Consider the following 57671-nt stretch of genomic DNA (forward strand, 5'->3'; position numbering starts at 1 on the left):
TTAAGGTAATAATATTGAATATCTGAAAAATGAAAAAGTCGGAAGAAAAAATCTTCCGACCACGACTGCTGGAAAAGCCCCCTCTTTTTTGTAACCGGTTTTATGAATCAGACGTAAAGCGGGAAATTCTTCATCCACCGGTTTACCTCTTCTTTTACTTCCTCAATTTTTGAGTCACTGCCATGATTCGTCAAAACCGTGTCGATCAGCTCCACAATGCGCTCCATATCAGACTCCACCATGCCCCTTGTCGTAACTGCGGCGGTTCCCACCCGTATCCCCGAAGAAGTCATCGGCGGGCGATCGTCAAAAGGAACCATATTTTTATTGATGGTAATATCTGCTTTGATCAGGGTGTTTTCTGCGAGCTTTCCGGTAAGCTCGTCATCCCCTTTTGACCTGAGGTCAATCAGCATCAGGTGGTTGTCTGTCCCGCCCGAGCTAATCTGGTAGCCTCTTGACAGAAATGCCGCTGCCATCGCTTTAGCATTTTTCTGCACCTGGACGGCATAGTTGTAATAACTTTCAGAAAGCGCCTCGCCAAACGCTACCGCTTTCGCCGCTACGATATGCTCCAGGGGACCGCCTTGCACGCCCGGGAAAACCGCAGAATCCAGCAGAGAGCTCATCGTACGCAATTTCCCTTTGACGGTTTTAATCCCGAACGGATTCTCAAAATCATGACGCAGCATAATAAGCCCTCCACGCGGTCCGCGGAGCGTTTTGTGCGTGGTGGTAGTCACAATATGGCAATGATCGAACGGATCATTGAGCAGCCCTTTTGCAATAAGGCCGGCAGGATGCGCAATATCAGCAAGCAACAATGCGCCTACCTTGTCGGCAATCGCACGCAGCCTTTCATAATCCCAGTCCCGGCTGTAGGCAGAAGCACCGCAGATAATCAGTTTTGGTTTTTCAGCAATAGCTTTCGCCTCTACGTTATCCCAGTTAATCAGGCCTGTTTCTTTTTCCACCCCGTAAAACGAAGGTTGAAAGTACTTGCCCGACATATTGACGGACGAACCGTGCGAAAGGTGCCCGCCGTGCGAAAGGTCAAAACCCAGCACTTTGTCACCCGGTTGAAGGAATGACAGGAACACCGCCATATTGGCCTGTGCCCCGGAATGCGGCTGAACATTGGCCCAGGTAGCGCCAAAGAGCTCTTTCGCCCTGTCAATGGCGAGCTGCTCCACCTCATCAACCACTTCGCAGCCACCATAATAGCGCTTGCCCGGATACCCTTCTGCGTATTTGTTCGTCAATACGCTCCCGGCGGCCTCCATCACTTGTCTGGACGTAAAGTTTTCGGAAGCGATCAGTTCGATCCCTGATTCCTGGCGTTGCGCCTCTTTGCGGATCAGGTCAAAAATCTGGGTATCTCTGGATAAGCCCGTTATAGTTGACATGGTAAATGAAAATTGGTTGTGATGTCTGAAACGATACACAAAAATAAATCTTTAATTCGGAAGTTTCCCAAAAGAATAGGGCTCCCCTATTAATCCTTCATTTTCTTCCTGATTTTGTGACAATCTACCGGTCTGACCGCTGACGGGCCACGAATTCCATTGAAGCACGTTTGGTGCTTTGATTTAAATAAACAACGCTTAGCTTTTGACCTGGTTGAGGATCGGACATCCTGCAGATTGTGTTAAAGGGGTTCGACGGGCTCACCCGCCATCCGGGTGGCAGCCGTCCGGTAGGCAGCCTTCGATGAGCTCAGGCGCCTGCCGGATGGCGCCATCCGGCAGGCACCATCCGGACGGCGCCTGAGCCTGTCGAAGGCCTATCTTCGGATACCCATTCAATAGAAGCCATGCGTTCCATTATCAGCCATCTGTAAGTTTGTTGTACAGAATCCACGAATACATTATTTCTGCTCGTGAAGTTGCGGTCACCCTGTTCGCAGATAGCGGTTTAACAATTCCGGCCGGGATACGATCTCATCAATATTTTTTAAATTTTTATAAATACGGAGATTAAGCATTAATTTTGCAGTTTTGAAGCCTATTGCTATCCGAATCAGTTTGTTGCGGGACAACCGTCCTCCTATAATATTAAAAATAAATATCTTACTAGTAATCTTGTCATGACAGTATCATCAAAACAGAATGACGACATGCAGGCTGTAAACGACTTGGTGAGTATCGGCCAGCCGATCACGTATGAAAAAATCCCGACGCATATCTATGCAAGTTCGAAGGACGCATCCAAAGCAGTAGCCATTGAAATTGCGGATCTGATCAGGAAAAAGGCCGCGGAAGGCAAGCCTTGTATTCTCGGACTTGCCACAGGATCTTCTCCCAAAACCGTTTACGCAGAGCTCGTCAGAATGCACCGGGAAGAAGGCTTGAGCTTTAAAAATGTCGTTTCTTACAACCTGGATGAATACTATCCGATGGAGCCGGATTCTATCTACAGCTACCACCGGTTCATGAAGGAACAATTATTCGATCATGTTGACATCCCGACCACTCATTACCACCTTCCCGGCGGAACGCTGCCCGCGCAACGGATCCAGGAATTCTGCAAAGCTTACGAGCAAGAGATAGAAGAGGCAGGCGGCCTTGATTTTCAACTGCTTGGGATCGGGGGAAATGGCCATATTGGCTTCAATGAGCCCGGCTCACTGATCAATTCGCACACCCGGCTGATCACACTCGATCATTCGACCAGGGCGGCTGCGGCGGCGGAGTTCGGCGGTCTCCACAAGGTTCCGCGAAAAGCCATCACAATGGGGGTTACTACTATCCTCAACGCGAAAAGAGTGGTATTACTCGCCTGGGGCGAGCGGAAAGCAGCGGTTATTAAAGGTGCTGTTGAAGGCGAGGTAACCGAAAAGAACCCAGCTTCCTACCTGCAAACCCACGGCAATGCCACTTTTATCATCGACCAGCACGCTGCGGTGGAATTGACCAGGATCAAATCGCCCTGGGCGGTCGATGCTATCGAGTGGGACGACCAGATGATCAAAAAGGCCGCCACATTCCTGTCGTTGCTGTTGAAAAAGCCTATCCTTAAACTCACTGATAAGGATTACAACGACAATGGTATGAGTGACCTGCTTGCTTCTCACGGTTCTTCATACGACATCAATATCAAGGTTTTCAACCAGCTTCAGCATACCATTACCGGATGGCCCGGCGGGAAACCCAACGCCGACGACACCAACCGTCCGGAAAGAAAAGAGCCGGCCAGAAAGCGTGTCCTTATTTTCAGCCCGCATCCCGACGACGACATCATTTCGATGGGCGGAACTTTCCAGCGGCTGGTAGATCAGGGACATGATGTGCATGTAGCCTATCAGACATCAGGAAATATTGCAGTTGCGGACGATGAGGCTTCCCGCTTCATGGAATTCGTAGTTGACTACAACAACAAGTTCAACATTGCCGGAAATGATGCGCTCGCGCTTTTTGAGGAAGCAAAATCGTTCCTGAAAAACAAGGATACCGAAACTGACTCCCCGGCGGTGAGAGCCGTTAAGGGACTCATTAGAAGGGGCGAGGCCAAGGCTACTGCCCGGTTTGTAGGAGTACCTGATGAAAACGTCCATTTCCTGGACATGCCGTTTTACGAAACCGGTACTATTCAGAAGAAACCACTCGGCCCGGAAGATGTTGAAGTGGTAGCCAACCTGATCGACCAGGTGAAACCGCACCAGATTTATGCTGCTGGTGATTTTGCCGATCCACACGGTACCCACAAAGTTTGCTGGGATGCCATTGAAGCCGCCCTGAAAAAGCTGAAACCAAAAGCCTACATGAACGAATGCTGGGTATGGCTGTACCGGGGAGCCTGGGCGGAATGGGAAATTCACGAAATAGAAATGGCGGTGCCCATGAGTCCCGATCAGGTTCTGAAAAAACGCTACGGCATTTTCAAACACCAATCACAAAAAGACGGCGTAGTATTCCAGGGCGAAGATTCCAGGGAATTCTGGCAACGTGCCGAAGAGCGTAACGCCGCCACGGCAAAATTGTACAATGACCTCGGTCTTGCAGATTACCAGGCCATGGAAGCATTTGTCCGCTGGCATTTTTAAGCCCGGCGCGCCGGAGAGCTCCCGTAAAAAGGATATTGACCAAGAGCCCTCAAATGACACCCTGCAGCAATGCAGCAGGTGGTTGTTTGAGGGCTTTGGTTTTGCTTATGGTATCCCTGAAACGCCCCACTGCCCCTGGGCCCTCCCACTGCTGCCCATTATTCCCTTCTCAAATTAACCCGCTTTCTTACCGGGGAACCCGTATTTTGCTATCTTGCAGACAGGGCTTATTGAGAAGCCCGGTTTGAACCCGCCTCTGCTAAAAATTCTCCGCTATGAATACCGGGAAAATACTAGTTTGGGCGCTGATGCTCATCCTGGCGCCTGTCTCCGGCACAACTGCCGCAGAAAAGGACCTGCAGAAAAAATTCCGGGACGCGGTAGAAGCAGAAGATTATGACCTGATTTTTCGCTTCGGCCGGCCGCTCACCCGGGAGCTTATTGCCGGCAACCAGATGGAAGCCGCTTCCCTTGCTTACCGCGAGATGGCATCGGCCTGCTTTTTCCGTGGGGAATTTTCACAAGCCGTGGCGTATTGCGCTTCTGGTCTTGCGCTGTTAAATAACTCGAAATCTCCTGCTCTGGCTTTTAAACACACTTCTACGATATCCCAATGTTATGCTAGCCTGTCTTTGATTGACTCTGCAGGATACTGGTTTATGAAGTCTGAAGAGCTTCTGGATCATTACCCCTTCATACAGAAGCAAGACGCTTCTTTTGTGAAGGCGTTTTACAATAATCTTGGCGCCTTCCACCTTCAACAACAGGACACGCGTCAAGCACTTCTCTACTACGAAAAAGCACTGGATTTAGCTATTCAAAAAAAGGATAAGAGGGCGACCGGGGTGGCCTACAACAGCCTGGCTAATTACTACTTTCATGTTGCCGACTACGATCAGGCCAAAGCGTACTATCAAACAGCAATTACTCTTTTTGACCCTGAATCCATAGACAAATGTTGGGCGTTACTTTCGCTTTCACACAACGAATTTCAGCGAAAACAATATAAGAAATCTCTTTCTTATGCAAAGGAGAGCAGGGAGTTATACCAGGTAATTATTCGGAACCACCCCGCCGCCGAACATCTTTTACTCGAAAAGCATCAGTTAATCCGGTTATCCGAATGCTATTACCGTCTCGAACGGTTAGACGACGCAAAGACCTCCTGTCACCAATGTATAAAATTGTTCGGGGATGTTGAGTATAATCGCTCGGAAGAGCTGGCCTATTGTCATCTTGGTCTGGGACGGATCTACGAATCGAAAAAAAATTGGGACGCTGCGTTGAAATCTTACCAGCAGGCCTTAATCGCTTCTTCTATCTCTTTCTGTAACTATTCATTCCGGCATAACCCGCCAACGGACGACGTACTTTCCAGTCGTGCACTTTTGGATATTCTGACTCAGAAAGCTGGCTGTCTTCAAAAAATACCGGAGAATTTGGCGGGCTGCGAAAATTACGAAGCGCTTGCATTTGACGCATATAAGCGGGCCGTAGATGAGGCGGAGAAGCTAAGGAAAAACATGAGTATGGAGGCCTCCAAATTGTTTTTTACCGAAAGGCTTCGTTCAGTATTTGATGACGCCATTGCTTTGGGTTACCGTATAAGCCATAAAGAGCAGACCAACAAGAAACGATGGATCGAAAATACCATAATGCTGGCGGAACGAAGCCGGAGGGTGGCGCTCACAGACGTTTTGCATGAACGGTATATCAAACCGCTCGCCTTTTCCTCGCAGGTGCTGGAAAAGGAAATGCTGCTTCGGAAAAATATTGCCAAATCCAGGATCGATTATGCCAATGAGCCGGATAATGCGCGGCGGGACAGCATACGCCTGTCGATGATAAACGAGCAGGTCATGCTCCGGAAATTACTCCGGCAACTGGAGATTGATAATCCGGGCTACCTTGCGCAACGACACCACGATCCGCTCATGAGTGTTTCAAAAATCCGGTCAAAGCTAGATGACAACACAGCCTATCTAGGCTACTATTTTGCCAAAGACCACTATTACATTTACGTCATTACTCACAAAAGCACCTGGATCTCCAGGCTTGAAATACCAGTCATCTTCGATCGCAGACTGGATCAGCTTCAGCAGGCTCTAACGACAGATCCCTTATTAAATTCGTTTGCAGGGGCCGATGCAGTGGAAAAGCTCTATGCACAGCTAATCGCCCCGGCCTATGAACATCTTCGCAACTATCAGCGATGGTTCATCGTCCGTGACGGCCGGCTCAATCTTATCCCTTTTGAAGTACTTCGGGAAAAAGGCAAAAAAAACCCGCTGACCACATCCCATGGGATCAGCTATTTACCCGGCGCTGATTTTTTGACGTTACCATCAGGGAATAACAGAACCATCACCAACATGATAGGATTTGCGCCGTACCACAAGCCTCAGTACGCAGATTCAGCATCCTGGCTTCCCCGTACGGAGAATGAGATCCGCAGCACTTCCAATCTTTTCTTCCTGGGCCCGGAAGCGACCAAAGAGCAATTTCTGAAAATCATCGGGCAAGCCGACGCCTTACATCTTGCCACGCATGCGCAATACAACGACTCCATCCCGGAAAATTCCTATCTATCCTTCTCTTTGACAGAGGCAAACAACCGACTCTTCTCGCATGAGATCGCTGGCCTGCCACTAGGCCATATCAAATTGGCTATACTGAGTTTTTGTGACGCAGAGCGGGGAAAAATTCACAACGGGGAGGGCATGCTAAGCCTCGCCCGGGCCTTTAGACTGGCTGGCTGCCCGGGGATGCTCGCTACAACCTGGAAAGCCGACGATAAAATCACCTCCTATCTTGTAGAGACCTTCTATGCGCATTTGAAAGCAGGAGAATCGCCGGATATCGCCTTAAAGAGAGCGAGGTCCGATTACTTTGCTTCGGAACTGGGCAATGCGCACAATCACCCTTATTATTGGGCCAACCTTATCTATATCGGTGACACTTCTCCCCTCTTTTCTCCGGCATTGCCATTCGTCAAAGAGTTAATCTATTACGGGGTTGTTCCTCTCTTCCTGTTACTGCTAACCTTTTATCATTACCGAAGGAAAGCACAAAAAACAAAACCGGTTTAGCCAATCCACATTCTCCGGTGTAGCTGCCACCATACCTTCCACCGGTCGATAAGCGGGATGCTATATTCTTCCGGTGTTTTAACTTTCTCATACAGAGACGCAGCCCTCTCAACATTTCCATTCTTCAAGTGCGCCATAACCAGGTGCCACTGGACGGCTTCTTGAAAATAGGGCCTCATCTCATCCATCTCCGCCAATTCTTCCAGTTTTAAAATTGCGGGCTGAAGCTCTCCTTCGGCAAGATAAGACTGAGCCTCGAAGAACAGCCCGAATGCTTTTTTCTTCCCGGCCTCCGAAGAATCCGTCAAACCGGTCTTCTCCAGGTTTCTAACCGCCCTGATTTCCTGGGGCTGAACCGGAATCCTTAGTGGCGAATAGGCCAGGAAAAGAATGAAAACAGCGGCCGCCGCAAAGGCCCCGCCGGCTGTCCCAACAAGGCTACGAATCCGCACTTTCCTACGCTCCTCTTCCCTTACCGCCTCTCCGATACGCTTTCGCACCCGATCCTCCTCGTGAAGCCGGTCCACTCCCTTCCGGATCGTCCGCATAGCATTCACTTTTTCGGCAAAAGAGGAATCGGCTTCGCAGCGTTGCCCGAAAGCACGCAGCTCTTCCCCACTGCATACGCCGTCGAAATACCGGTCGATCAGCTCCTCATCTTTCCAGTTATGCCCAGAATTTGTCATCACCCAATACCTTTTTTAGTTTCTTGATAATCTGATATTTATGAGATTTTGCATTATCAGCATTCCCCAGCTCAAACCGCTCTGCTATCTCCTTCATCGGAATTTTCTCCACCAGTGAAGCCATGAGAATGCCTTTTTCTCTATCGGTCAGACTTCGTTCAAAAATCTGCCTGAAACGGTCATCTTTCTCCTGTTCCATCATGATTTGCTCTGCTGAACGCACCACTTCAATACTTTCCGTTCCGTCGTCAGCAATTGATTTCATACCCGGAAACCGCCCCTGTCTCCGCAGCTGCTTTAGCCAGGTGTATTTTACAATGGTCATCAGATACGTCCCCAATGCTACGTTCTCTGACAACCGGTAGGAACCTGAGCGTATGTTGATACAGAGCGCCGACAAAGCATCATTAAAAGCATCCTCGCCATCCTCGCGGCCCCCGGCATTGGCACATACCCACCTGATTGCTTTTTCGCGGTTATTCCTGACCAGAAAGCGGATAGCGCGGCTTTCAGCCCTGACTTCCCCCGAACGGATCATATCGGCAAGCTGCCGGTCTGTAAATTTTTCCCACATAAAATGGCGCCTGTTTACCTGATTAATACCGCTTGCGGGTTAAAGGTAAACGTATTTAAAAAAAAGTTTTTACTCAGCCGTGCTTTTACGGCAGTCTCCGCATAAACCTCCCGAACGTGTTTGGAAGAGGGGCCCCAAACCCACGCGTAGAATCCAGGTTTTTCACTTAATCCTACGTGTTTGCTATGAAAAGCATCAGTAAAAAGGCTTTTAGCCTTATGGCAGCGTTTTGCCTTTTCGGTTTATTTTTGGTCGCTGCCTCCTGTTCGGGAGAGAAGACCGTTATCAAACCTGCGCTTACAGAAGATGGCGGTGGCGGCAACAAACCACCGGAATATCCTCAGCCGCCTAAGCCGGGTAACTAGGTCGCCACGGGATCCCGGTTACCGGATCCGGCGCCAGGTCTCCTCCCGTTTGGAAGTGCCTGGCGCTTACTATTCTGATTTTATTGTTTTTACCGTAGAATATCTTTAAAAAACTTACTTTTGAGGTGGAAGACCCTCAAACTATGTACAATCCGGACGAAGCAACCATTGTCAGTCATATATTGCAAGGTAAGTTCTCCCACGGAGATTTCTGCGAAGTTTACGGCCGGGGGCCTGAAGCCTTTTGGGAAAAGCACCACGATGAAGGATTACCCTCCCTTGAAAAGTTTAGCAGGCAGGTTTACAAAGAGATTTACGCCCTGGTAAAACGTGGAAACTTTACAGCTGATCTTCGCGCTGCCGATCTCGACCTTTCTCATGCAATTATCCTTGTCTGCGAAGAACTGTTTCTTGTTCACCTGCTGACGCCCGGCAAAAATGAGGAGACGCCGGAAAATGCGCCCAGCGCTGAAGCGTGGCAAAAGCTGGAAAGCCGCTATGGCGCCATAGCCGGGGAAGAGCTGGAAGCTGCCCTGGAAGTAAACGAGCTTCCATCGGATGAATTGCCCGACATGAAAACCTGTGTATTGCTCGGTATCGCAGGTCAATATAAGATACTTGCAGCAAACAAGCCCATAGGCTTCAAGTTGAAAGGATCCACTTTACGGTCGCTTCATTTCGGGGATTATGTGGACGCCCAGATAATCCAGAAATTATTCCGACTGGGCGATAAGTCGGCAGCCAGCTATGTCGGGAAGAAAACCCAGAAAGTGGTGGATGCTTTTGTTGCCGGGAGATGCCGGAATAATAAGAACAAGGGCGAAATTAATTGGTGGAAAGAACGAAAAGGAGATGTTCTGAGTGAATTGTATGAGCGGGTTTCTGCCTTATTGCCCGCACCCGGGACAACAGTCAGATCAACGCTCGAAACGTTTATAGGGTCTATCCTAACAAAGATGGCGAAAGGGTTATTTGCAAAAGATAACCGCTATTACAGTCGCTACAAGCTCGGTGAACCTGAGAAAATCCGGCTTCAGGAAGATGAAAATGAGGACAATGATAAACCGGAAGATGTTGCTGAGGAGCTATACTGGGACATCCCTGATTTTTACGAATCGCTTTACCGGGTTGCTTCCGGCTCTGAAAAACTCAGCGAAAGGCATCGCGAAGCGGTAGAGCTCAGGTACCTGGCCGGGTACGACAATACTTCTATCGGAAAAAGGTTCGGGCTGGACGCCAACGCCGCCGGTTCCCTCATATACCGGGGACTTGAGTCCATACGGAGGCTCATTTGCGCTGATGTGAAAAACAAAAATATCTATCTTGACATTTGCAATGGAAAATAGCCAATATTATACAGAAGAATTCAAGCAACGCTTTTTACTGGGCAATTTAACGCCGAGAGAAGAGCATGCTTTCAGAAAATTGATGAGGTCAGACCCAGCGCTGGAGGAAGAGGTTGAAATACTGAAAGCCATGCAGCGGGTAGAAATTGAAAAATTTGTAGCGGCCCGGCTTTCCGATGATTCCGAAGTCCTGAAACCGGTTGCGAAGGACCACGAAAAACGGACCCTACCCCTCTATCGCCAAACCTGGTTTAGGGCGGCAGCGGCAATAATTATGGTATTGGGCGCCGGATGGCTCACCTGGATTACTTTCGGGCCTGAAAAAACATCACTGACCGCTTCTATCGAAGTCCGTCAGTCGGTAGACGGCTCGCTGGGCTGGGCGCCGGATGCAAAAGAAGCTGAACAGGTGATCACAATCGTCACAAGGGACGAGGCCGGAGCGCTGCGGTACCGGTACGACCATGATACGCTGAAAATTTTCACACCCCAATCACTAAAATCCCTGTACGATAAAGGCAAACTCTACCTGGTCGACGACCTGAAGAACACGCGGTTGGTATTGGTAATGGATGGGAAGAATTATCCGATAGAATCCGGCCTGACAACTGAAACTCCCCTTGTAGAAGAGACACCATCACTACCGTAACCTTTCGAACACATACCAGCCGGCGATTTTCTGTCTATCAAGCATAAAAATTACGCTCATTGATTGATAAACGTAATACGCGCGTCCCGTTTCGGAACCAAGAATATAATCCGGCCGCCCGTAACCGCCTTCTGCTGTGAGCCGTTGCGCAGGCTCACCGATCCGTATCTGCTTCCGGTTGTCAAAGCCTTTATTGGTAACACGGGCTATACGCCATTCTTCGTATCCCCGGCCTTTCTGCGCCGGGAGTGAAAACCGATACAAATCACCGAAACCTGTGCGATTGACTGAAATCGGAAACGGCACCTCGCTGACGGGAGGCGGCACCCACAGTTCAGGGGCTGCCGGCAACTTTTCCGTGAACATTCCCCGAAGCCCCCTAACCGCTTTGGCCGGCTGGTAGGCTACCCCTTTCCAGCCCTTGGTTGTCACTTCCCTGTACACCTGGCGATTCGTTTCAAATAACAGCCCGGGTTCTTTTTCGATCCGGCGGAAATCGGTAGCAGCTTTCTCCATCCGCCCTTCTTTCAGGTAGGCAATGCCCCTCACGAGTATAGCGTCGGGCAGGTTGAGGTCCAGCTTATTGAGGGTACCTATGGCCGCAGCCGTATTGCCCAATAGCAACTGGGCAATGGCCAGATTGACGTCTGTGGAGGCGTTTCCTCCTGCCAGGCTTGCCTGCAGAAGGTACTTTTCTGCATTCCTTAACAGGCGGTCCCTTTCCCGCTGATCTGCCTCCGATATCCCCCTTGATTGCACCAGCAAACGGGTTGACATATCCGGTTCGACCGGGAGCATAAAGGGCATTTCTTCACGGGAGACCCACAATTTCCCCATTACGGCGAGCAGGTACGACACCCCGAGGTTCCGGTAGACTTCCGGGACCGACAACCGCTGCGTCGCAACCGTTTCCAGGCAGGCAATCGCTTCTCCGGTTTTACCTGCCAGCATTAACACCTTTCCCGCCTCGTATACATTGGCCCATACCATCACTTCATTTATCTTTTCCCGCACCAATGCCAGCCGTTCTTTCCTGGACGGATATTCAGCAGTCCCTCTTCTTTCGAATCCGTATTGCTCGTACAGTGTATCAAAAAGCCGTTCTGCCACCGAAAAACTGGGATACCCTGCCAGGTAGGCATAGAAAAAGCCCGATTCATCTGCCTGCGCCTCCTGTACAGGACTTGTCGATCGCGAGGCGAAATGCGACGTTTTTGAATGTCTGTAGTAATGATGGGCCAGTTCGTGCGACAGGATACAAGCGAGCGCTGCCGGGGCTTCAGCGCCGAATACGGCTGATAAGTGCGGAATCACTTCCGCATCAAGAACAATAACGGGACCGCTCTTCCCTACGCCGTTCTTATAGAATGCGACATCGCGGGCAGCGCCAACGCCCTTTCGTATCTCCAGCTTCGGCGGAGCGCTCTGATGGCCGTAGGCTGACCAAACCTTTTCATATACTTCCCGGGCCAACACATAGTCATGGTGGCTTTCAGGCAAATAACGCTGCGCAAAAAGCATGGAGCCTTGTAAAAGGAAGTACAGAAGCGCGCGATATCGGTAACGGAGGGGCATGGGAGTTTCCTGATCGTTTTGCTGCTAAGATAAATCCTTTACGACAGCCACCTTTTTTACCGCTTCTTTAAATTTCAACCTGAATACGCTACCTGCCTCTTGCAGGAAAGTGTATTCGCCTTTCAACTGACCCGCAAGCAAATCGATCAGCTTTAATCCGAAAGAAGAGAAAGTTCCGGTTCTGTCAAAACCGGGGCCGTTGTCGGAATATTCCAGATTGAAATTCCCTTCCGGGTCCAATTCGCATTTTATTTTCAGCAAAGGTGCGCGATGCCCTTCAAATGCATACTTACAGGAATTGGTAACCAGCTCACTAATCACAAGCCCCAGCGGAATAGCAGCATCGGCATGCAGCCATATCTCAGGGATTTCATACACCTGTCGGGTGTGCCCCATTTCATAGCTGCGCAGCACGCCTTTTACCAGGTCAGGCACAAAGGTACTAAGTTCCACTCCGGACAATTTGCTCCCTTCATAAAGGCACCTGTGTACACGTGTAATTGCATCTACGCGGTTGAGACTTTCTTCCAGTGCGGCTACGGCCAGAGGATCGGTCAGTTGGCCCATCTGCAGGCTGAGTAGGTTATAAACCGACTGCAGGTTATTTTTGACCCGGTGGCTTTGTTCTCTTACAAGCCGGGCGTTTTCTATACTTACCAGTCTGTACTTCCTGTACAGGCGGTAAAATACACTCCCCGCCAGGATCGCGACGAGCATCACGCCCCCTATAAGCCACGATAGTTGAGACCGGATCTCTGCTTTTTCCTGCCCGAGTTTCAGCTCTTTCCTGCTGGCGTCAAGCTCTATCGCTTTCAGCTCGTTTTCATGAAGCAGTTCCAGACCTTCCCGGCTGCTTTTCCGGTAAGCTTCCAATTCTTTTGTGCTGAGCGAGTCGGCTTCCTGGTCAAGTTCATAAGCACGACGCCAATTCCCCACTTTCAGATAGTACTCCGATAGTTTTGTCTTCACAATGGCAAGCCCCATATATGATCGCACATTCCCAGTGTCAGCTAACACATGCGCTTTGCGCAGCCACTCACCCGCTTCCCGCAGCCTGCCGTTTTTCATATAGATCTCACCCGCCAACACAGCTGTTCCGACCACATTAAAAACTTCCTTCGGTCCCTGGGCAGTCAGTATTTCGATTGCTTTCTTTAAAGAATCAAGTCCTTCGTCAACATGCCCGCTCTCAGACAATAACTCACCATAAAAGCGGATGACTACCCCCAACATCACCTGGCTTCCTTCTTCGTCGATAAACCTGCGTGCTTGTTCATAGTACCAGAATGCGCTATCCAGGGAAGGAAGGAATGTCCCGACATTTCCTCCTTTTTCCTTTTCTCGCCATGCTCCTAAATGCGCCTGCCCCACAGCCAGGTAGGCGCCCCCCCGATAGACTCTTCCCTCATCGCCGCTCTTTCTGGCAAATGCCAACGCAATCCTGCTATATTTTACAGCACCTTCCCAATGCGATTCATAGGCTTCACAGCGTCCCAGCCAACCATATATCTTGGTTAAACTTACCGGATCCGCCTTTTCTCCCTGTAGCTTCAACGCCTTAAAAAGCCATTTACGTGCCTCGTAATAATCGCCGGCATCATGATAACGCTTCGCTATCAGGTAACTCTTTTCTGCTATCAAAGCAGTATCACCACTGGCTACTGCCCCCTTGTATTCCGCCCTGATATTCAAAAATCTTTCATAAGGTCCCAACACGATACCGGAGCCCGGCTTTTGCGCATATAGTCCCGCTCCTTGCAGGATGCACAACGTCATGACCCTCAAAAGATTCAAAAAACAACCGGTAGTTCGTCGCATCGCCCAACCTCTGTCTGCCCGGACATTTTTACCACGCTCCTCCGTAAAACCTTCCGTCATCTTTGGTTTTCTTTTGTACCGTCAGCTTTCTTTTTATCAGCCCGCACCACCTTTACCGATTCTTCCAACTGTTTTCGTTTTCCCTTCGGCATCTCCAGTTCATAGGGGCCGAGCTGCAGATCGTGGGTTCCGATACGATCCAGGAAGCGGAGATTAATACAATAGGATTTGGAGAGTTCATAGAAGCAGTCGGGCAGATGCGGCCGGACACTTCCCAGATTGACGGCAATACATTTTTCCGACCGGACAAAATCATGCTGCGACCGACTCGCCATGTAGATACGCGTATAAGCTCCCTCTGCTTTGAGGTAGGCTATTTCGTTTGCATCAATGCGCACCTTATCATTCCGGTCCGGCACGTAGAGCTGACCGTCCAAACCAAAAACATTCCGGTCCATGCTGCCATAGTGGCGGTTGAGCGCCAGAACAACCTGCCTGGTTACCTCCGATATCCGAAAAGGTTTCTGCAGGTAAGCGACCGGCTCCGTTTCCCTGGCCTCCTCGAATATCGCTTCCTCCGTTATGCCGGTGAGATAAATTATCGGACCTGATCGCAGGCGCTTCATTTCATGCGCTGCCGCTATGCCGTCGGCCTTACCTTCTCCAAGTTCAATATCTACCAGCAGTAAATCCGGCTTTTCAGTCCTGATCAGCCTGACTGCCTCGCGATAATCGGAAGCGACACCGCATATTTCGAACTCCGGTGAAACCAGGCCGGTCTCAAGGCTCAGGGCAGTGAGGGGATCATCTTCTACAATCAGGATACGGTAAGGGTTAGTCATCTTGGAAGCTCAAACTGGCAGTCTCTTATTTCTTAGAGGGGTAACGGGTGAAACGAATATAATCAAATTGCCCTTATTGTCAAACGCTCGCGGCGGGACTGTTCCGTTGATCCAAAACCAGCTTTCGTATAACCAATTTCAGGGTTCATAAAATGGAATCTGCCTTCTATGTCCGAAAACGCGTTCTTCGTAATCTATATATACCGGATAAAGGGAAATGGTAAAAAAGACCCGCCTGATTTTTGAGAACCGGCTGCCGCATACCCGACCCAGCAGTTCCCCGAAACCCGAAAACGAGCTCTATCCCATTAAAAATCCCTCAAACACATTTTTTCGTGTTCCGGGCTATAAAAAAATCCGGCTTTATTTTTTACCTCTTCCGCCAAAGCGGAATATAAAAGAGGAAAGAGAGGTATGCCATTTTTGCGCCTCCCAGACCACCGGAAGAACCCCGCTATTTAACAATTTAATTTCCAGACGCTTATGAATTCACTTTCCAAAAAGGTCTTTTTTCCAGTATTCTTTTTCGCATTGATTTGCCAATCCTTAACGGCCAGCGGACAAAAGGCGCTCACCAACGAGGACATTATTTCCATGACCGGCGCCAAAATTGCCAAGAGCATCATCATTGATCGTATCAAAGCCGGCACCAACAACTTCAGGCTCGGCGCCGATGACATGGTAGCGCTGAAACAGGCTAAAGTAATCGACGCTGTATTCGAGGAAATGTTCCTGGTGACGGAAAACATGCCCACCCTGCAAAACGACGACATCATTGCCCTTCACCAGGGAAAGCTCTCCCAAAATATCATCATCAAGCGGATCCAGCATTCCGATACCCGGTTTAATACGGAACCCGACGCCTTGATTGCCCTGAAGATGGCCAAGGTACCCGACAAAATCGTGGAGGTGATGATGAAGCCAACAAGGGCAGCCAAAGTCGGAAAGGGCAGCACCAACCTGATCGCCGGAGACCTTCCGCCGCATCCCCAAAACCTGCCCGCACCGGCGCGCAGCCGTTTTTCCGAGCCGGGCGTGTACTACGAGGAATATAACCCGGGGGGCAATTATACGCAACTCGAACCTACCACCACCAACCAGACCCGGCGCGGTACGGTCGGCGAATCCGTTGCCAACCAATATACGGCGGGGATGGTGGGCACATCGGAACGGGTCGGTCTGGCTAATCCGAGCGCCAATATGGTCATCAAAGACAACAGGCCGGTTTTTTACTTTGTTTTCAGCGGAGCAAACCGGAAAGATCAGAATACGGTAGCTGAAAATATCTTTAGCGGCGTGGCGAGCCCCAATGATTTCGTTCTGATCAGAGCGCGTGTCAGCAACCGGGGTCGTGAGATAACCGTTGGCAGGAGTTCCTCCTACTCAAGCGAGACAGGTTTCGGGCCGGGGGCGGTTCCTTTCCGTTTCAGGAAAATCAGCAACCAGCTCTATAAGGTTTACTTTGACGATGACGTGGCTGCCGGCGAATATGCCTTCTTTTATAACAAAGGCAGCGAGTTTTCCTCATCGCTGAAACTGTACGATTTTTCGCTGCAGAACAACACCAAGCCTGAAAAATAGAACGTTCGGAGCCCTCCAAAAAATATTTCAAAATATCACAGGCCAAACCGTGATAAAGCCGGCGTGCGCGCATAAAGAAGCAAAGCCGTCCGGCTCAGCGGCCCGCTTCGGCTTGAAAAAGTTTTAACAATACCAATCAAAAAACAAGATGAAAAAGACATTCGCATTTTTCGCAGCATTTCTTCTGATGGTTTCATTCGGCTACGGACAAATCCGGGTAGCACCGGTTGCAGGTCCCAGCTTTACCTTCGGCCTGACTGCCGGCAAGGCAAAAAAAGCGATGAAGGAAACAGAGAAGGAATTGGAGGAGGACAATCCGGGCGTGGCATACAAGAACGTTATAGGCGTTACGCCCGGCTTCTTATTGGGTGGGCTTGTTGACTATACCTTCAAAGAATCGCTTGCGCTCCAGTCCGGATTGCTCTTTCATCTCCGCGGTCGGGATCAGACGGTCAAAGCAAAAGGTACCGACCAATTTGGCGATGTAATTGACAACAAAGGCACTTATGACTACCGTATCTCCTATCTCGAAGTCCCGGTTTGGGTCAACTACAAACTAAGCGAAAGCGGTTTTAGGCTCGTCGGCGGACTTAATTTCGGATTTGCGGTCAGCGCCAAATTAACTGCCAAAGGTAAAGGAACTTCAGGCGACATCTCCGAATCAACAAAAGTTAGCATAGGAAATGATGTTTTCAAAAATACAGTAAGGCCCCTCGATGTCAGCTTGAATCTGGGCATCGGAAAAGAATTTCTGCTCGGCAACAATCCGCTTGAGCTCACCGCTTTTGCACAGCCCTCGCTTTCCAAATGGAATACAGGCGCAAAGCTGAGTCCTGACCATTGGTACCGGCACTTTTCAACCGGTATCCGGGCGGCCTACTACCTGTCAATCCGTTAATCCGCTAAGTCCTTTCGGCACCATGAAATATTTCCTGCTTGCCCCCGTTTTCTACTTTCTCTTCTCGAGCTGCAGCCGCTCGGACACCCCAACTCCCAAAGCTCAAGTTTACGTCTATGCCGATATAGACGGCAAACCCTTCCGCTACGAAGGCGAAGACAACTACGTCGCCGAGAACAGGCACTGGGGCTACCGGCCCATCTTTTATTTCGGCTGCGATATTAACGAATATGAAGGCTTTGCGCTTGGCACCACAGGATCCCTTTCGGGGAAACCGGAAACCCTCGACGTTTTGGGCGCCTTATACAGCAACAGCCGCTTTGACACTTACGCCTCCGGCTTTCTTGCCGATGACGAAGAGAGGCCTTTCAAAGGAAAATGTACAATTACCCGCGTAACTAATGACTTCGTAGAAGGCACTTTTTACGTAGATGTCTACAGCGAATACGGCAAAGGCAGTAAAACTCTGAAAGTTACGAACGGGAGATTCAGGGTGAAGTACAACTAGATAGAATCGCAAAAAACACATTGACTCCTAATAAAACTACTCTCGAGATGCTACACAAACTACAAATTCTCTTTGTCGCTACCTTTTGCCTTTCCGTTATGTCGGGATGTTCAAAAAAAGATGAAAAAGATGACGTTATCCCCAAAGCGAAATATTATGTATCTGCCGATGTGGAAGGAGAAAGTCCGCTTTTGTATGAAACAGACCTTTATGTCCAATACGATGACGAAATTTTGAACGTGGGGTCGAATTCTTTTTCCATCCAAACCTATGGACCGGACTACAGAAAAATCATTCTGAGTGCTTCAAAGCCGTTCCGCGGACAACCGGAGGAGTTTGAAATAACAAGCGCAAAATACCAGAAAAGCCGGTTTGAGACATTCCAATCCGGCCCTAACCCATTCGTGAACCTGTCCACCTCTCCGAATGGTCGTGTTATGTTCACAAAAGCAGACGACACCATGGCCGAAGGCACCTTCTATTTTGAAGTCTATAGCAACGATCTGAAAAAGAAGATCAAAGTCACCAACGGCAAATTCAGGACCAGGTATTAGCCAATCTCCTTAGCAGCCATAACGCTTTGACTATGAACCCTCAATTTAACTGGCGCGACATGCTTCGCTTCGACAAGATGATCGCCCCAACCTTCCTGACGATCATGTACTACATTCATGTCGTCGTGGCAATGCTGCTTTCCCTGGTGGTGATTTTCGGCGGGTTAAACGCCGGCGCTTATGGCGGACCGCTCGGCATGGGCGGCGGCGTCGCCGTGCTTATCGGATTCTTCAGCCTGGTAGTTTCGCCTTTCCTGATACGGTTGGGCTACGAAATCCTCATCGTGATCTTCAAAATTCATACCAGGCTTACCAGCATTGACCATCAGATACGGCAGCCCGGCGCGGCACAGCCTCCCGGTCCGGCCCCTTTTCCGCCGGTCCCTACTGCACCTCCGGCATTCGTATCTCCGGCAACGCCCGCCTTCCCCCCGGGCGGGCCTGACGACGAAGCGCCGCAGTCAACCACCGGCTTCCAGGTTCCGCATGCGGTCAATCGGCCGTTGATCCCGGGAGCTGACCCTGCCGCAACCGAGCCGTTTCTCCAGGATTTCTGGCCGCCTGAAGCCGCTTCTCAGACAAGTGGTACGACTGTTCCGCCCTTAAACGTGGGGGAACTAAAATCCCGGATGCCCAACTGGCCTGCGGCTATAGCAGCATTGATCGTGCTTTACGCTGTAATATTTCCCTATGCGCAGATTGGCTTTGACGTACCTTTCATAGGCAGCATCCAGGGCAAAGCTTACGCCATCAAAGACACTTCATTAGGTATGCTGGCCGTACTCAGTACCATCCTCATGCTGGTGGCGGCGGGCGGCGGTCTGAAATGGAAAATATTCCTGGGAGGCTTCGGCGCCACCTTGCTCCTTAGCCTGGCTGCTTTGTTCTCCGAAGGCGGGATCTTCTCGGACATCAGCCGCATCAAAACCGGTATAGCACGGGCCGGCAGTGCCGCAGGCTCGGGTTTTGGGCAGTTTATCCCCGAAGCGGAGAGAATTTCCGGTCAGATGGCGGCCAACACGCCCGGCGCCTCGCAATTCCTGTCGCTCGGTTTCTACCTGTTTGTATTGGCGATGGCCTTCCTCGGCTACTGGGCTTTTACGGGTAAATACCAGGAAAAAGGCCTCATGCAATCATGAAAATACAAGCCGCACTCGTACTGCTGGGTGGCCTGGGCCTGTGGGCCTGTGGGCCTTCCGGAAACAACGGCAATACCGAATCTCCTACAATGGCCGGCAATAACAAAAAAGCCCCCGCCACGACGGCAATGCCGGATCCAATGCGTCCGGGGAGTATAGCCGAAGACGCCTCCGCCATCAATGCAGGCAAGTTATAAATCAAACGCTCCCCTGTGGTAACAAAGCTATGCAATCCTATCAACCCCAAACGCTCCTTTCCGGCCGCTTCCTGCTGAAAGAACAACTCTCCCGCGATGCAGTAGCGGGGCAACAGGTATGGGCTGTAACTGATACCCAAACCGGCAAAGGGCTTATCGCACGGATTCACGCGAACGGTCATATCGACTGGTTCAACGACAACCGTCCTGATACGGCCGAGGTCAAACCGGCTGCGGCCCCGTCACCGTCCCCTGGTGACCAGGCGGCTTCATCATCGTCGCTTCCGCCGGTCGCGGCTGCAACGCCACCAGAGCCGGAAGCAGACCGGAGGAGAAAGGGCGGTGGAATATGGTTTTTTCTTCTTCTGCTGGCAGTGGCCGGTATATTCGGTTATTACAACCAGAGTCTTGTGAAAGATCAGATCTCGGCAATAAAGTCACACTTCCCGGGCGGAGTCGACTCGCTGGCAACCGACCCAACAGGCGACCCGGTACGCCCCCCTACCGGAGCGGAAAATAACCTGTTCGGCCATAATAGCAGTCTTCCCGTCTGGGAGCCGGAAGCGACAGAAACCGTCAGTCCGCCGGCTGCGGCAGACAATACCGACGGTCCAGCTGAGGCGCTGCGGATGCAATTCCGTATGATCTCCGCTGCCGATCCGTATGCAGAAATCAGCACACCTGATTTTGATAAAGCCGCCGCCTTGCTGCGACAGCTCCGCCAGGCGGGGCGACACCCCATCCTTTGCGATTCGATATATACCATTGCTACCGACAGAGCCGACCAGTTTTACCTGGGCTTTCGTAACAATCGCCCTGAAGCCAGGGAAAAAGCCGTTGCCTGGTATAAAATCAGCGCTGCAGCAAAAGAATCCGGTCACAGTAAAAAGCGCCTTTCCGAACTACAGCCTCCGCGGCAAACCAGGAAAGAAAGCACGCCCGTGACCGATTATTTTCCCAAAGACCCGGAACTGAACCTTAACTGACATGCAGCGACGTTATCCTTTCGACTTTCTCTTCCTTCTGTTCCTTGTGCTCGCATCATCCTGTTCGCGCAATACCCGGGCCGTCCAGCAGTCTTCCGCCCGGGTAAAAGCTTCGGTCAGTTCACAGCAGAATGCGGGCAGGCACCTGGACGAACTTTCCAAGAAGTCGGCCGATGCAGCCAAAGCGGAGCAGATCGACGAGTCAACCGATAAGGAAATACAAGCTTACATAGAGCGCGAAAGAGCTAATATCGAAGCGCATATCCGTCGTTTGGAAACAGCCAACCAAACCCTTGAGGACTACAAGGCGGGAACCGGCACTTCGCAGGAAAAAGAACTGGTGGCAGCCGCGAACGAGGCGGCAGGTGAAGCGAGCAAAAGTCTCCGCATACTGGAAGAAAAAACACGGGTGATCGTGGACTTCCTCAATAGTGAAACTTTTTCCAAAGCGGAAGTCGGCGCCCTGTTCGACCCGGGCGAATATGTACTTCCCGCCGCCAGGGCAAAACGCGGAAAGCAGATGTTCACCCCCATCGTTCAGAAACTGTACCTGTTTGCACAGAAATATGAAAGCACCTTCAAAAGCCTGAAGGGCGACGTAATCGTGACCGGCTACTCCGACGGCACACGTATAGATCCCGGCTCCAACCTGCACAGGACCCTTGCCCCCATCGCGCGGAACAAATACAGTATTGTCGATCCTACCTCCACCGACCTGAACCTGGTGCTGTCGGAGCTCCGGGCCGAAGCCGTCAGCGAAGTGATCAACAGTATCATCCGTGAAGAGGAGACCAAGAGAAACAATTCCGGGATCAGGATAGAAGTACGTACCCTGGGCCGGGGAGAATCAATCCCTCCCGGCGTGAGCCAGAGTGCGACAATTAACGATTCCCGGCGGAGAGTGGTTACTTTCTATTGGGTGGTGCTGCCTGAGCTTTAGAAGGAGGAGAATACCCCGGAAGAACTTGGAAAAATCTTGCCCCCGTATTCTTCTTCCAGGAAAGTAAAGATATCTCAAAGGCCCCTGGGGAGATTTCCGCGCCGGGATCTCTGTTGGAATGGGGTTTTAATCATAACGTTTCTTTCTACCTATAATCTATATAATTATGATCTCCCGCCTGATAACCAGCATTACGTCAATCGCTGCCCTGGCAATGATCCTGCTCCTTTCCCTACTCCATATTGCCTGCGAGAAAGAAGAGGTACTTCCAGCCGGGAAGTTGATTGAAGGCTTTAAAGCCGAGGGTTACCCAATCGTAGAAACGCAGTTCGATTCGCTCACTAACACCTATACGCTCATCGTACCTGCCGACGCCGACCCGGCCGACCTGGTACTGAAGCCCATCCTCGCTTCGGGGGTAACCCTATCCCCTGACCCCTCGGGCATTAACAACTATACGCAACCTGTTCTATTTGAACTCAAAAAAAAGAAGACAGCATCGCAAACCTTTCAGGTAAAGGTTATCACATTGCCGGTAGGCAGCAACGCCCGCTGTCTGTTGACCAGGATTGAATCGATGGACCACCCCGATGATTACATTACTTTTGAATACAACGCCGGCTCGTTGATTTCCAGAATCCGTACTTCAGTCTTATTTTCCAATTGGGGTACCACCGTATTCCGATATGCAAATGAGGGTGTGGGTGTCTGCGAAGAAGAAGACAGCTATTTTGGAGATTCTCCTCAACGAACTTTTGTGGAGTATGACCCGTCAAGGAACGTCTCTAAGTTAGTTGTCTGGCAGTTGGATCGGAATGAGTCGTATGACCTGATCGAACGTGGCGTTGTAAGCTTCAATGGACTCAGCCAATTCACCGGACATCCGGGGAAGGTCGTCTACCACTACGAAAACGGCATGGTGACAAAGATGGAACTAAGAGACGCGGATACCGGAAAATGGTCGACAATAGGGGTTGAATATGATGGCAAAAGGCACTTTTTGTCTGGAAGCCGCCCCACCCGCATGATCAACTACTTTTTGAGTATGTTGGGCTCGATCGACGTCAGGCCAGAAACCGAGCGCCTCTTTCTTGGCAACTACATGCTTTCTTCACGGCAAAATATTTCAAGATTTTTTGGTGACGAGGGTGAAGCGATCATTCAATACACCTACAACAAAGAAGGGTTTCCCATCACAAACGAGACGGAAAGATTGCGTTTTTTCTATGCTAACTGCGACTAAATCCCTCATCAACCCATGATAATCCCTATTCTCCGTCACAAAGAGAAAAAAGTTTTTTGCGAAAACACCTTGTAGCGGAGATGACAAATAGATGTTGTCAATGGAAGTCAATGGTAGCCGGAGGCTACCACCCGGACGGTCATCCTGAAGCGCAGCGGAGTCGAAGGATCTCCTGTTGCTATAAAAAGTCCTCTAAAAGGGATTGGATACTGGGAGCGGGAGATCCCTCCACTGCGGTCGGGATGACCCTCCGGTTGGTGCGGCGCCAAACCTGTTGTTGTCAATGGTAGCTGAAAGCTGCAGGCAACCATTCAAAAGCAGAAGCAAACCGTCATTCCGCTTACATTTCCGGTAATCTAACAAAAGGCTTCGATCACTGCGCCGCGCCTTCACAAAACGCCGCAAACTTTAAAACCAACTCCTCTATCAGATCCTCTTCATTACGGAACCGGCCGCTAAGTGCAAATGCGGCCTTTTCCGCTTTATCAAGGACTACAGTCGCTTTTTCAAGCAGTATTTCGCCTGTCCGCGAATCAGTTTCGTAATTTCCGACGAGCCGGTAGCTGGCCATATAGTCGCGGTCGGGCATGTAGTAAAACGGCGATTGGTCAGGAGATGACCGGCTTAGTATCCTGTTTACCTTTGTCTGCAGATCCAGCGGATCAATCAGCCGGGAATTGAGCAAGGTAACCGGCCCGGCAAGGGGCTTCGGAGCGTTGAACGGGATTTTAGAGAGACTGACCTGATCCGGAAATTGCGCAATTGCGACCGGTACTATGTCTCCCCTGGAAAAAATCCGGGGCACCTGCGGTTCCAGGTAGGAGCCGCCTGCCCGCGAGCGCTCCTCCATATATTTCTCGACACCCTCCTTGGCATAGTCCATCCATTTTAGCGCGGTCAGGATACCGTCATCCAAAGACGGCCCCCGCATTCCTTCGAGAAGAAAGTGGGTAAGCAATCCCTGTCCGAATTCGGAAGACTCCCAACTCTTTTGCGACGAAGAAGAACTTGCCAGGATAAAGGCGGCACTCTGATCGAACATCCGCTCAAACGCCCGGATAGAGTTTGACCGCTGCCCCCGCGCTACCATCCTGTCAATCACCTGCCCCGAGTAGCAGGCGTCAAGTATCAGCAACTGTTTCCCGCACCTTGAATTCACGAACGTACGCAGGATATCTTCATCGGTGATGGCTTCATCCGGGCCATACCTTCCGGCAAATCCTTTTGCATCGGACGAGAGGAAATAAAAAGGCCCTGAATTTTCCGAGGATTGGCCATGACCGGCAAAATAAAGCATCATCACATCATCTCTGCCGGCGTGTTTCGAAATATGCTGAAGCACACGACGGATATTGGCCGCAGTAGGCCGGAGTGAATCTGCTTTCTGATTCGTGGTCAGGCGGTAAAGGTTGACACGGTTTTCAAAAAGAATCCTTCCGCCGGCATCCAGCGCTTGGTAGATGTCCTCAGCATCCCGGGCGGCAAAATTAAGGGAAAGCGCTGGATCAGCGCAGTCTGAAACCCCTACGGTCAATGCCCAGAGCCGCGGCTGCGGAAACGCGTCTTTTTTGTCGGGTACAACGCCTGATTTCGGGACGATCCGCGGCGGCAGATCAACCGATGACTTTTCACTGGCGACTTCCCCGCTCCTGTTAAAAGCCCTCACCTCCACGCGGTTCCCACGGGCCGGGTCAAACCCGGGGTATCTCGCCGGGTCCACCACAAACGCTATTTCCATCTCGGAAAAACGTCCGGGTTCCTTTCTTCCATCCGGGATCACCTGCTTGCCATTCAGATAAACATTTACCCGTCCGATCCCGCCCCCTCCGTTCCTGACCAGAACCGTTACTTTCCCCGCATCCGGTTTCAGGTCTACAACGGGGCTGCGGCCTGACTGACGAATACGCCGGCCCGCTTCGGATGCAATTTTACCGAAGGAAGTCCCCTCCGAGAAAAAAGCGGTGAGCAGATCGGGCCGATAAAAGGTTTCGCTCAACCGACGGGGAGAAATCGCACTTTCTCCTACCTTAAAAAGCCCGAGTGCATCAATTCCCCCACCGGTTGCATCAAAAAGCATAGAACCGCTCTCATAAACAAAATAGTCCTTATTTTCACCTGCTTTCGTAGTAATTTTCAGGGTCATGCCATTCTTGCTCAGCGATAACTCCCCGGCAATAATTGTCGCCACGAGTTTCCGCGCTTTGTCCATAATGAAAGTATAGGCGGGCGATATCCTCGCTCTGGGGTAAGTCCGGAGTATTTCCCTGGTTTCGTAATCCACCACATCCACCGAGCGTTCGGCGCCTATTTCAAGCATACGACCGTCGTCGGAGAACCGTAGGGAAGTAACGGGCTGGCCTGCTTCCATGAATACGCCGCGATAAATACCTTCCCTGACGTCAAAGTATTTGATAAACCCGTCTTCCGTCCCCAGGAAGAGAAATCGTTCGTCAGGAGAAAGACACACCGACCGGTATACGTCGCTTACACCGCCACCTATCCTGAGCTGAGCGCCCGTCTGCAAATCATATTCAAAAACTTCCGAAACCCTGGCCAGGAGAATACGACCGGGCTTCCCGGCCGGTCCGGCTCCCGAAACAGACTTCCCAGGTACGTATTTCGGAACGGGGTCGAGGGTCTTCAGGTCAAACGCCCTGGTACCTTTGTGCAGCACACCCGGGAGCACAAGCCACTCTTCATCGGCTACAAACGGAAGGTCCGGATCCCAGGTCTCCGCCTTGAACTGAACCGGCAGGAGCTTCCTGCCCGTCAGGTCCCACATAAAGGCGCTCCCGCCTGTTATGCCGATCAGTTGTTCGGCTTTACGGGTCAATATGATCCTTCGTATTCCATCAGCAGGGAGCCAGTATACAATTTTCCCCGTGGCGATTTCCATACATTCTATCATTTTCCTTTCTTCCAGGAAATGGAAAAGGTAGCGCCCGTCAGGGGAAATATCCATTGCCCGGTGAACAGGTATGGCGCGCCTGCCCAGCGTCTTCCCGTCAAACAGATCGACGATTTCAGCCAATCCACCGTTGAAATAGACGAAGTAGCGATTATTGGAAGAGACCATGTTATCAAAACCTTCTGCAGAGGAATACTTTGCAACCCGTCGGCCCTCCCCTATATCAAAGATGCGCAACTCATTGAAGCCGAGCACCCCCAGGCGTCGTCCGGGAAGAAAGAAAACCCGGCGGCATCCGTTAAGCGAAACACCGTCCAATCCCTCCGCATTCATCTCTCTTATTACCCGGTTGGTGCCGGTGTCTCTAACCCGGACAACCCCCATGCTACTGACCGTTGCCAAAGCCGCGCCGTCCTCCGACCTCGCGACGGCGACAATTTCTTCACCACCCTGGGAGCTAACCTGCGCATACAGGCGCAACCGCGGTACGAGTGTAACAATCAGCAAGAAGGCCAGCAAGCGGGTTGGTCTCATTATTCAAAAATAACAAACCGAACGCGGAAAAACGTAGCGTCAATCCCGGTCTATTTCCACGTTTTTCAGGCAGCGGCTAAACGTAGCGCCGGTTGTTCCGAGATAGGTTGCGATATACTGGTCGGGGATACGCCGGAAAACCGAAGCAGGCTGCCTTACGTAATGACTGATACGCTGCTCCACAGAGAGGTATTTAAACATTCTGATCGTCTCACCAAAATTAATAAGCTGATTTTCAAGCAATTCAATCGTCAGTTGTGCCAGGCCGGTGTCGTAGCCTGTCAGCTCACGGTACAATTCATAAGTAATCGAATAAACGATGCAATCCTCGAGGGTTTCCAGGATTTCTTCCGACGGCTGCTGCCTGAAAAAGCTGGCGGCGATACAGACAGCCTCCCCATCTGAAGCCATAAGCGAGGTGACGTCTTCTTCTCCCCTCGTATAATAGGCCCGCATGACGCCCTTCTGGATAAAATACATTTTCCCGCTCACCTCCCCATGGGCCACCAGCACCCTACTTTTGGCAATTTTGTAGGGCTGGAACGCCCCCAGGAGCTTCTCTCTCTCCGAAGCCGGTATACTGCGGTCAATTGCCTCCAGAATACGCACCAGTGGTTTTGTCAGGCTCATCCTGATGAGATTTAATTATGGATATGACCTCCTGAATTTTTCCCCCGGTCCCGGTAGCCAGGGACGGTCGACCAGCCAGCGGATTTTCCATATTTGTCGGCCAACAAGAAAATATTTTGTCTCAGGACAAATCAAATCCTTGCTATAGCACAATATAGGAAATTATATAATATCCTGAATTTGGCATCGTGGTTTTTGAATCTCCATTGCCCCTGGTTTCTACCTGTATTGTTTCTGATCCTGTAAAATAACCCGGTCAATTTGATGAAAAGGTTCTTTCTTACCCCTGCGATCTACCTGCTGCTCTTTACGGACGGTTACGGGCAGCATGGCGATTACCGGCATGATGTCCAGCTCAGCGCCGGCCTTCAGACCTCGGAGCACGCCCTTTTTGAAGGTTATGCCAACCTGGTTTTAATGTTTTTCCTGCGAGAAACCATAACGCCCTTACAGCGAAGCAATGGCTTGTACGGCACTTATCGCTACAGGGTAACGCACAGAATATCAGCCGGACTCACGGCCGGCACGACCTTTCTCAACACGCGGGAACCACTTTTTAACGACTCCGGTAAAACCGGCGGCAGGTACCACTATACTTCCCCTATGATTGCGGTAGAAGCGCAATTTCACTACATCGACAAGCCGAATTGGAGTTTTTACGGTATAGCCGGGGCGGGAGTGGGAAGGACTTTCGAGAGATACGCCAACGGGGCTAGCGGTTCAATAGAAAAGATAAGGCATCCTTTGCTAACCATTCATTTTACCCCCATCGGGGTACGTTACGGAAAAACGACGGGGATCTTTGCCGAGCTCGGCTACGGCTACAGGGGCATTCTAAACACCGGCATCAGCATACGGTTCAAATAAGCTGTATCAGAGATCTTTTGCCGGAATGAGTGTCCCCGCCAGGAACTGCGCGTACCAGCGGATGAGATAGTCGTTGGGATGGTTGATATTGTTGCCCGTAAGGTCCTGGTAACTCTTGTGCTGCAAGAGTTCATCGTGCACCGCGGTTATGTCAACCAGGGTACACCCGGGGCCGGTCAGCTCCTGTAAAAGCGGCTTGAAGTCGCGCTGAGTGCCTGTAAACTTAGATTCGGGATTGGGCAGCATGGTGCTTACCAGGATAAACTCCACCTTCGGATTTACCGCCCGGGTCTGCTTCATAATCGCTGCAATGTGTTGTTTGAATTCCTCCGGCGGCATTTTCCCCGTACCGTCATTCATGCCGAAAGCGATTACGACCAGGTCAGGGTGCCGCGCAGCCACCGCCTCTATTGCCGTTTCTTCGCCCCAACGTGAATTTTTGCCCCCGACAGCAGTATTGGTGAACCGGATGTCTGTCTTGAAGTACGCTTTTAGCCGGTTGACAAACAAAACTCCCCAGCTGGGTAAATAGGGGGCCACATCCGACTGCGCACTGGCGTTTGCACCTGCCGCAATACTGTCTCCGAACAAAAGAATATGCAGATCCTTTTTCTTTCTCAGCTTGTCGAGCGTACCCGACAGCACATCGCCTGCGTACCGGGGCAGCGGCCCATTCCACTGGCCCTTTTTATGCCGGTAAGTTACAGCCAATTGCTTTTCATGAAAAAAGGAACCCTCATGATGCAGGATATAACCGCCGTGAATTCCCTGGAAGCGTCCAGAATCAGGTGCCAGCTCACGGTCGGTCATGCTCACAGCGGCCGATCCCGGCAACAGAATCAATTTCCCGTCCTCATACTTCCAATCCTTTCCCTTTTTGTAGGTGGTCTTGAGCCCGGAATCGCTTACACGCAAAATTCTTTTGGGTTTAAATAGCAGGCTTGCTTCGGCCGGCCTTCCCTCCTTTGAAATCATCAGGACCGATTCATTGGTAACCTTTTTTCCCTTCCAGAAAGGGGTCATCGGGCCTTCCTGTGCAAAAGACGGGACCATGCCCGCCCAACAGGTGAGCACAACAATGCGGGCGAGGGTCAGTACTTCCTTCCTCATGGACAAGTGTTTAGTAGGCGGGTTAGCCCCGGGTCAGGATTTCAGCTCGGCAAGCACGGTAATGCTGCCGGTTGTAAGGTCGTTCAGGTTGACTTTTATCTCTGCGTCCAGCGGAACATACACATCGACCCGGGAGCCGAATTTGATAAATCCCATTTCGGATGCCTGTCCTACCTGCTGTCCTTCGGACACATACCATTTGATCCGTCGGGCCAATGCACCGGCAATTTGCCTGAAAAGTATTTCCACACCGTTCTGCATCCGGATCACCGTGGTAGTCCGTTCATTTTCCGTACTGGATTTCGGATGCCAGGCCACCAGGTATTTCCCGGGGTGGTACCTGAAATAACTGACAATGCCCGCAACCGGGTTCCAGTTGACGTGCACATTGACCGGCGACATAAAAATACTGATCTGGCGTCGCGGCCCTTTAAAATACTCGGTTTCCACCACTTCTTCAATCACCACTACCTTACCGTCGCATGGCGCGATGACCTGCTTCGGGTTAAGGGTAGGCCGGCGTTTGGGATAGCGAAAAAACTGAACAATAATGAAGAAGAAAACCGCACTTACTACGAGTAGCAGCGTATGCAGCCAGTTCAGTTCAGGTGTCAGATATTCTACACCAAGGTTTAAAAGCAAAAGAAACACCAAAGCAAGCGCAATGGTGCCAAATCCTTCTCTGTGAAGTGTCATATCGTGCGTTCTGTTTAACGTTCCGGCCCCGGACCACGCCCGGACGCCGGTGTTTCGGTATGGGAAACAGTTCGGCGCGCCCCGGTTCGGGACACGCCGGGCCGTTTTATTCGATCACGACGCAATCGCCGTTTTCTACGTCTTCCTCTACTTTCTTGTATTTCACATCTTTTACTACCCGGCCGTCACGGTATTGCACGCTAACTTTCTGGTTCCGGTCGGCGATTTTTATCACTTTAACCGGCGCGGGCCTTGTCGTTGATTCCGTATGCCGGGCATAGGCATCCGGACCGCTTCCGCCACTTTGTGCGGCGTCCTCTTCCTCCTTATTGGTCTGCAATTTAGGCGCCGGTTCGGCCTTCCGCACCGGGGCCTGCGGCATTTCCTGCGGAGCAGCCTGTTCCCTAGGAATATCGGCCTTGATCAGGAAAGAAATCAAATCCACATTCACCTTGCTCAGGAAGCGCTTGAACAATTCGATCGATTCGAATTTGTAAATCAGCAACGGGTCTTTCTGTTCAAAAACGGCATTCTGAACGGATTGCTTCAGGTCATCCATTTCCCGCAGGTGCTCTTTCCATTCCTGGTCAATCAGAGCGAGGACGATCGATTTTTCCATTTCCTCGATCAGGTTCCGCCCTTCCGACTCGATGCACTTCTGCAGGTTTACCACCACGCCCATTTGTTTGATCCCGTCCGAAAAAGGAACCATAATTTCGGTAATGTGCGCACCACGTTCTGCCACAATGTTTTTTAGAATCGGCAATGCACTTTCGGCTATCGCACGGTTCTTCTCCTGGTAATGGGCTTCAGCAGCTTCGTACAACCGCCGTGATTTATCGGCGCTTTTCAGTGTGCCGTACTCCTGGCTTGTAAAAGGTGGTTCGATACCCAGCGTGGTCAGTACAGCCAGTTCGAATTCGGCATAACTGCCTTCAGTGCTGCCGACGATATCATCACAGACATCGTAAAGCGTATTGGCGATATCCACCGCGAGACGTTCACCGAACAACGCATTGCGCCTGCGCCGGTAAATAGCGTCACGCTGGTAGTTCATCACGTCATCGTATTCCAGCAACCGCTTCCTTATTCCGAAGTTGTTCTCCTCTACTTTCTTCTGCGCACGTTCAATAGACTTGGTAATCATGCTGTGCTGGATCACCTCACCTTCTTCCAGCCCCATCCTGTCCATCACTTTTGCCATACGGTCAGAACCGAATAGACGCATCAGGTTATCTTCCAATGATACAAAGAACTGGGATGAACCCGGATCTCCCTGCCGACCGGAACGCCCCCGCAACTGCCGGTCCACCCGACGGCTTTCATGCCGCTCGGTCCCGACGATTGCCAATCCGCCCGCTGCGCGCGATTCCGGTGTCAACTTGATATCGGTTCCACGGCCGGCCATGTTGGTCGCTATGGTTACCGTACCCGGTTTTCCGGCTTCTGTTACCACCTCCGCCTCACGCTGGTGCTGTTTCGCGTTCAATACCTGGTGCGGTATCTTCCGCAACGTCAGCATCCGGCTGATAATCTCCGAGTTTTCCACTGACGTTGTTCCCACCAGCACCGGCCTGCCTTTATGTACCAGGTCAACGATCTCATCTGCAACTGCGTTGTACTTCTCCCTTACCGACCGGTATACTTTATCTTCCTCATCCTTCCGGATAATATTCAGGTTGGTCGGGATAGACACCACATCCAGCTTATAAATCTGCCAGAATTCCCCGGCCTCCGTTTCCGCCGTACCGGTCATCCCGGCCAGCTTGTGGTACATCCGGAAATAGTTCTGCAGGGTAACGGTCGCATACGTCTGAGTCGCATCCTCCACCTTAACGCTTTCCTTTGCCTCGATGGCCTGGTGCAAACCGTCCGAATAACGGCGGCCTTCCATAATACGACCCGTTTGTTCATCAACGATCTTGACCTTCCCGTCCATAATCACATATTCGACATCCTTCTCGAAAAGCGTATATGCCTTAAGGAGCTGGTTGACGGTGTGAATCCTGGCGGTTTTCACGGAAAAGTCACGAATAAGCGCCTCCTTTTTCAGCAACCGCTCCTGGTCATTGAGTTCATTGTCCTTTTCGATTGCATTCAGGTCAACCGAAAGATCCGGCAGGATGAAAAAGTCAGCAGCTTCGGATTCTCCCGTTAAAAAGTCGATGCCTTTTTCAGTAAGCTCAATGCTGTTGTGACGCTCATCAATTGTAAAGTACAGCGGCTCGTCAGCCTGCGGCATCAGTTTCTGATTCTCGGCCAGGTAGATTTTTTCTGTTTCCTGCATGATCGCCTTGATTCCCGGCTCGCTCAGGAACTTGATCAGGGGCTTGTACTTCGGCATACCTCTGAACACCCGGAAAAGCGACAAACCTCCTCCTACCTTGTCCTCGCCGCTGATCTTTCTTTTGGCGTCATTCAAAAGATCCATAGCCAAACGCTTCTGCGCTTCCACGATGCGCCCGATCCGCGGCTTCAATTCCATGAATTCCTGCTGGTCACCACGGGGTACCGGCCCGCTGATAATCAACGGCGTCCTCGCATCATCAATCAGGACGGAGTCAACCTCATCGACCATGGCATAATGATGCTTGCGTTGTACAAGCTCTTCGGTCCCCCGGGCCATGTTATCGCGCAGGTAATCAAACCCGAATTCGTTATTGGTACCGTACGTAATATTGGCGCGGTATGCGTTCCTCCTGGCAGTCGTATTAGGCTGATGGCGGTCTATACAATCAACGGTCAGGCCGTGAAATTCAAACAGCGGCGCATTCCACTCCGAGTCCCTTTTGGCAAGGTAATCGTTAACAGTTACTATATGCACGCCCCGTTCCGCAAGCCCGTTCAGGAATGCCGGGAGCGTCGCTACCAGCGTCTTTCCTTCGCCCGTCGCCATTTCGGCGATTTTCCCCTGGTGAAGAACCACACCACCAATCAGCTGCACATCGTAATGCACCATCTCCCATTTGATGGGGTTGCCCATTACATTCCAGGTCGTATTCCAGCGTGCTTTATCACCCTCAATAACGATGTGGCTCTTTTTGGTGGCCAGCTCGCGGTCGAGGTAATTGGCGGTCACCTCCAGTGATTCATTTTCCTTAAATCGCCTGGCTGTTTCTTTCACAACGGCAAATGCCTCGGGAAGAATCTCGAGCAACACCACTTCCAGTTGTTTGTTCCTCTCCAGCTCCAGCTCATCCACTTTTTTAAAGATGCTTTCCTTGGCGTCTACATCCGACTCCGTAATCGCATCCTGGCGCAGTTGGTCAATCTGGTCGTCAATCCCCTTTAACCGCCCGGCAATCGTTTTTTTCAGATCCTCCGACCGCCCCCTGAGCTCGTCATTCGATAAGCCCTGGAGTTTCTCATATTCGGTCTTCACCAGCCCCACATAAGGCTGCAGCTCTTTGAGATCCCGGTCAGCTTTGGTACCAAATAATTTGGCTATTATTTTAAACATCCTCTATTTTGATTGTATTTCTACTAAACTGATGCACCTGAAATAAGGCGATCGGAAATCGGCTTTCGGAAATCGGTGCGACCTGCGCGGTGCGACCTGCGCGGCCCGACCTGATGCTATCCGACTACTAAACGCCATTCCATCTAAACAAGTGACTTGTCATATAAATTCCGTTATTGAAGGGCATCTTTCGCGCACAAAGTTAAAGGAATCTGGAAGGCAATTAATATGAACCTTAAATAATATTGACTGCTGCCCTGCACCCGGGCAAATCGCAGACAGCCGAAAAATTTCAGGTAACAGACGAATGAATGGTCACCAGGATCGTCTCGAGACGATTATCCTGTGCTGCGTCAACCCTGAAGGAATACGGCGGGAGGTCGATTACTTCGCCCACTTCCGGGATATCCTCGTACAGTGAAATAATGAGGCCGCCCAGCGTATCATAATCCCCTTCCGGCAGATCCCAATTGTATTTTTCATTCAGGTAATCAATTTCATGCCGGGCGCTCAACAGGTAACGCTGGTCGTCAAGCTTCCGCTCCACCCAGTCCTCTGTGAAGTCGTATTCATCCTGGATTTCCCCGAAAATCTGTTCAATAATGTCCTCTATACTGACCAGGCCGGCGGTACCGCCGAACTCGTCTACGACAACCGCCAGGTTTTTGCGTTCTTCCAGGAAACGGATCATCAGGTCAGAAGCAGGCATGGCTTCCGGTACGGTGAGGATAGGCGATACAATCTGCTGGATCTCTTTCGGCTTTTTAAACATGGAAAGCATATGGCAATACCCTTGAATATTGTCTACCGAGCCCCGGTACACCACAATTTTCGAGTGGCCGCTATTCACAAAGGCCTCTCTCAGCTCATCCACCGAGGCGTCAATATCGATCCCCGAAATTTCCGTCCTCGGGATCATACAATCGCGGAGCCTCACTTCCTTGAACTCGATGGCATTTTTGATCATTTGCTCATCCACGCCCTTTTCCTCATCCGGTATTTTCTCCTCAATTTCCCCTTCTTCCTTGTGCGGAGCACGGCTATCGTCCTGGGTAAGGAAAGGCTCTGCCAACCAGTAAATCGGGGTGGTCAGCCATTCGCCGAAGCGAACCGGAAAACTCTTCACCTCCACAACGGAGGGGTAAGCCCTCCCTATTCCCATCCAAAAAGACATGCCGAGTACCCAAAGCACAATCGCGGCCAGCAACAGCGCCGGTATCCGGCCCCCGGCGGCTTCGCCCATCCACTGCACCCACAATTCAGTACCGAACGGCACCAGGAAAAAACATCCCATGGCGGCTGTCAGGAAGCGCATCATTCTTACTTTACGGCGCCATTCAAGAACAAATGCGCTTCTGTTTTCTTCGTCTACCCTGATGTTGACCCAGTCGAAAGAAAAATCCAGGGAAATTGCCCGCACCGCTCCATAGTAGCCTGCTGCAACGAAAAACACCAAACTCAAAATACCAAATAAAAGCATCTACTTTCCTTTTTTTGATGAAGGTTTTCCCGTTTTAACGCCGCTCTCCCCACGACTTTCCTGCTGCCGGCTTTCCCCGGCTGCCCGCCCTTTCAAATTCAGCAACTGGTACCAAAGCAGGCAAACCAAAAGCAGGAGAAGCAACCAATAGCTGTCGGCCAGCGAGGTCCGCCGGAACTCCATGATCCAGATAATCAAAAAACCAAGCGAGAGAAAAAGAAGAAGGTTCTTCCAGCCTCCGGATAATGTTTTTTTGGAACTCATCTCTTAATAAATAAGCTCAAATTTAAACAGGTTACACGAATAAACCCCCAAAATAATTAACTTGCGTGTGTTAAATACGGCAGCCAGCCTGCCATCTATTGAAAGCCAAAAAACCATCTATTCTCAAAACATTGCAGATATGAGCGATAGTACCCCACGCTTCCAACCCGGAGTTGTAACTGGACAAGCCGTCAGCGACATTTTCCGTCATGCCAACGAAAACAATTACGCATTACCGGCCGTGAATGTGGTCGGAAGTGATTCCGTAAATGGTGTTCTTGAAGCAGCGAAAGCTGTTAACAGCCCCGTAATTGTTCAGTTTTCTAATGGAGGCGCAATTTTTTACGCGGGAAAAAGCCTTTCCAATGCCAATCAGGCGGCCGCAATCGCCGGTTCCGTTTCCGGTGCCCTACATGTGCACCATATGGCAAAGGCCTACGGCGTTCCCGTAATTCTTCATACCGACCACTGTGCCAAGAAATTGCTTCCCTGGATTGACGGCCTCCTGGATGCGGGAGAACGTTATTTCGACCAACACGGGATCCCTTTGTACAGCTCGCACATGCTTGATCTGTCGGAAGAATCCCTGGATGAAAATATCGAGACCTGCGCCAAATACTTTGAGCGGATGAGCAAAATCGGCATGACGCTTGAAATTGAACTGGGAGTGACCGGCGGTGAAGAAGATGGAGTCGACAACACCGATGTTGACAGTTCCAAGCTGTACACCCAACCCTCGGAGGTTGCATTTGCCTACGAAGAACTCAGCAAAATCTCCCCGAACTTTACCATCGCAGCAGCATTCGGGAATGTGCACGGCGTATACAAACCCGGGAACGTAAAGCTTTCCCCCATCATCCTTAAAAATTCGCAGGACTATATCCGGCAGCACTTCCAGACAGGGCCGCTTCCTGTGAATTTTGTATTCCACGGCGGATCAGGTTCTACCCGTCAAGAAATAAGGGAAGCCATTGAATACGGTGCTATCAAAATGAATATTGATACCGATATCCAATGGGCCACCTGGGAAGGTGTCCTGAATTATTACAAGGCCAAGGAAGGCTACTTGCAGGGGCAGCTGGGAAACCCTGAAGGCAGCGACTCGCCTAACAAAAAATACTACGACCCGCGCGTTTGGCTCCGTAAAGGACAAGAAAGCCAGGTAGCCCGGCTCAAACTGGCATTTGAAGACCTGAACTGCATTAACCGGCTCGCCTGATGCCGCACAATCCATAAAAAAAAGGAGGTGAAGAGCCTCCTTTTTTATGCCTTTATCTCGTTTGCCGCCGTCAACCCTGTTTACCTCTCTATTTCCACTTTGCTGCGATATCCTTTTTGCTGCTCGTTGAAGGGCACTTCTATCCGCAGGCACTTTTCCGAATGTTCATAAGAAGCCGATACCCGCTCATAGTCTCCGTCTGCAGGGATAGAAAAATTCCCCACTACCCGGGCATGTAGTTGCTCGTCATCTCCACCTTGCTGATACAACGGGAACATGTAATACACCAATACCCTGTTCTGAACGACCTCGACGGATAGCTTTTCCACTTCTACCCCCGGAACCCTGACGAAAAACTCGTAGCCATTCTCTGCCTGTTCAAGCCAGTTCGATATTTCACTGCTACCACCGTTCAGGGAATTAGAGAGATCAATCCCCTTTAATATCTCGGGGGCTATTTTTACTTGCGCTCCTTTTCTCATTATACAATGGATTTAAGATTATAATCAGGATAACTGCAAACAATGTTCCGCAAGCCGAATACTGCCATATCGACACATACACCCACGCTTACACCGACAAAATACAGACACATTGGCACACATTTCGCTTTCAGGCCTGGCCGATCGCTAATCACGCGGTATGCGTCCTTCATAACCGCTAATTTTCGCTATTTTTGTAAGCTGAATCCGAACGGCTACTGTCGTTCGGTGTATTTCAACCATCAATATATATTCGAATCGATTATGGCACTTAAAGCGGAAATGGTCACTGAAAAAGGCACGATGTGGATCGAGTTCTATGAGGACGATGCGCCGATTGCAGTGAAAAACTTTACCGATCTATCCCGGAAAGGATTTTACGACGGACTTACTTTTCACCGGGTAATCCCTGACTTCGTCATCCAGGGCGGTTGCCCGGAAGGAACCGGACGCGGCGGCCCCGGCTATCAGATTCCGTGTGAGCTCACCGGGAACAATCAATTCCACGACCGCGGGGTTCTCTCTATGGCGCATGCCGGGAGAAATACGGGTGGGTCACAGTTTTTCATCTGTCACAGCAGGAAAAACACCGCTCACCTGGATAGAAACCATACTTGTTTCGGAAAGGTAGTGGAAGGGCTTGACGTAATAGACGCCATTCGTCAAGGTGACAAGATTGAGAAGATTGTCATTCATGAAGATGCGGTAGCTTAGTATAAGCCGCAAATTCACAAATAAAAAAGGCTTATTCGGGTGCCTGCCGGAGGGTTATTCCCTCCGGTTACCTTTTCAGGTAGTAAAGAAGACCGTCCTCTGCCCCTAACAGCAAATCGGGAGCACCTTCCCCATCCCAGTCAACGGGCGTCGGACTGGTATCGTGTCCTGCAAGCTTGAGCGCGGATACATCACCCCGGTGCAGGAAAGTTACCTTACCTCCCTTTTTCCCTACCTGCTCATACCATTCAGCGTTTTTCCCGTCAATTACCAGGTCCAGGTCGCCGTCGCGGTCCCAATCCATCAGGGTAAATTTACGGCGGCCGCTTCCGCCCGCATTTTTTTGGTTCAGCCGCAGCGGTGTACCATCCTCCAGGCAGAAGATACGGTTTCCTGGCCTGAGCGGGTGTTCTGATCCTTTTTTGAAACGCTCGAAAAAGGCCAGGTAACCTTCGTGATCCAGCATCACCAGGTCCGTCAGGCCATCCTTGTTCCAGTCTACTGCAAAGGGGGTGGTGCGCCATTGCGTGGACAGTTCTGCAGGCCCGGGGACCCACCAGTTCCAGGCAGGTTTCGGAGCCGGTCCCTTCCAGTCTACCTGGACCGGAGCTGCGGATGCCAGCCTCGGTGCACCTTTCGTACCTGTGTTTTTATACCATTGTACTTTTCCCCAGATCGAGTTAACGATCAGATCCTTCAGGCCGTCTCCGTCCCAGTCCGCTACCGAAAGTGTAGTATAGCCCCATTTGGCCTCGGCCGGTCCCTGGATAGAGCCATTCTGCCCGGCCTGGATGCGGATCACCTTTCCATCGGCTTCCAGGTAGCGCGGCGGTGCAAAATCCGGTACTCCTTTCCCGCCGCGGTTCTCGATAAAGCCGATATACCCGGCAGAATTCCCGATCACAATATCCTGGTCGCCGTCATCGTCCCAGTCCACCGAAAAGGGAGTGGGCAGTGCCCCGAACTTGATGAAACCCGCTTTTTGCTGAAAATACCGCGGGGAGTCAAACACCGGCGCCCCGTCTTCCATCCTACCTGTATTTTTAACATAGGCTACCCTGCCGTCTTCGTCACCGACGACCAGGTCGGTGTGCCCGTCGCCATTCCAGTCTACCGCCACCGGAATAATCATTTCAAGGTCCATACGGATGATGCCGGATGCATTCCGGAGCTTCTTCCCCTTTGCGTACTCGGGCGTGGTCCGGGTGCCTGTGTTTTCAAAATAGGTAAATGAATCCAGGAATTCCCCGCAGATAATATCCAGGTCGCCATCCCGGTCAAAGTCGGCAAATTGCGGGGACGGGGCGCCGTATACATCCAGGATCTCGCCGCCTGCCTTCACGCGTCCGCGGTTGGTATAGCCGCCGTTTACATTTTCAAACAGGTACACATACCCGTGAAGCGGCCCGTTGGTCCAGTTGCCGTTCTTGTCGAAAGCATTGTCCCAACCATACTGGGTCCAGTCATCGACGCCGACCACCACATCCTGGTCGCCGTCGCCATCATAGTCCACATAAGTATACTGCGTAAACCGCGGCTTTTTCTTAAAATCAGTCATCAACGAATCCGGCGGGAAAATAAGGCGCCGGTAAGAGTTGGCGCCACTCCGGAAATCCACCAGCTCATAACCGCGGTCGATCACCCTGGGAGCCCCTTTTACGTAGGAAATCTGGGGGTTTCGGATGTATTCGCCGACACGCACCGGCGCTTCGAAAACCGGGAACTCCCCGCCCGACTTGTTTTCAAAAAAATATACCCCGCGAAATGGGACGTCCGGGCAGGATACTACCAGGTCCATGTCTCCGTCCTGGTCATAATCCATCGGAAGCGGCCACGCCCATAACCCTACCCCCAAATCCGTAACAAGACGCTTGTCCTGGTAACTGACGCGTGAAAACTCTGCAGATTGACCGGTTGCTACCGAACCTCCTACCCCGAAAAAAAAAGCTAAAGTGAACTGAATGTGCCGCATCATAGAAAGTCAAAGAGTTTAGGAAGCTTCGCGTATACCGCGTAAATCGATTCAGACGCCTAAAATAAGACACTTTCAAGATTATTCAACCATTTTTACCTCAATCGGATTTATTACCTTTAGCCGGAAATCAAATCATAAAGAGACCTATGAAACTGGTATACGCTGCCATTTTTACCCTTTTACAGATAAGCTGCTTCGCGCAAAACAGTACGCTTCAGGAAAGTCTGAGCCTTACCAGCAAAATACTGGGCAAGGAGGTCAGGTACAGTATCTATCTGCCTGCGGGCTACAATGATACCAACCGCAGCTATCCGGTTTTGTACCTGCTACATGGCTATACCGACGACGAAACCGGATGGACGCAGTTCGGCGACGTACAGCGCATTGCCGACCAGACTTTCGCAAACGGAGAGGCGCCGCCTGCCATTATTGTCATGCCTGACGGAGGTGTATCTTTTTACATCAATTCTCATGACGGAAAGGTTCGCTACGAGGATTTCTTCATTAACGAATTTATTCCTGAGATCGAAAACCGGTACCGGATCCGGAAAAAGAAAGAGTTCAGAGCTGTTGCCGGCCTGTCTATGGGCGGTTACGGGTCGCTGATTTTCAGCTTGAAGCACCCTGAACTGTTCGCCGCAGCCGCGCCCCTGAGTGCAGCCGTATGGACTGACCAGGAAATTCTTGATGTGCCGAACGACCGGTGGGACGGTTTCATGGGTGTTTTCCTGCAAAAAGGGCTAAAAGGCAAAGACCGGCTGAACCAACACTGGCAATCCAACTCTCCGTTGAAAATTGTAGAAACCGCACCGGTCGAAAAACTTAAATCGGTACGTTACTATATTGACTGCGGCGATGAAGACTTCCTGATTAAAGGCAACATGGCCCTGCATGCCGCGATGATCGACAAAGGAGTACCGCATGAATTCAGGGTACGCGACGGAGTCCACAGCTGGCCTTACTGGAGAGCCGCGCTACCGGAGGTGTTAAAATTTATAGGCAAAAGTTTCGGGCGCTAGATCTCACAATTATCCGGGCTGGTGAAAGAGCGGGTTATTATTCTGACCATTTTCCTGATTACGGGATGCTGTGTAATCACTACGGCGCAAACCCGGTTATCAAGGGAAGAAAATTTGTTCCGTACCTACTTCGATAGCGCGCCAAGGCCCGCTATGGATAGTAATCCCAGCCGGTACCATTTCGCGGGAGCAGACCTGGCGAAATTCAAAAAAGATTCTGTAAGCCTTTCCCGGGGCATCGCGTTATTAAAAATGGGGAAGCCGGCCGCCGCCCTTCCCCATTTCCAACGTTCCGTTGAGAACATGAAAAATTATGTTTCAAATGCCTCGGAATGGTACCTAGCGCTTACCTTTCTCAAACTAAAAAAAACCGAGCAGGCCGCCTACCTGTTTCATAAAGTTGCGGAAACAGAAATTCACCCTTACCAGAACGAAGCTGAGGTCATCTATCAGCGGCTCACCAGGCCCGGCAAACGCTAGCCTCACTGGTGCTGCGGCCTCAGCAGGTCATTTACGGTTTTCACCGGGTTAAAGGTAATCAGGGGCACCTCTACAAAAACAGTGTTCCAATCAGACATAGAACCGTTCCACAAACCTGGAAGCTCCTGTGCTTTCAGCTCCTTTCCATCCTTGGATTTGGACGAGATAAAACCCGTCTTGGGGTCACGGAAATCGTCGAGCTGAAAAGTATTGCCTTTAGCATCTTTGATCGCTACAACCAGATCTACCGGGTTAAAGTGAGTAGCCGTCACCCAGATAGCTTTCTGCTTTTCATCATTCAGGTCTACCTGCGCAGACTCCACAACCTGCAGAGAAGTACTCCCGTCTGCGTTCTTCGCCCAGAACGGCCCGCCACCCGGCTCGCCTTCGTTTTTCACCATTCCACAAACCCGGATCGGCCGGTTGAGCTTGGTGCGGAAATAGTCGGCCTTGATTTCGGCGGACCAATCACCAAACCCTTCGGGAGGAATGGTCCCCAGCTCCTCCCGGTAAAACTCTTCCAGCTCTTCGAGAAGAAATGGCGTTGCTCCCTCCTCCAATTGCTTTTGATAGGCAAAAATGCGGTGTTGAAACTCGATTAACACCGCCGCTATTACTTTTTTATACTGGACCGTAACAGGTTTGAGGCTGTCAGGAACTACGTTATCAATATTTTTTATAAAAATAAGGTCAGCGTCAAGCTCTGCGAGATTGGCAAGCAAAGCCCCATGCCCTGCCGGGCGGAAAAGCAAACTGTTGTTTCCTTCTCGGAAAGGCGTATTGTCCGGGTTGACGGAAATCGTATCAGTCGCCGGATGTTGCTCCGAAAAGGAGACATAAAACTTGGTTTCGAATGCGCTTTCGTAAAAAGGCAAACGTTCTACCACCAACTTTTCAAACTTATCACGGTGTTCGGGAGAAACCGTAAAATGAAGCACCGCAGTACCACCTGAGCGTGCGTATTGAACGGCCTCGACCAAATGCTCCTCCAGCGGGGTTCTCGACACGGGCTCAGACCGGTGAAACTCCAGCAAACCTTTCGGCAGGCTGCCGTATCCTAATCCTTTATCAGTCAGGTAGTATTCGGCGATCTGTTTACGATCGGCTTTTTTTATATCGATACCATCGATCAGAAGCAACCGTTTGAGCGATCTGTAAAACGCGAAGTCTTCAAGTTTTTCAAAAAACTCCTCTACGGAACTATCAGTCTTCCCGCTTTCCAGAAAAGAGAAAAGAGATTTAAACATCCGCGAAGCAGCACCCGAAGCGGGTACAAACTTGAGCACGCTCAGGCCCATGTCCGCGACATACTCATCGTAAAGTGCCGCTTTCCGATCCGCTTCCTCCTCAGTCAGGCTTACGATTCCGTCGCCGATGCGGGCCGCTTTTTCAAGCTTGAGAAAGGGGAACCCTTCCGCAAAATATCTCATTTGCGACGTCACCACTTCTACTTCGCTTCCTCTGTCGGCTATTTGTTTAAGGTCATTATCGTTAAACATAATGGTCTTCATATGGGGTTATTTACAAGAACCAGTAATCCGGTTGTACTAAAAAGCAATACACCCCTCTTTTCTCATGTAGCTGGTATTGCTTCGTACGTACGGTACACTATTAAAGATAGTAAAATTTGGAAAGCATCCCCAAAACACCCTGTCAAAGGATCCGAAGCTTGGCGAAGCTAAGAAGCAGGGTACGTTCGCCGGCCTCGTCAAAGGCAATGATTGCTTTCCGATCGGATCCGCTCGCATCGATCTTCGAAACCGTACCAAAACCGAACTTCTGGTGCTCAACGCGCTGCCCCTCCGTAAGTGCAGAGGTATCACTGGGCGTAAAATCTGCAGAAGGCGTATGAGCGGGGGCGGCAGGCGCGCGCGGCGTCAGCAATTGTGCGGGGGTCTTCGCGGCATAAGACCGGGCGCCCGTTCCTTTGGGTCCGGCATCGCGCGTTTCCTTCTCCACTACAGGCCCCTGCAAATTCAGGAAACGAGGGTCCACCTCCATCAGGAAGCGGCTCGGCTCACACATCTTGAGCCGGCCCCACTGGTAGCGGCTCTCGGCATAACTGAAAGTAAGCTTCATTTCAGCCCGGGTAATGGCCACATAAAACAATCGGCGCTCTTCTTCGAGGTCCTGTCTGCTTTCCAGCATCATCTGGCTGGGAAACAGATCTTCCTCCATTCCGACGATGTAGACGTTCCTGAATTCGAGACCTTTAGCAGAATGGATTGTCATCAGGGTCACCCGGTCCCGGTTTCCGTCTTCATCCGGCTCATCCGCATTGGTAAGAAGCGAGACCGACTGCAGAAAAGCGCTCAGTGTCACATCTTCATCTTCATCTGCCTGGTCCACAAACTCTTTCACCGCGTTCAACAATTCCTGGACGTTCTCGTAGCGCGACAATCCCTCTACTGTTTTATCCTCGTGGAGCTCTTTGAGCAAACCGGAGGCCTGCGCAATGTGGCTCGCTATTTCATATGCATTCTTGCCCATTTCCGTAAGAATCCGGAAACTCTTGATCAGGGTAGCAAACTGCTCTATAGGCACGGTAACCCGCCCGGAAATAAACTGGTTTACCTGGCTCACCACCTCCCAAAGCCCTACCCCGTTTTCCGAAGCGGTTACCACCATTTTCGCGACGGTAGAGTCGCCAATCCCCCGCTTGGGCAAATTGATGATACGCTTGAAAGCTTCTTCATCCCTTTGGTTGACCGTAAACCGGAGATAGGCAAGCAGGTCCTTAATTTCCTTGCGTTGGTAAAAGGAGAGGCCGCCGATGATCCGGTATTTAATTCCCCTCTTCCGCAGGGCTTCTTCAAATGCCCGGGATTGGGCATTGGTTCTGTAGAGGATGGCAAAATGCTCGTTGGTCAGGTTGTCGCGCATTTTTTCCTCAAAAATAGACGTAGCTACCAACCGTCCCTCCTCGTTATCCGATCCGGCTTTCACGACATCGATAGGAAGTCCTTCCGTATTCTGTGTGAAAACATTCTTCTGGAGCTGCGCTTTATTTTTGGCAATAACCGAATTCGCGGCATTCACAATGGTTTGCGTGGACCTGTAGTTCTGCTCGAGCTTTACTACGGTCACATCCGGGAAATCACGTTCGAAATTCAGAATATTCTCGATGTTCGCCCCCCGGAAGGCATAGATACTCTGCGCGTCGTCACCCACCACACAAATATTGCGGTGTACGGCAGACAATTTCCTGGTAATAAGGTACTGGGACACGTTGGTATCCTGAAACTCATCTACCATTACATAATGAAACCGGTGCTGGTACTTGTGAAGCACCTCCGGAAAATCGCGGAAAAGCACATTGGTATTAAACAACAGATCATCGAAATCCATCGCATTGGCCTGGAAACAGCGAACACTGTAAGCCTTGAAAATCCGTCCGATTTCGGGGAGCTTGCTTGTGGCATCGTCGGCCTGGATCATCGGGTTGTTGAGGTAGTCATCTGCCGAAACCAGGCGGTTCTTTGCCCCGGAAATGCGGTTCAGTACAACATTCGCCTTATACAACTTGTCGTCCAGGCTGAACTCCTTCACAATAGTACGTATGAGCGATTTCGAATCATCGGTATCATAAATGGAGAAATCACTGGTATAGCCCAGGTATTTGGCCTCGAACCTCAGGATCTTTGCAAAAACGGAGTGAAAAGTACCCGACCAGATATTCCGGGCTTCCAGTCCAATTGCCTTTTCAATCCGTTCGCGCATCTCGCCGGCGGCTTTGTTCGTAAAAGTCAGCGAAAGGATGCGGAAAGGATCCACTCCGTTTTCTATCAGGTGTGCGATCCTGTAAGTGAGCACCCGGGTTTTGCCCGAACCAGCACCTGCTATGATCATCATTGGCCCTTCTCCATGCAAAACCGCTTTTCGCTGGGGCTCGTTTAAAGTAGATAAGTAATCCTTCATTATGAACTTTTTCCCGGATACGGGTGAGAAAATAATACCCTACATACACCTGTTACAGCAAGCGCATGGTACACACAAAGATAAAAAAATGTATGCTCCCCGCCGCCATTATACCGGCGAAAAGCCAGGGGCTAACCACCGGTCAGGAAACCGGGGCGAATACAATACCATGAACTTTCCAAAGGCCTCTCAGGTCTTGTGCCGGCACACTTATGCTGCCACCCAGCGGGTTATCGGAATGCAGGGTAAGGTACTGCCGGGTAAGCAGTTCATTTTCACGAATGCGTTTGACAACAAAAAAATCACGGTATACCACCGCAAAGACGCCGCCGGACTGGTACATCCAGTCCCCCTGGTTCACTTCCGTTGCGATGATGCGCGCGCCATCTACCAATTGCGGGCTCATGCTATTCCCTGACACCTCTATCACCACCGGCTTTTTCAGGAACCCCACCGCATCTTTGTGCACCTGGTACGCTCCGAAATCCGCATAGCCGAAGCCCTCGGTGTAGGTCTCCACGAAAGTCGCATGGAACTTCACCGGCAAATAGGGCACGTCCCGGTAAGGCTCGTCCACAGCCGTTTGCCTGACTCTCGCATTCCCGTCCCGCAATACCGGCAAAACACCTCGCAACAGGTAATCGGCGCTGACCTGCGGGTAGCTCTGAAGGATACGCGCAATGGTATCGTAGGAAGGATTGGCCCGCCCGTTAAGAATATTGTAAAATTTGGAAGAATTTTCCCCCAGATCCTTCGCAATCTGGTAGATTGTGATGCCCAGTGCTTCAAAAACTTCTCTTAAGCGTTCCTGTATAGTGATTTCTTCCTCCATTATGGATAGAGCCTGATACTGTTGTATTTACAAACTGTTTGCCCGCTGCCATCCTGGTCAGAAATCCGCTGCTGCGCAGGCAGGGTCCGCAAGCCCCCGCAATATAATACAACTCTATCATATTTCCATCATCATACGTTTTTCTTTGCAACCAGGTATGAGGTTTGGGGTATGAGGTATGAGGTTTGAGCGCGGCGGCAAACAAAAGCAAATCTCTCACCCCTCACACCTCATCGCTCACACCTACCTTCTGTTTTTCTTTACAAACCGCTACCTTTGCGGAATGGGTATCAGGTATGAGGTGTGAGGTATGAGGTTTTAACGTCGCAATGACGGCAGGCAGCAATCAGAAGCCAATCTCCAACCGGCCCACCCCTCACACCTCATGGCTCACACCTTTATAAACATGAAATTCAAAGACTACTACAGCCTTTCCGAAATTATCAAAAGTAATTTAACGAAAGCCGGCTTCTTAAAGCCTACTGACATTCAATACAAAGCCATTCCTTCCATCCTTCGGGGGGAAGACGTGCTTGCGGTGGCGCAAACCGGCACCGGAAAGACTGCAGCATTCGCCATACCGGTAATCCAGAAGGTCATGGAGCTCAACAATGCCTATCGGAGCGAGGGGATCAAATGCGTGGTAATGGTACCGACCCGTGAGCTGGCCCTGCAGGTAAGCGAAGTCTTTCAAAAGATAGGACGGGGTACCGGCGTCGCTACATTCTGCGTATTCGGCGGCGTTGAACAGGCCCCTCAAATTGCGAAGCTTGAGAAAGGAATTGATATCCTGGTCACTACGCCGGGACGAATGTTTGACCTTTCCAGCCAGGGCTTCATCCGGCTGAACCGGGTAAGAATCCTGATCCTGGACGAAGCCGACCGGATGCTCGACCCCGGGTTCATCAAAGACATCCGCGACGTAACGGAAAGAGTACCGCCAAAGCGACAAACGTTGTTTTTCTCGGCTACAATCGACGAGAACATCAAACGTCTTGCCTATTCGCTGGTAACCAACCCCATCCGGATACAGGTTTCACCCAAAGACCCCGTGGCCAAAAATATCCGGCATGCGGTTTCCTTCGTCGAAATGGACGATAAACGCTTTTTCCTCGAGCGTATTATCAAAAGTAACCCCGACGACAAAATCATGGTGTTTGTCCGTACCAAAGTACGTGCCGAAAGGGTAGTAAAAGCGCTTGATCGCCTCGGCGTGCCGGCAATCGCAATTCATGGCGACAAAGACCAGGCGGAACGCTTTGAAATGCTTGACAGGTTCCGGTCCGGAAGCGTACGGGTGCTTATCTCCACCGATGTAGGAGCGCGGGGTATCGATATCCCTGACATTGATATGGTCGTGAACTATGACCTTCCGGAAAAAGCGGAAAATTATGTCCACCGGGTAGGCCGGACCGGCAGGGGCGTGCGGAAAGGACAGGCCATTTCCTTTTGCAGCGAGGATGAAAAAGGACTTCTCGCCGAAATTGAAGCTTACATTACAAAACCGGTTAACCGTATCGACATTTCTACCGAAGCACACCGGGACATCGTAGAGGCCAGCGCCGAATACAAACCCGACCTGCAGGCAGTGCTTAAAGAAATAGAACAGTACGAAAATCGGAAAAAGCGCAGGAAAAAGAATTGAGCGGACTTCCGCGCCGTTATTTCGACCTTGGAGTGGAGATGACAATGGAATGTTAAGTTGCTAGTAATTAACAGATTAACAAACATTGTCAATGGTAGCGGAACGCAGTGGAGCCGAAGATCTCCTGTTATTGGAAAAATCCTATTTAAAGGATTAAATCCGGGGAACGGGAGATTCCTCGGCTGCGCTCGGAATGACCGTCCGGACGGCGCATCCATCCGTAGTTTTGTCAATAGTAGCGCATCTGCCGGAGGGTCATCCTGAGCGGAACACAGTGAAGCCGAAGGAGCTCCTGTTGTTTGAAAAATCCTATTTAAAGGATTGGGTTCGGGGAGCGGGAGATTCCTCGGCTGCGCTCGGAATGACCGTCCGGACGGCGCACCCATCCGTAGTTTTGTCAATAGTAGCGCATCTGCCGGAGGGTCATCCTGAGCGGAACGCAGTGGAGCCGAAGGATCTCCTGTTACTAGAAAAATCCTATTTAAGAAATTGGGTACGAGGAGCGGGAGATTCCTCGACTGCGCTCGGAATGACCGTCCGGACGGCGCACCCATCCGTAGTTTTGTCAATAGTAGCGCATCTGCCGGAGGGTCATCCTGAGCGGAACGCAGTGAAGCCGAAGGAGCTTCTGTTGTCAGAAAAATCCTATTTAAAGGATTGGGTACGAGGAGCGGGAGATTCCTCCGCTGCGGTCGGGATGACCCTCCGGTTGGAGCACCCATCCGTAGTACTATCAATAGTAGCGCATCTGCCGGAGGGTCATCCTGAGCGGAACGCAGTGGAGCCGAAGGATCTCCTGTTGTTAGAAAAATCCTATTTAAAGGATTGGGTGTAGAAAGAGGGAGATCCCTCCACTGCGGTCGGGATGACCGTCCGGTTGGTGCACCCATCCGTAGTACTATCAATAGTAGCGCATCTGCCGGAGGGTCATCCTGAGCGGAACGCAGTGGAGCCGAAGGATCTCCTGTTGTTAGAAAAATCCTATTTAAAGGATTGGGTGTAGAAAGAGGGAGATCCCTCCACTGCGGTCGGGATGACCGTCCGGTTGGTGCGGCTCCAAACCTGTTGTTGTCAATGGTAGCAAAACGAGGTAAAACCGAAGGATCTCCTCTTTCTATAAAAAGTATTGCAAATGTGAACCGACAAAAAAAGCCCTTCACCAGGAAGGGCCAAAAAAACGCAGTAATCGTACAGTTCCTAGAACTGCAAAGTACCTTTTTCGTAAGAATCTCTCAATACCGCCTCGATACCATTCTTGTTGATGGTACGGATAGCCGAGGTAGAAACCTTCAAAGTCACCCATTCTCCTGTTGAAGGAATGAAAAAACGCTTCTTCTGAAGGTTCGGATAAAACTTACGCTTGGTTTTATTGTTCGCGTGAGAAACATTGTTTCCTACACGTGTTCTCTTTCCTGTAATTTGACAAACTCTGGCCATGACTTTCAAATTTCGATTCTGTAAAAGCGGAGGCAAAGGTAAGAAAATAACTTATGAATGACAATGTTACCTCTACTAATTTTCAAATTTATTGTTTAGGCCGGATAAAACTAACTTTGTATCTTTAGGCAAAGAAACCTGAACGGACGTTACGAACATGACTATCGACTATTCCATACTTTCCCCGGGGGCCCAGCACTTTATTGACCTGGAGGCGAGGTATGGAGCGCATAATTACCACCCGATGCCGGTCGTCATCGAAAGAGGCGAAGGTATTTTCCTGTGGGATACCGACCAGAAAAAATATTACGACTTTCTTTCTGCCTACAGCGCGGTCAGCCAGGGACATTGCCATCCCAGGATTATCGCAGCCCTCACCCGGCAGGCCGGGCTGCTTACGCTTACTTCCCGGGCTTTTCACAACAACCGCCTCGGCGATTGTGAAAAGTACATGAGCGAATATTTTGGATACGACAAGGTGCTGATGATGAATTCCGGTGTTGAAGCAGGTGAAACCGCGCTCAAACTTACCCGGAAATGGGCCTATAAAGTAAAAAAGATACCGGCCGGAAAGGCGGTTGTCCTTTTTGCCGAAGGAAATTTCTGGGGCAGAACGGTAGCCGCCGTCTCAGCGTCGACCGATCCGGACAGCCGGAACCATTACGGACCGTACCTTCCCGGGCTGGAAACCATTCCCTACAACGATCTTGCGGCACTGGAGCATCAACTGGCTACCAATTCTCATATCGCCGGGTTTATGGTTGAACCCATACAGGGCGAAGCGGGCGTGATTGTGCCGGATGAAGGCTACCTCACCGGCGTCAGGAAGCTTTGCAGCGACTACAATGTTCTGTTCATTGCCGACGAAGTACAAACCGGTCTGGGGCGTACCGGCAAGCGGCTGGCATGTGACTGGGAGGACGTCAAGCCGGATATCCTGGTGTTGGGCAAAGCCCTGTCCGGCGGCACGATTCCCGTTTCGGCCGCGCTGGCCGACGACGAGGTAATGCTTACCATCCGCCCCGGCGAACATGGCTCAACTTTCGGCGGCAATCCGCTGGCATGCGCAGTGGCTATGGAAGCCCTCAGCGTCATCCGGGATGAAGGCCTGGCGGAGAATGCGCAGAAAACAGGCGAAATTTTCAGAAGCCGGATGCGGGAACTTCAACAGAAATCTCAACTTATTGCAGAAGTAAGAGGAAAAGGATTGCTGAATGCCCTGGAGATCGCTGCTCCGGAAAATGCGCCCATCGCTTCGGAAATATGCATGCGCCTGATGGATGCCGGGTTATTATGCAAGCCAACCCACGGCAACAAAATAAGATTCGCCCCACCGCTTACCATCACCGGCCCGCAGATGCTCGACGCCTGCGCAATTATCGAGGACACCTTTCAAAGCATCTAATAGGGCTTAGAACCGCCTAACTATCAAAGACATGCGCATTTCCGGACTGGCCAGATCGCTTTTGTTGCTCATCACAGCAGGAGCCTGTCAAGACAAATCCCTCCCCCCTTTTGTTACCGACACGGAAACCAATCACTGGATCAACCAGCAAATGCAATTGTGGTACTATTGGGACAACAAGCTTCCGGCCCGGCCCGACTATACACTGCAGCCCGAGGCTTTTTTTTCGAGCCTGCTCTACCGCTACGACGCGACCGCCCGGCCCGACGGCGACCGGTTTTCCTGGATACAACAAAGCGCCGATGAATTAAAATCGTATCTCAGCGGCGAGGCGGTTACTTATGGCATGGAGTACCGGATCATAACCATACCAGCGATTCAAAAGACGCTTTTTAACGTCCTTTACGTATTGCCCGGCTCTCCCGCCGACCAGGCCGGCATCAAAAGAGGAGATTTTTTCAGCGAAATAAATGGTAAGCCCGTCACTAATGCGAACTATGCTTCGCTACTCGCCGGTTCTACCGCAAAAAGCTTCCAGGCGGTACGCTATAACACCGAAACCAACCAACTTGAGCCCCTGGCATCTGTCTCAGTCACACCTGTCAAATTCCAGGAAGACCCTGCACATTACCAGGAGGTCAAAACAATCGGTACAAGAAAAATTGGCTACCTGGTGTATCATTCGTTTTTCCCGTCCACCAACGGCACGAACGATCAGAAATACGACAAAAAACTGGAGAGCATTTTCAACGACTTTAAGAACAAACAGGTCAATGAATTGATCCTCGACCTTCGTTACAACTCGGGTGGATATGTGACTTCGGCAGTTCAACTGGCCAGCCTCATTGCCAAAAATGTGGGTAACAGGCCGGTTTTCAGCATTAAAGAGTATAACCCGGAAATTACGGCTATTCTGAAAAAGCGGTACGGTTCGGATCATTTTGAAGACCGCTTCCTGGTCAAACCCCAGAATATCGGCGGACAGCTGGAGAAAATATACGTTCTTACCTCCAGATGGACTGCATCGGCGAGCGAACTGCTGATCAACGGGCTGCTCCCTTATATGCCTGTAGTGCTGGTAGGCACGACCACCTCAGGAAAGAATGTAGGATCCGTGACGCTCAGCGACCCAAAAAACAGGACCAACTGGGGACTACAACCCATTGTCTCCAAATCGTTCAACAGCCTGAAAAAATCGGATTACTCAGGAGGTTTCCACCCTGATTACGAGGCTATTGACGGTATCCAGCTTTATCCCTACGGAGACCTTCGTGATCCTTTGCTTCAAAAGGCTATCGAGCTGATTACCGGTACCGATCAGCAGTCTGCTGCCCGTACATCTTCCGAGAAAGGCGGGAACACGTGGTCTTTTACAGAAAACGCGTCAAGCCTCTCCAATCACCCCGCTGACGGGAGCATGTTCGAGATACTTCCTGAAATTGGCGTAATTGAATAACCCGGCAACCGCAGAACCGTCACTTACAAGAGCGACGGCCATGCCAGGATTACTCGTTATAAAGCGTCGAAAAATATACGTGCAATTTCACCGACCCTTTCGGCAGGATCAGGCGATCGAGCGTATTGCTGTAAGTCGACTCCGCATTGCCGGTTGCCGCAATCGGCCCTATCAGATAGCCGACAGTAGAGGCCTGCTGTAACTTCGACAACGCCATTACCTCCTGGCTGACGTCAATTTCATAATACCGCAGATTCTCCTCCGCTTTATGCTCAAATGTGCCCACCTGCACAATATTGTCACCGGTATTCGTCCAGTCGCTGTTAGGGCCCGTCCGGTAAAGCGCAATCCGTTGGGGAACCGCCATACCACGGGTTTCCTCATTTCGCGGCAACTGGATCCGGAGAAAAGCACGGTTGACAATGACCTTGCCGTGCTCCGCACCAAACTGTTGCAGAAAAGGAAAGTCCAGGCGTGTCATCAAACCCACGCCCGACTGAACAACGCTTACACCATCGGTCAGATCAGTCGAAAGCTTTTGTCTCGGCTGTTTCAGTTGGTCAAAAACGGTACCGGTCCGGTTGTTCGTGATTTGGTTGTAAAACTGCCCGATTGCCATGCTTGTCACATGCTTCACTTTCCCGTCCGGTCCGTCTACATGGTAATGGAGCAATATATTGGTCTTATCCTGGGCATAACCTAGAAAGCCCACACCGTTGCTTCGTTCGGCAACCAGTGTTATCCCCTTGAAGTACTTCAAAAGCGCCTCCTGGTTTTTTATGTTGTTCGCTTTGGCTTCTGTAAACAACCTCACACCAAGCTCGTCGGAAAGACGGATCCGAAGCGAGTCACTACCTTTCGGGCGCGGAAAAAAAGAAGTACGGCCCAATGGGGCAACGCTGTGCGGCACTTCCCTGTGGTTGTAAAAAGGGCCGCGCGTAATATCAGCCAACAGTTCGTGCGCGGCTACCTGGTACAACTTGGTCGTGTCACCATAGTAATAGCCATATTTGCTTACGAAAACAATTGAGTCATACACCGCCCGTTCATCCACAGAGAGACCCGCGGCGCTGACCAGCAGGTTCGCTTTGGCCTGGATGCTCCCCAACACCTGGTCACTGAACAACCCTGCCAGCATAAAACCACTGGCAGTATAGAGGGAGTCCTTCATAACAGTAGACCGCAATACAGTCACGGTGTCGGTAAACACCACCTGCAAATTGTCCGTATTCGGCCTTATCAACGCTACGTTCTTGTCACCCCATTCACAGCCCGCTGTGATCATTGACACGATCAGAATCCCGATCCATCCCTTACGCAGGGGACTAAGCAACCTTTTTAAATGAATATGCATCCTTAATGAAAAACCAGCTCTCTTTTTATTAATGAGATGGTAAAATTAGCCAAGGGGTTTCCTCCCGCAGCGGGAAATAGACTAAATGACCAACTGTGTAGACCAAATACCTATTTATTTAAATGCAGTCAAAAAGGCGGGCAGATGTGGAATATATAACATTTCTTCGGAAATTGCGGAGAATGCTTACCTGGAAGAACCCGCTGATCCGAGAATGAAAAAATTTAACTGCATTGTTTTGGACGACCATGACGATACGCGGGAGCGTACCGGAGAACTTGTTCAGCTCACTTCTTTTTTTAACCTGACCGGGAGTTATTCGAACATTTTCGAGGCTATGGCGGGATTATTGAACCAAAAGGTCGATCTGATGTTTTGCGAGACGGAAATGCAGGGCTTTTCGGGATTGGATTTCGTGGCCAATATTATTGACCGGCCAAAAGTGATTTTTGTAACCGCTCACCGGCAGTTTGCGCTGGAAGCCTTTGATCTGAATGTGGTGGACTACTTATTAAAACCTATTCATCCTGAAAGATTTACCGCCGCCGCCCATAAGGCCTGGATCCAGCTCAACCACCGCGAGAAAAAAGACAGCGAAAACGGCGCCCCCAGCACCGAATACCTCTTTGTCACTTCCAATTACGCGCTTATTAAAATCAACCTGAAGCAGGTTACCCACATAGAAGGGCTGAAGGATTACGTAAAAATTTACATTTCGGATCAACAAAGCCCGATCCTTACGCGTATGACGATGAAAAGCATCGAAGAAAAGCTCCCTCCCGATATGTTTTTCAGGGCGCATAAATCGTTTATTGTTTCGATCGCAAAAATTGATGTCATACGCAACCAGAGAATACAAATTGGCAATCACTTAATACCGGTCAGCGATAACAATTATGATATTTTTAAGCAGCGCTTAAATGCGTGAGAAGTCGTGAGACCATTTGTCTACACAATTTGTCATTTCATCTCAAATGTTTTTTTTATACAGGGTGTACGCTCAATTTTGCGCCCTCTTAATTTTAGAATACCAATGCGTATTACAACATCTTACAACCTCATGTTAAACCTAAAAACAAGAATTGTAACCATTGCAATGTTAGCATCCTCGGTGCTGTTCCTCGGCGCCTGTAATGATGAAGACGTTGAACCAGAATATATTGGGAATTGGTACCAGACGGGGCTGCCGGATTTTGAAGGGATAACGCGGAGATCTGCCGTTGGTTTCACGATCGGGGAGCTAGGATACGCGGGGTTGGGCTACTCGGCCAACCAGGAGCGGCTTAAGGATTTCTGGGAATACAACCCGGTGCAAAAATTCTGGACGCAGAAAGCGGCTTTCGGCGGGACTGCCCGTCAGGACGCGGTAGCGTTTTCAATAGGCAATAAGGGTTATGTAGGAACAGGATACGACGGGGATTACAAGAGTGATTTTTGGGAGTATGACCCGGCAAGCAACAAATGGAAGCAGGTGGATTCTTTGCCGTCCACCTCGGGTTCCGGAGCCAGACAACAGGCGGTCGCCTTTACTTTGGGAAACAAAGCTTATGTAGGCCTTGGTTTCGACGGCAATTACAAGCAGGATTTCTACGAATACACACCGGATGACAAAGGAGGAAACTGGAAACAGATCACCAGCTTCATCGGCGGGAAGCGTCAGGGAGCCGCAGCTTTTGTAATCGGTGATAAAGCATACGTAGGTTTCGGACGCGGCAACACGGCTGTCAACCACAGTGATTTGTATGAATTCAATCCGGGTGCAGAACAGGTGTGGGTTGCCAAAGCTGAACTGACCGATCACCCCCGCACCAACCCGCTGGCCGTTTCGCTGAACAACAAAGGATATATCATCGGCGGTATCCAGGCCTCTTCGCTCAAAGATGTATGGGAATACGATCCGGTTGGCGATGCCTGGACCCAGAAAACCAGCTTTGAAGGCGGACAGCGCTCCTATGCAATCGGATTTTCACTTAAGAATGTGATCTACTACGGCACCGGGACTTCAGGCTCTTTCCTGGACGACTTCTGGGGCTTCGATCCGTCCGCTACCCAGGTTGACGACGACTAAAAAAGAACGATATTTGAAACAAGAAAGGGAACAGTCGATGTTCCCTTTCTTGTTTTCTACCTGAATATTCTCCACGTCGGCTATGTCAAGAAGAAATAAGACCCTGCTTCTCCTGGTTTTCTCCCTGGTCGCGTTCTCGCTGTTTGTCTATATCCGGAACGCCAGCAGAAAACCACCCCTCTCGTACAAGACTTTTGAAACCCCCAACGGGTGGGGTTACCGGGTTTTCGCCGCGGATACCATGCTGGTGATCCAACAGGAAACCATACCCGGAATGGAAGGAACCCGGGGTTTTGATTCCGAACAAAAAGCGGCCAGGACTGCAGCATTCGTCATTTACAAAATCAAGAAAGGCAACTTTCCCCCTACGCTGGAAAAAAAGGAACTGGATTCACTGGAAGTACTCTAGTCGCCAAAGCATATCTCAACCCTGTCTCAACCCGGATGAAACTGATCAAAAGGATATTAATAACTCTCGCCGTTGTCGGCCTTCTCCTGCTGGCACTCCTGGCGGGCCTGGTTACTACCCCTGACACGACACCCCTGCACGACACCGGTTATTACAGGCAATGGAAAGCCCTTCTCGACAGCACGCAGGTAAGCAGGCTCGAGGCTGGAGAAACGCTCTATGCCGGCTGGTCCAAAGTCGGCATCACACCCGATCTTCCCGGGCCTATGGCCGGCTATGGCAAGCGAAGAGGCAAACCCTATACGGAGGTACTTGATTCGGTTTTTGTCAGAACGATTTTCCTGAAAAACGAATCCTCGCGGGCGGCAATCATCAGTGCAGACCTCTTAATTATTCCGCCTACGGTCATACAGCAATTCCGGAAACTGCTGACTCCTTCCGATCTTCCTTTCGAATCTCTTTATTTTGGCGCCACCCACACGCACAACAGTGTCGGCGGCTGGGGAAAAGGTATTTCCGGGCTGTTTTTCTCCGGGCCGTACAACGCCGAGGTTGAAAAAAAGCTCGCTGAAGCCATGCTGCAATCGCTGCGTGAGGCACAACAAAAACCGGCCCCAGTCCGGTTTACCTATAAAGAAGGGTATGACCACGCCAACATTGCCAACCGCCTCATTGGCGACAAAGGCACTACCGACCCCGAAATCAGGGCTTTCGAGCTCTCCGATTCATCCGGACGTGTAGTTGACCTGGTTTCCTATGGAGCGCATTCCACGGTTTTGAGCTCCAAAACCATGGCCCTATCCCGCGACTGGCCGGGCGTACTCCTCGACTCCCTGGAGCAGCCGGCCGGGCATTTTGCGGTTTACCTAGCCGGCGCCGTGGGCAGTATGGCACCCAACAGCCAGGGCGGAACCGACATCGAAGCCATGGCCGCCCAGGGCAACGGCGTGCTGCAATCCTTCCGAAAAGCCGTTCCGGACTCCACGCTGACAACGCCGGTATTGAACTCGCTGTCGCTCCCGCTCCCGCTCGGCGACCCGAAACCGAGGCTGACTACCCGCTGGGCGCTTCGCTCCTGGGCGTTTAACCGCCTCTTCGGTGAATACCCCCAGGAAATCAAAGCACTCCGGATCGGAAATGTGCTCATGGTAGGCGTACCCTGCGATTTCTCCGGCGAACTGGTAGCACCGCTTGACCAGTATGCCAGAAAAAAAGGTTTGAACCTGATGGTGACCAGCTTCAACGGGGGATATACCGGCTATGTAACCGATGACCGCTGGTACAATCTGGACAAGTACGAAACCGTTACCATGAACTGGTTCGGGCCGCACAAAGGCGCCTATTTCCAGGAAGTAATAAAAGACGTTATCGATTTACTTCAATAATCTGCGGGCACGATTATTATAGTAACTTACCCGACGAAGTTTCCGGGCAAGTAAAATAAATCTAACTTTGCGCCATGCAAAAGGAGGCCATACTTAAAAATCCACATCAGTTGAGCGGTCAGCTCCGGCTGAAAATCTTAGAAATGTACTATAACGCAAACGCGGGCCATATTGGCAGCTCGCTCAGTTGCGTAGACCTGCTGATTGCCGTCCTGTTCCTGAATAAAGACGCAAGCGACACCTTCATTCTCTCCAAAGGCCATGCTGCCGCATCGCTTTATGCGGCGTTGAACCTCCTGGGCGAAATTCCGGATGAGGTGCTTCAAACCTATTACCATGACGGCACCCGGCTTCCGGCTCACCCCGGCGCCGGACAATTTGAGGGAATTCCTTTTGCCACCGGCTCGCTCGGACATGGCTTCCCGATCGGCTCCGGAGTAGCGCACGCTTCAAAAGTATCCGGTTCTGATTCCTATGCCTACGTCGTAATGTCGGATGGCGAAACCAATGAAGGAACCTCCTGGGAAGCCGCTCATTATGCCATACAAAACAAGCTGGACAACCTGATTGTCGTCGTCGACCGGAATGGTTTGCAGGGTTTTGGCCGTACCGATGAAGTACTCGGCACCACGGCCGACACCGAAAAATGGCGCGCCATCGGCATGGATACACTGGAAGTGGACGGACACGATATAAAGGCCCTGCACCAGGCCATAGAATGGCTCAAAAGCCGGAAAAACGAAATCCCCAAAATGATAATTGCCAATACCACCAAGGGGAAAGGCGTGGGTTATATGGAGAACAGACTTGAATGGCATTACCTGCCCATGTCTGCTGAGCAGTACGAAGAGGCCGTCCGGAATGTCTCAGAGGCCTATTTAAACGAACTTAC

The 57671-nt window shown here is 50.8% G+C and carries 49 protein-coding genes (1 of these 49 running past the window's edge); 29 read left to right on the forward strand and 20 right to left on the reverse strand.

Going from position 1 to position 57671, the window contains the following annotated elements; genetic code table 11:
- Positions 1 to 107 precede the first annotated feature (107 nt).
- The gene (locus ABD852_RS13285) at positions 108 to 1406 is read right to left on the reverse strand and encodes a serine hydroxymethyltransferase (protein ID WP_345029661.1); all 1299 of its coding nucleotides are present in this window, start codon (positions 1404 to 1406) and stop codon (positions 108 to 110) included.
- Positions 1407 to 2116: 710 nt separating this feature from the next.
- Between ABD852_RS13285 and nagB the strand changes: the two genes are divergently transcribed.
- Together nagB and ABD852_RS13295 are read left to right on the forward strand one after the other, a co-directional pair.
- Complete coding sequence (gene nagB / locus ABD852_RS13290; RefSeq protein ID WP_345030145.1) at positions 2117 to 4042, forward strand: glucosamine-6-phosphate deaminase; 1926 nt, start codon at positions 2117 to 2119, stop codon at positions 4040 to 4042.
- A gap of 275 nt (positions 4043 to 4317) precedes the next feature.
- The gene (locus ABD852_RS13295; protein WP_345029663.1) at positions 4318 to 7131 is read left to right on the forward strand and encodes a CHAT domain-containing protein; all 2814 of its coding nucleotides are present in this window, start codon (positions 4318 to 4320) and stop codon (positions 7129 to 7131) included.
- Here ABD852_RS13295 and ABD852_RS13300 read toward each other — a convergent pair.
- Together ABD852_RS13300 and ABD852_RS13305 are read right to left on the reverse strand one after the other, a co-directional pair.
- Positions 7128 to 7817, reverse strand: a complete 690-nt coding sequence (locus tag ABD852_RS13300; protein ID WP_345029665.1) for a tetratricopeptide repeat protein — start codon at positions 7815 to 7817, stop codon at positions 7128 to 7130. The genes ABD852_RS13295 and ABD852_RS13300 overlap by 4 nt on opposite strands.
- Positions 7798 to 8391: an RNA polymerase sigma factor gene (locus ABD852_RS13305; protein ID WP_345029667.1), complete on the reverse strand. Its 594-nt coding sequence runs from the start codon at positions 8389 to 8391 to the stop codon at positions 7798 to 7800. The genes ABD852_RS13300 and ABD852_RS13305 overlap by 20 nt, the downstream gene beginning before the upstream one ends.
- 508 nt (positions 8392 to 8899) lie before the next feature.
- Here ABD852_RS13305 and ABD852_RS13310 point away from each other — a divergent pair.
- Together ABD852_RS13310 and ABD852_RS13315 are read left to right on the forward strand one after the other, a co-directional pair.
- Positions 8900 to 10102, forward strand: a complete 1203-nt coding sequence (locus ABD852_RS13310) for an RNA polymerase sigma factor (protein ID WP_345029668.1) — start codon at positions 8900 to 8902, stop codon at positions 10100 to 10102.
- Positions 10092 to 10751, forward strand: coding sequence for a hypothetical protein (locus ABD852_RS13315; RefSeq protein WP_345029669.1), 660 nt, complete (start codon positions 10092 to 10094; stop codon positions 10749 to 10751). The genes ABD852_RS13310 and ABD852_RS13315 overlap by 11 nt, the downstream gene beginning before the upstream one ends.
- Here the strand turns inward: ABD852_RS13315 and ABD852_RS13320 are convergent.
- From ABD852_RS13320 to ABD852_RS13330, 3 genes are all read right to left on the reverse strand, one after another.
- A complete protein-coding gene (locus tag ABD852_RS13320) occupies positions 10743 to 12326 on the reverse strand; it encodes a hypothetical protein (RefSeq protein ID WP_345029670.1) in 1584 nt (527 codons plus the stop codon). The genes ABD852_RS13315 and ABD852_RS13320 overlap by 9 nt on opposite strands.
- Before the next feature lie 24 nt (positions 12327 to 12350).
- Positions 12351 to 14102, reverse strand: a complete 1752-nt coding sequence (locus ABD852_RS13325) for a sensor histidine kinase (protein ID WP_345029671.1) — start codon at positions 14100 to 14102, stop codon at positions 12351 to 12353.
- 98 nt (positions 14103 to 14200) lie between these two features.
- Entirely contained in the window at positions 14201 to 14986 is a 786-nt protein-coding gene (locus tag ABD852_RS13330) for a response regulator (protein ID WP_345029672.1), read from the reverse strand.
- A 483-nt stretch (positions 14987 to 15469) separates the two neighbouring features.
- On the opposite strand from ABD852_RS13330, the gene ABD852_RS13335 reads away from it, so the two are divergent.
- The 10 genes from ABD852_RS13335 to ABD852_RS13380 all read left to right on the forward strand — a co-directional run bounded on the left by ABD852_RS13335 (position 15470) and on the right by ABD852_RS13380 (position 23322).
- Complete coding sequence (locus ABD852_RS13335; RefSeq protein WP_345029673.1) at positions 15470 to 16567, forward strand: hypothetical protein; 1098 nt, start codon at positions 15470 to 15472, stop codon at positions 16565 to 16567.
- 148 nt (positions 16568 to 16715) lie between these two features.
- The gene (locus ABD852_RS13340) at positions 16716 to 17465 is read left to right on the forward strand and encodes a porin family protein (protein WP_345029674.1); all 750 of its coding nucleotides are present in this window, start codon (positions 16716 to 16718) and stop codon (positions 17463 to 17465) included.
- Between the two features lie 22 nt (positions 17466 to 17487).
- Positions 17488 to 17973: a hypothetical protein gene (locus tag ABD852_RS13345; protein WP_345029675.1), complete on the forward strand. Its 486-nt coding sequence runs from the start codon at positions 17488 to 17490 to the stop codon at positions 17971 to 17973.
- Positions 17974 to 18020: 47 nt separating this feature from the next.
- Positions 18021 to 18527 (forward strand): hypothetical protein, encoded by a 507-nt coding sequence (locus tag ABD852_RS13350; protein WP_345029677.1) that lies wholly within the window; start codon positions 18021 to 18023, stop codon positions 18525 to 18527.
- Between the two features lie 32 nt (positions 18528 to 18559).
- Positions 18560 to 19666 carry a DUF4282 domain-containing protein gene (locus tag ABD852_RS13355; RefSeq protein ID WP_345029680.1) on the forward strand — a complete coding sequence of 369 codons (1107 nt, stop codon included), beginning with the start codon at positions 18560 to 18562 and terminating at the stop codon, positions 19664 to 19666.
- Positions 19663 to 19863, forward strand: a complete 201-nt coding sequence (locus ABD852_RS13360) for a hypothetical protein (protein WP_345029681.1) — start codon at positions 19663 to 19665, stop codon at positions 19861 to 19863. Before ABD852_RS13355 ends, ABD852_RS13360 begins: the two co-directional genes overlap by 4 nt.
- Positions 19864 to 19892: 29 nt before the next feature.
- Complete coding sequence (locus ABD852_RS13365; protein ID WP_345029682.1) at positions 19893 to 20849, forward strand: hypothetical protein; 957 nt, start codon at positions 19893 to 19895, stop codon at positions 20847 to 20849.
- Position 20850: 1 nt separating this feature from the next.
- A complete protein-coding gene (locus tag ABD852_RS13370) occupies positions 20851 to 21789 on the forward strand; it encodes a hypothetical protein (RefSeq protein WP_345029684.1) in 939 nt (312 codons plus the stop codon).
- Positions 21790 to 21955: 166 nt separating this feature from the next.
- The gene (locus ABD852_RS13375) at positions 21956 to 23032 is read left to right on the forward strand and encodes a hypothetical protein (RefSeq protein ID WP_345029685.1); all 1077 of its coding nucleotides are present in this window, start codon (positions 21956 to 21958) and stop codon (positions 23030 to 23032) included.
- Between the two features lie 80 nt (positions 23033 to 23112).
- Positions 23113 to 23322, forward strand: coding sequence for a hypothetical protein (locus tag ABD852_RS13380; RefSeq protein WP_345029687.1), 210 nt, complete (start codon positions 23113 to 23115; stop codon positions 23320 to 23322).
- 83 nt (positions 23323 to 23405) lie between these two features.
- Here ABD852_RS13380 and ABD852_RS13385 read toward each other — a convergent pair whose 3' ends face one another.
- Together ABD852_RS13385 and ABD852_RS13390 are read right to left on the reverse strand one after the other, a co-directional pair.
- Entirely contained in the window at positions 23406 to 26474 is a 3069-nt protein-coding gene (locus tag ABD852_RS13385) for a caspase family protein (protein ID WP_345029688.1), read from the reverse strand.
- 39 nt (positions 26475 to 26513) lie between these two features.
- Positions 26514 to 27104 (reverse strand): Crp/Fnr family transcriptional regulator, encoded by a 591-nt coding sequence (locus ABD852_RS13390; RefSeq protein ID WP_345029690.1) that lies wholly within the window; start codon positions 27102 to 27104, stop codon positions 26514 to 26516.
- A 264-nt stretch (positions 27105 to 27368) separates the two neighbouring features.
- On the opposite strand from ABD852_RS13390, the gene ABD852_RS13395 reads away from it, so the two are divergent.
- Complete coding sequence (locus ABD852_RS13395) at positions 27369 to 27971, forward strand: hypothetical protein (RefSeq protein ID WP_345029692.1); 603 nt, start codon at positions 27369 to 27371, stop codon at positions 27969 to 27971.
- Between the two features lie 6 nt (positions 27972 to 27977).
- Here ABD852_RS13395 and ABD852_RS13400 read toward each other — a convergent pair whose 3' ends face one another.
- From ABD852_RS13400 to ABD852_RS13420, 5 genes are all read right to left on the reverse strand, one after another.
- The gene (locus tag ABD852_RS13400; RefSeq protein WP_345029693.1) at positions 27978 to 29081 is read right to left on the reverse strand and encodes an SGNH/GDSL hydrolase family protein; all 1104 of its coding nucleotides are present in this window, start codon (positions 29079 to 29081) and stop codon (positions 27978 to 27980) included.
- A 33-nt stretch (positions 29082 to 29114) separates the two neighbouring features.
- The gene (locus ABD852_RS13405; RefSeq protein ID WP_345029696.1) at positions 29115 to 29777 is read right to left on the reverse strand and encodes a phosphatidylserine decarboxylase family protein; all 663 of its coding nucleotides are present in this window, start codon (positions 29775 to 29777) and stop codon (positions 29115 to 29117) included.
- A gap of 106 nt (positions 29778 to 29883) precedes the next feature.
- Positions 29884 to 33237, reverse strand: a complete 3354-nt coding sequence (gene secA, locus ABD852_RS13410) for a preprotein translocase subunit SecA (RefSeq protein ID WP_345029698.1) — start codon at positions 33235 to 33237, stop codon at positions 29884 to 29886.
- Positions 33238 to 33529: 292 nt separating this feature from the next.
- Entirely contained in the window at positions 33530 to 34717 is a 1188-nt protein-coding gene (locus ABD852_RS13415) for a hemolysin family protein (RefSeq protein WP_345029702.1), read from the reverse strand.
- Positions 34718 to 34981 carry a hypothetical protein gene (locus ABD852_RS13420; protein ID WP_345029705.1) on the reverse strand — a complete coding sequence of 88 codons (264 nt, stop codon included), beginning with the start codon at positions 34979 to 34981 and terminating at the stop codon, positions 34718 to 34720.
- Positions 34982 to 35120: 139 nt separating this feature from the next.
- Here ABD852_RS13420 and fbaA point away from each other — a divergent pair, with 139 nt between their 5' ends.
- Complete coding sequence (fbaA, locus tag ABD852_RS13425) at positions 35121 to 36200, forward strand: class II fructose-bisphosphate aldolase (RefSeq protein WP_345029709.1); 1080 nt, start codon at positions 35121 to 35123, stop codon at positions 36198 to 36200.
- 80 nt (positions 36201 to 36280) lie between these two features.
- Here the strand turns inward: fbaA and ABD852_RS13430 are convergent, their stop codons facing one another.
- Positions 36281 to 36682, reverse strand: coding sequence for an Hsp20 family protein (locus ABD852_RS13430; protein WP_345029712.1), 402 nt, complete (start codon positions 36680 to 36682; stop codon positions 36281 to 36283).
- Between the two features lie 264 nt (positions 36683 to 36946).
- Here ABD852_RS13430 and ABD852_RS13435 point away from each other — a divergent pair, with 264 nt between their 5' ends.
- Complete coding sequence (locus ABD852_RS13435) at positions 36947 to 37396, forward strand: peptidylprolyl isomerase (RefSeq protein ID WP_345029713.1); 450 nt, start codon at positions 36947 to 36949, stop codon at positions 37394 to 37396.
- 67 nt (positions 37397 to 37463) lie between these two features.
- On the opposite strand, the gene ABD852_RS13440 is transcribed toward ABD852_RS13435, so the two are convergent.
- Complete coding sequence (locus tag ABD852_RS13440; RefSeq protein ID WP_345029715.1) at positions 37464 to 39371, reverse strand: FG-GAP repeat domain-containing protein; 1908 nt, start codon at positions 39369 to 39371, stop codon at positions 37464 to 37466.
- 146 nt (positions 39372 to 39517) lie between these two features.
- Here ABD852_RS13440 and ABD852_RS13445 point away from each other — a divergent pair, with 146 nt between their 5' ends.
- Complete coding sequence (locus ABD852_RS13445) at positions 39518 to 40390, forward strand: alpha/beta hydrolase (protein ID WP_345029718.1); 873 nt, start codon at positions 39518 to 39520, stop codon at positions 40388 to 40390.
- A gap of 21 nt (positions 40391 to 40411) precedes the next feature.
- A complete protein-coding gene (locus ABD852_RS13450; RefSeq protein ID WP_345029721.1) occupies positions 40412 to 40870 on the forward strand; it encodes a tetratricopeptide repeat protein in 459 nt (152 codons plus the stop codon).
- A 2-nt stretch (positions 40871 to 40872) separates the two neighbouring features.
- On the opposite strand, the gene ABD852_RS13455 is transcribed toward ABD852_RS13450, so the two are convergent.
- From ABD852_RS13455 to ABD852_RS13465, 3 genes are all read right to left on the reverse strand, one after another.
- Positions 40873 to 42369 carry a DUF4301 family protein gene (locus ABD852_RS13455; protein ID WP_345030147.1) on the reverse strand — a complete coding sequence of 499 codons (1497 nt, stop codon included), beginning with the start codon at positions 42367 to 42369 and terminating at the stop codon, positions 40873 to 40875.
- Positions 42370 to 42523: 154 nt separating this feature from the next.
- Complete coding sequence (locus ABD852_RS13460; protein WP_345029724.1) at positions 42524 to 44788, reverse strand: ATP-dependent helicase; 2265 nt, start codon at positions 44786 to 44788, stop codon at positions 42524 to 42526.
- Positions 44789 to 44930: 142 nt separating this feature from the next.
- Entirely contained in the window at positions 44931 to 45620 is a 690-nt protein-coding gene (locus ABD852_RS13465) for a helix-turn-helix domain-containing protein (RefSeq protein ID WP_345029727.1), read from the reverse strand.
- Between the two features lie 406 nt (positions 45621 to 46026).
- Between ABD852_RS13465 and ABD852_RS13470 the strand changes: the two genes are divergently transcribed.
- The 3 genes from ABD852_RS13470 to ABD852_RS13480 all read left to right on the forward strand — a co-directional run bounded on the left by ABD852_RS13470 (position 46027) and on the right by ABD852_RS13480 (position 48268).
- Positions 46027 to 47265, forward strand: a complete 1239-nt coding sequence (locus ABD852_RS13470) for a DEAD/DEAH box helicase (protein ID WP_345029729.1) — start codon at positions 46027 to 46029, stop codon at positions 47263 to 47265.
- Positions 47266 to 47458: 193 nt separating this feature from the next.
- Positions 47459 to 48100: a hypothetical protein gene (locus ABD852_RS13475; RefSeq protein ID WP_345029731.1), complete on the forward strand. Its 642-nt coding sequence runs from the start codon at positions 47459 to 47461 to the stop codon at positions 48098 to 48100.
- Positions 48101 to 48130: 30 nt separating this feature from the next.
- The gene (locus tag ABD852_RS13480; RefSeq protein ID WP_345029733.1) at positions 48131 to 48268 is read left to right on the forward strand and encodes a hypothetical protein; all 138 of its coding nucleotides are present in this window, start codon (positions 48131 to 48133) and stop codon (positions 48266 to 48268) included.
- Between the two features lie 194 nt (positions 48269 to 48462).
- Here ABD852_RS13480 and rpmB read toward each other — a convergent pair whose 3' ends face one another.
- The gene (gene rpmB, locus ABD852_RS13485) at positions 48463 to 48702 is read right to left on the reverse strand and encodes a 50S ribosomal protein L28 (RefSeq protein WP_345029735.1); all 240 of its coding nucleotides are present in this window, start codon (positions 48700 to 48702) and stop codon (positions 48463 to 48465) included.
- A gap of 157 nt (positions 48703 to 48859) precedes the next feature.
- On the opposite strand from rpmB, the gene rocD reads away from it, so the two are divergent.
- Together rocD and ABD852_RS13495 are read left to right on the forward strand one after the other, a co-directional pair.
- Positions 48860 to 50107: an ornithine--oxo-acid transaminase gene (gene rocD, locus ABD852_RS13490; RefSeq protein ID WP_345029738.1), complete on the forward strand. Its 1248-nt coding sequence runs from the start codon at positions 48860 to 48862 to the stop codon at positions 50105 to 50107.
- 31 nt (positions 50108 to 50138) lie between these two features.
- Positions 50139 to 51563, forward strand: a complete 1425-nt coding sequence (locus ABD852_RS13495) for a S41 family peptidase (RefSeq protein WP_345029740.1) — start codon at positions 50139 to 50141, stop codon at positions 51561 to 51563.
- Between the two features lie 49 nt (positions 51564 to 51612).
- On the opposite strand, the gene ABD852_RS13500 is transcribed toward ABD852_RS13495, so the two are convergent.
- Positions 51613 to 52917: a DUF4270 family protein gene (locus ABD852_RS13500; RefSeq protein ID WP_345029742.1), complete on the reverse strand. Its 1305-nt coding sequence runs from the start codon at positions 52915 to 52917 to the stop codon at positions 51613 to 51615.
- 214 nt (positions 52918 to 53131) lie between these two features.
- On the opposite strand from ABD852_RS13500, the gene ABD852_RS13505 reads away from it, so the two are divergent.
- The 5 genes from ABD852_RS13505 to ABD852_RS13525 form a co-directional block, all read left to right on the forward strand.
- Entirely contained in the window at positions 53132 to 53845 is a 714-nt protein-coding gene (locus ABD852_RS13505) for a LytR/AlgR family response regulator transcription factor (RefSeq protein ID WP_345029744.1), read from the forward strand.
- 168 nt (positions 53846 to 54013) lie between these two features.
- Positions 54014 to 54985, forward strand: a complete 972-nt coding sequence (locus ABD852_RS13510) for a Kelch repeat-containing protein (RefSeq protein ID WP_345029746.1) — start codon at positions 54014 to 54016, stop codon at positions 54983 to 54985.
- A gap of 82 nt (positions 54986 to 55067) precedes the next feature.
- Complete coding sequence (locus ABD852_RS13515) at positions 55068 to 55394, forward strand: DUF4907 domain-containing protein (RefSeq protein ID WP_345029748.1); 327 nt, start codon at positions 55068 to 55070, stop codon at positions 55392 to 55394.
- Between the two features lie 35 nt (positions 55395 to 55429).
- Positions 55430 to 56779 carry a hypothetical protein gene (locus tag ABD852_RS13520; RefSeq protein ID WP_345029749.1) on the forward strand — a complete coding sequence of 450 codons (1350 nt, stop codon included), beginning with the start codon at positions 55430 to 55432 and terminating at the stop codon, positions 56777 to 56779.
- Positions 56780 to 56853: 74 nt separating this feature from the next.
- Positions 56854 to 57671: the 5' portion of a transketolase gene (locus ABD852_RS13525; protein WP_345029750.1), read on the forward strand. The gene runs 10 nt beyond the window's last position; 818 of the gene's 828 nt are visible here — the first part of the coding sequence; its start codon is at positions 56854 to 56856; the stop codon falls past the right edge of the window.

Source organism: Ravibacter arvi, from assembly GCF_039540405.1.
GTDB lineage: Bacteria > Bacteroidota > Bacteroidia > Cytophagales > Spirosomataceae > Ravibacter > Ravibacter arvi.

Coding starts and splice junctions, on each gene's coding strand:
- ABD852_RS13285 (WP_345029661.1), bottom strand. CDS start 1,406: ATGTCAACTATAACGGGCTTATCCAGAGATACCCAGATTTTTGACCTG.
- nagB (WP_345030145.1), top strand. CDS start 2,117: ATGCAGGCTGTAAACGACTTGGTGAGTATCGGCCAGCCGATCACGTAT.
- ABD852_RS13295 (WP_345029663.1), top strand. CDS start 4,318: ATGAATACCGGGAAAATACTAGTTTGGGCGCTGATGCTCATCCTGGCG.
- ABD852_RS13300 (WP_345029665.1), bottom strand. CDS start 7,817: ATGACAAATTCTGGGCATAACTGGAAAGATGAGGAGCTGATCGACCGG.
- ABD852_RS13305 (WP_345029667.1), bottom strand. CDS start 8,391: ATGTGGGAAAAATTTACAGACCGGCAGCTTGCCGATATGATCCGTTCG.
- ABD852_RS13310 (WP_345029668.1), top strand. CDS start 8,900: ATGTACAATCCGGACGAAGCAACCATTGTCAGTCATATATTGCAAGGT.
- ABD852_RS13315 (WP_345029669.1), top strand. CDS start 10,092: ATGGAAAATAGCCAATATTATACAGAAGAATTCAAGCAACGCTTTTTA.
- ABD852_RS13320 (WP_345029670.1), bottom strand. CDS start 12,326: ATGCCCCTCCGTTACCGATATCGCGCGCTTCTGTACTTCCTTTTACAA.
- ABD852_RS13325 (WP_345029671.1), bottom strand. CDS start 14,102: ATGACGTTGTGCATCCTGCAAGGAGCGGGACTATATGCGCAAAAGCCG.
- ABD852_RS13330 (WP_345029672.1), bottom strand. CDS start 14,986: ATGACTAACCCTTACCGTATCCTGATTGTAGAAGATGATCCCCTCACT.
- ABD852_RS13335 (WP_345029673.1), top strand. CDS start 15,470: ATGAATTCACTTTCCAAAAAGGTCTTTTTTCCAGTATTCTTTTTCGCA.
- ABD852_RS13340 (WP_345029674.1), top strand. CDS start 16,716: ATGAAAAAGACATTCGCATTTTTCGCAGCATTTCTTCTGATGGTTTCA.
- ABD852_RS13345 (WP_345029675.1), top strand. CDS start 17,488: ATGAAATATTTCCTGCTTGCCCCCGTTTTCTACTTTCTCTTCTCGAGC.
- ABD852_RS13350 (WP_345029677.1), top strand. CDS start 18,021: ATGCTACACAAACTACAAATTCTCTTTGTCGCTACCTTTTGCCTTTCC.
- ABD852_RS13355 (WP_345029680.1), top strand. CDS start 18,560: ATGAACCCTCAATTTAACTGGCGCGACATGCTTCGCTTCGACAAGATG.
- ABD852_RS13360 (WP_345029681.1), top strand. CDS start 19,663: ATGAAAATACAAGCCGCACTCGTACTGCTGGGTGGCCTGGGCCTGTGG.
- ABD852_RS13365 (WP_345029682.1), top strand. CDS start 19,893: ATGCAATCCTATCAACCCCAAACGCTCCTTTCCGGCCGCTTCCTGCTG.
- ABD852_RS13370 (WP_345029684.1), top strand. CDS start 20,851: ATGCAGCGACGTTATCCTTTCGACTTTCTCTTCCTTCTGTTCCTTGTG.
- ABD852_RS13375 (WP_345029685.1), top strand. CDS start 21,956: ATGATCTCCCGCCTGATAACCAGCATTACGTCAATCGCTGCCCTGGCA.
- ABD852_RS13380 (WP_345029687.1), top strand. CDS start 23,113: ATGACAAATAGATGTTGTCAATGGAAGTCAATGGTAGCCGGAGGCTAC.
- ABD852_RS13385 (WP_345029688.1), bottom strand. CDS start 26,474: ATGAGACCAACCCGCTTGCTGGCCTTCTTGCTGATTGTTACACTCGTA.
- ABD852_RS13390 (WP_345029690.1), bottom strand. CDS start 27,104: ATGAGCCTGACAAAACCACTGGTGCGTATTCTGGAGGCAATTGACCGC.
- ABD852_RS13395 (WP_345029692.1), top strand. CDS start 27,369: ATGAAAAGGTTCTTTCTTACCCCTGCGATCTACCTGCTGCTCTTTACG.
- ABD852_RS13400 (WP_345029693.1), bottom strand. CDS start 29,081: ATGAGGAAGGAAGTACTGACCCTCGCCCGCATTGTTGTGCTCACCTGT.
- ABD852_RS13405 (WP_345029696.1), bottom strand. CDS start 29,777: ATGACACTTCACAGAGAAGGATTTGGCACCATTGCGCTTGCTTTGGTG.
- secA (WP_345029698.1), bottom strand. CDS start 33,237: ATGTTTAAAATAATAGCCAAATTATTTGGTACCAAAGCTGACCGGGAT.
- ABD852_RS13415 (WP_345029702.1), bottom strand. CDS start 34,717: ATGCTTTTATTTGGTATTTTGAGTTTGGTGTTTTTCGTTGCAGCAGGC.
- ABD852_RS13420 (WP_345029705.1), bottom strand. CDS start 34,981: ATGAGTTCCAAAAAAACATTATCCGGAGGCTGGAAGAACCTTCTTCTT.
- fbaA (WP_345029709.1), top strand. CDS start 35,121: ATGAGCGATAGTACCCCACGCTTCCAACCCGGAGTTGTAACTGGACAA.
- ABD852_RS13430 (WP_345029712.1), bottom strand. CDS start 36,682: ATGAGAAAAGGAGCGCAAGTAAAAATAGCCCCCGAGATATTAAAGGGG.
- ABD852_RS13435 (WP_345029713.1), top strand. CDS start 36,947: ATGGCACTTAAAGCGGAAATGGTCACTGAAAAAGGCACGATGTGGATC.
- ABD852_RS13440 (WP_345029715.1), bottom strand. CDS start 39,371: ATGATGCGGCACATTCAGTTCACTTTAGCTTTTTTTTTCGGGGTAGGA.
- ABD852_RS13445 (WP_345029718.1), top strand. CDS start 39,518: ATGAAACTGGTATACGCTGCCATTTTTACCCTTTTACAGATAAGCTGC.
- ABD852_RS13455 (WP_345030147.1), bottom strand. CDS start 42,369: ATGTTTAACGATAATGACCTTAAACAAATAGCCGACAGAGGAAGCGAA.
- ABD852_RS13460 (WP_345029724.1), bottom strand. CDS start 44,788: ATGAAGGATTACTTATCTACTTTAAACGAGCCCCAGCGAAAAGCGGTT.
- ABD852_RS13465 (WP_345029727.1), bottom strand. CDS start 45,620: ATGGAGGAAGAAATCACTATACAGGAACGCTTAAGAGAAGTTTTTGAA.
- ABD852_RS13470 (WP_345029729.1), top strand. CDS start 46,027: ATGAAATTCAAAGACTACTACAGCCTTTCCGAAATTATCAAAAGTAAT.
- ABD852_RS13475 (WP_345029731.1), top strand. CDS start 47,459: ATGACCGTCCGGACGGCGCATCCATCCGTAGTTTTGTCAATAGTAGCG.
- ABD852_RS13480 (WP_345029733.1), top strand. CDS start 48,131: ATGACCGTCCGGTTGGTGCACCCATCCGTAGTACTATCAATAGTAGCG.
- rpmB (WP_345029735.1), bottom strand. CDS start 48,702: ATGGCCAGAGTTTGTCAAATTACAGGAAAGAGAACACGTGTAGGAAAC.
- rocD (WP_345029738.1), top strand. CDS start 48,860: ATGACTATCGACTATTCCATACTTTCCCCGGGGGCCCAGCACTTTATT.
- ABD852_RS13495 (WP_345029740.1), top strand. CDS start 50,139: ATGCGCATTTCCGGACTGGCCAGATCGCTTTTGTTGCTCATCACAGCA.
- ABD852_RS13500 (WP_345029742.1), bottom strand. CDS start 52,917: ATGCATATTCATTTAAAAAGGTTGCTTAGTCCCCTGCGTAAGGGATGG.
- ABD852_RS13505 (WP_345029744.1), top strand. CDS start 53,132: ATGAAAAAATTTAACTGCATTGTTTTGGACGACCATGACGATACGCGG.
- ABD852_RS13510 (WP_345029746.1), top strand. CDS start 54,014: ATGTTAGCATCCTCGGTGCTGTTCCTCGGCGCCTGTAATGATGAAGAC.
- ABD852_RS13515 (WP_345029748.1), top strand. CDS start 55,068: ATGTCAAGAAGAAATAAGACCCTGCTTCTCCTGGTTTTCTCCCTGGTC.
- ABD852_RS13520 (WP_345029749.1), top strand. CDS start 55,430: ATGAAACTGATCAAAAGGATATTAATAACTCTCGCCGTTGTCGGCCTT.